Origin of the sequence: Streptomyces lomondensis (assembly GCF_014651035.1) — a bacterium.
Taxonomy (GTDB): domain Bacteria; phylum Actinomycetota; class Actinomycetes; order Streptomycetales; family Streptomycetaceae; genus Streptomyces; species Streptomyces lomondensis.
Genome location: NZ_BMWC01000001.1, coordinates 1,076,924 through 1,134,594, shown reverse-complemented (window position 1 = coordinate 1,134,594; position 57,671 = coordinate 1,076,924). Strand labels below are relative to the sequence as shown.

47 protein-coding genes and 1 pseudogene (2 of these 48 running past the window's edge) are annotated in these 57,671 nt (G+C 71.3%); 28 read left to right on the top strand and 20 right to left on the bottom strand.

Annotated features, from left to right (window positions below):
• The 4 genes from htpX to IE255_RS04855 form a co-directional block, all read left to right on the top strand.
• Positions 1-30, top strand: partial view of a zinc metalloprotease HtpX gene (htpX, locus tag IE255_RS04870; protein ID WP_190048838.1) — the 3' end only. Its footprint begins 888 nt before the window's first position; only the last 30 of its 918 coding nucleotides appear in the window; its start codon lies off the left edge, out of view; its stop codon occupies positions 28-30.
• Between the two features lie 7 nt (positions 31-37).
• Positions 38-622 carry a PspA-associated protein PspAB gene (gene pspAB, locus IE255_RS04865; protein WP_190048837.1) on the top strand — a complete coding sequence of 195 codons (585 nt, stop codon included), beginning with the start codon at positions 38-40 and terminating at the stop codon, positions 620-622.
• A gap of 40 nt (positions 623-662) precedes the next feature.
• Positions 663-2,144: an alpha/beta fold hydrolase gene (locus IE255_RS04860; protein WP_190048836.1), complete on the top strand. Its 1,482-nt coding sequence runs from the start codon at positions 663-665 to the stop codon at positions 2,142-2,144.
• 77 nt (positions 2,145-2,221) lie between these two features.
• Positions 2,222-3,406: a winged helix DNA-binding domain-containing protein gene (locus IE255_RS04855; RefSeq protein WP_190048835.1), complete on the top strand. Its 1,185-nt coding sequence runs from the start codon at positions 2,222-2,224 to the stop codon at positions 3,404-3,406.
• A 512-nt stretch (positions 3,407-3,918) separates the two neighbouring features.
• Here the strand turns inward: IE255_RS04855 and IE255_RS04850 are convergent.
• Positions 3,919-4,545, bottom strand: a complete 627-nt coding sequence (locus IE255_RS04850; RefSeq protein WP_190048834.1) for a TetR/AcrR family transcriptional regulator — start codon at positions 4,543-4,545, stop codon at positions 3,919-3,921.
• Positions 4,546-4,639: 94 nt separating this feature from the next.
• On the opposite strand from IE255_RS04850, the gene IE255_RS04845 reads away from it, so the two are divergent.
• Entirely contained in the window at positions 4,640-5,695 is a 1,056-nt protein-coding gene (locus IE255_RS04845; RefSeq protein ID WP_190048833.1) for an aldo/keto reductase, read from the top strand.
• Positions 5,696-5,748: 53 nt separating this feature from the next.
• Here the strand turns inward: IE255_RS04845 and IE255_RS04840 are convergent, their stop codons facing one another.
• A complete protein-coding gene (locus IE255_RS04840) occupies positions 5,749-6,063 on the bottom strand; it encodes a hypothetical protein (RefSeq protein ID WP_190048832.1) in 315 nt (104 codons plus the stop codon).
• Positions 6,064-6,290: 227 nt separating this feature from the next.
• Between IE255_RS04840 and IE255_RS04835 the strand changes: the two genes are divergently transcribed.
• The 10 genes from IE255_RS04835 to IE255_RS04790 all read left to right on the top strand — a co-directional run bounded on the left by IE255_RS04835 (position 6,291) and on the right by IE255_RS04790 (position 15,601).
• Positions 6,291-6,650, top strand: a complete 360-nt coding sequence (locus tag IE255_RS04835) for an arsenate reductase family protein (protein WP_190048831.1) — start codon at positions 6,291-6,293, stop codon at positions 6,648-6,650.
• Positions 6,651-6,770: 120 nt separating this feature from the next.
• Positions 6,771-7,439 (top strand): SCO2207 family protein, encoded by a 669-nt coding sequence (locus IE255_RS04830; RefSeq protein ID WP_190048830.1) that lies wholly within the window; start codon positions 6,771-6,773, stop codon positions 7,437-7,439.
• A 309-nt stretch (positions 7,440-7,748) separates the two neighbouring features.
• A complete protein-coding gene (glnII, locus tag IE255_RS04825) occupies positions 7,749-8,780 on the top strand; it encodes a glutamine synthetase (protein WP_190048829.1) in 1,032 nt (343 codons plus the stop codon).
• Positions 8,781-8,866: 86 nt separating this feature from the next.
• A complete protein-coding gene (locus IE255_RS04820; protein ID WP_190048828.1) occupies positions 8,867-9,787 on the top strand; it encodes a DUF6891 domain-containing protein in 921 nt (306 codons plus the stop codon).
• A 170-nt stretch (positions 9,788-9,957) separates the two neighbouring features.
• Positions 9,958-10,101 carry a hypothetical protein gene (locus IE255_RS04815; protein WP_190048827.1) on the top strand — a complete coding sequence of 48 codons (144 nt, stop codon included), beginning with the start codon at positions 9,958-9,960 and terminating at the stop codon, positions 10,099-10,101.
• Positions 10,102-10,107: 6 nt separating this feature from the next.
• Positions 10,108-10,722: a winged helix-turn-helix domain-containing protein gene (locus tag IE255_RS04810; RefSeq protein WP_190048826.1), complete on the top strand. Its 615-nt coding sequence runs from the start codon at positions 10,108-10,110 to the stop codon at positions 10,720-10,722.
• 106 nt (positions 10,723-10,828) lie between these two features.
• Complete coding sequence (locus tag IE255_RS04805) at positions 10,829-11,845, top strand: SDR family oxidoreductase (protein WP_190048825.1); 1,017 nt, start codon at positions 10,829-10,831, stop codon at positions 11,843-11,845.
• 86 nt (positions 11,846-11,931) lie between these two features.
• On the top strand, positions 11,932-13,191 hold the full coding sequence (locus IE255_RS04800) for a sensor histidine kinase (protein WP_190048824.1): 1,260 nt from the start codon (positions 11,932-11,934) through the stop codon (positions 13,189-13,191).
• On the top strand, positions 13,182-13,835 hold the full coding sequence (locus IE255_RS04795; RefSeq protein WP_190048823.1) for a LuxR C-terminal-related transcriptional regulator: 654 nt from the start codon (positions 13,182-13,184) through the stop codon (positions 13,833-13,835). Before IE255_RS04800 ends, IE255_RS04795 begins: the two co-directional genes overlap by 10 nt.
• 203 nt (positions 13,836-14,038) lie before the next feature.
• Positions 14,039-15,601, top strand: coding sequence for a DUF1996 domain-containing protein (locus IE255_RS04790; protein ID WP_190048822.1), 1,563 nt, complete (start codon positions 14,039-14,041; stop codon positions 15,599-15,601).
• Positions 15,602-15,671: 70 nt separating this feature from the next.
• On the opposite strand, the gene IE255_RS04785 is transcribed toward IE255_RS04790, so the two are convergent.
• A complete protein-coding gene (locus tag IE255_RS04785; RefSeq protein ID WP_190048821.1) occupies positions 15,672-16,103 on the bottom strand; it encodes a hypothetical protein in 432 nt (143 codons plus the stop codon).
• A gap of 147 nt (positions 16,104-16,250) precedes the next feature.
• Between IE255_RS04785 and IE255_RS04780 the strand changes: the two genes are divergently transcribed.
• The 3 genes from IE255_RS04780 to IE255_RS04770 all read left to right on the top strand — a co-directional run bounded on the left by IE255_RS04780 (position 16,251) and on the right by IE255_RS04770 (position 19,532).
• Positions 16,251-16,778, top strand: a complete 528-nt coding sequence (locus tag IE255_RS04780; RefSeq protein ID WP_190048820.1) for a tetratricopeptide repeat protein — start codon at positions 16,251-16,253, stop codon at positions 16,776-16,778.
• A 48-nt stretch (positions 16,779-16,826) separates the two neighbouring features.
• The gene (locus IE255_RS04775; RefSeq protein WP_190048819.1) at positions 16,827-18,749 is read left to right on the top strand and encodes a hypothetical protein; all 1,923 of its coding nucleotides are present in this window, start codon (positions 16,827-16,829) and stop codon (positions 18,747-18,749) included.
• Between the two features lie 93 nt (positions 18,750-18,842).
• Positions 18,843-19,532, top strand: a complete 690-nt coding sequence (locus tag IE255_RS04770) for a TetR/AcrR family transcriptional regulator (protein ID WP_229906281.1) — start codon at positions 18,843-18,845, stop codon at positions 19,530-19,532.
• A gap of 6 nt (positions 19,533-19,538) precedes the next feature.
• On the opposite strand, the gene IE255_RS04765 is transcribed toward IE255_RS04770, so the two are convergent.
• The 10 genes and pseudogenes from IE255_RS04765 to IE255_RS04720 form a co-directional block, all read right to left on the bottom strand.
• A complete protein-coding gene (locus tag IE255_RS04765; protein ID WP_190048818.1) occupies positions 19,539-19,895 on the bottom strand; it encodes a 5-carboxymethyl-2-hydroxymuconate Delta-isomerase in 357 nt (118 codons plus the stop codon).
• Between the two features lie 28 nt (positions 19,896-19,923).
• On the bottom strand, positions 19,924-21,534 hold the full coding sequence (locus tag IE255_RS04760) for a fused response regulator/phosphatase (RefSeq protein ID WP_190048817.1): 1,611 nt from the start codon (positions 21,532-21,534) through the stop codon (positions 19,924-19,926).
• A gap of 74 nt (positions 21,535-21,608) precedes the next feature.
• The gene (gene pulA / locus IE255_RS04755) at positions 21,609-27,005 is read right to left on the bottom strand and encodes a pullulanase-type alpha-1,6-glucosidase (RefSeq protein ID WP_190048816.1); all 5,397 of its coding nucleotides are present in this window, start codon (positions 27,003-27,005) and stop codon (positions 21,609-21,611) included.
• A 106-nt stretch (positions 27,006-27,111) separates the two neighbouring features.
• A pseudogene (locus IE255_RS04750) lies at positions 27,112-28,098 on the bottom strand (glycoside hydrolase family 62 protein); the annotation flags it as partial.
• Between the two features lie 86 nt (positions 28,099-28,184).
• On the bottom strand, positions 28,185-29,597 hold the full coding sequence (locus IE255_RS04745) for a glycoside hydrolase family 30 protein (protein WP_190048814.1): 1,413 nt from the start codon (positions 29,595-29,597) through the stop codon (positions 28,185-28,187).
• Between the two features lie 157 nt (positions 29,598-29,754).
• The gene (locus tag IE255_RS04740; RefSeq protein ID WP_190048813.1) at positions 29,755-31,131 is read right to left on the bottom strand and encodes an alpha-amylase; all 1,377 of its coding nucleotides are present in this window, start codon (positions 31,129-31,131) and stop codon (positions 29,755-29,757) included.
• Positions 31,132-31,250: 119 nt separating this feature from the next.
• The gene (locus tag IE255_RS04735; protein WP_190048812.1) at positions 31,251-32,927 is read right to left on the bottom strand and encodes a glycoside hydrolase family 13 protein; all 1,677 of its coding nucleotides are present in this window, start codon (positions 32,925-32,927) and stop codon (positions 31,251-31,253) included.
• A 144-nt stretch (positions 32,928-33,071) separates the two neighbouring features.
• Positions 33,072-33,980, bottom strand: coding sequence for a sugar ABC transporter permease (locus tag IE255_RS04730; protein WP_190048811.1), 909 nt, complete (start codon positions 33,978-33,980; stop codon positions 33,072-33,074).
• A gap of 14 nt (positions 33,981-33,994) precedes the next feature.
• The gene (locus IE255_RS04725) at positions 33,995-34,999 is read right to left on the bottom strand and encodes a carbohydrate ABC transporter permease (RefSeq protein WP_190048810.1); all 1,005 of its coding nucleotides are present in this window, start codon (positions 34,997-34,999) and stop codon (positions 33,995-33,997) included.
• Between the two features lie 125 nt (positions 35,000-35,124).
• Positions 35,125-36,393, bottom strand: coding sequence for an extracellular solute-binding protein (locus IE255_RS04720; RefSeq protein ID WP_190048809.1), 1,269 nt, complete (start codon positions 36,391-36,393; stop codon positions 35,125-35,127).
• Positions 36,394-36,786: 393 nt separating this feature from the next.
• Between IE255_RS04720 and IE255_RS04715 the strand changes: the two genes are divergently transcribed.
• Both IE255_RS04715 and IE255_RS04710 read left to right on the top strand, forming a co-directional pair.
• On the top strand, positions 36,787-37,821 hold the full coding sequence (locus IE255_RS04715) for a LacI family DNA-binding transcriptional regulator (protein ID WP_190048808.1): 1,035 nt from the start codon (positions 36,787-36,789) through the stop codon (positions 37,819-37,821).
• Between the two features lie 169 nt (positions 37,822-37,990).
• On the top strand, positions 37,991-38,857 hold the full coding sequence (locus tag IE255_RS04710) for a phosphatase PAP2 family protein (protein WP_190048807.1): 867 nt from the start codon (positions 37,991-37,993) through the stop codon (positions 38,855-38,857).
• 217 nt (positions 38,858-39,074) lie between these two features.
• Here the strand turns inward: IE255_RS04710 and IE255_RS04705 are convergent, their stop codons facing one another.
• Entirely contained in the window at positions 39,075-42,083 is a 3,009-nt protein-coding gene (locus tag IE255_RS04705) for a bifunctional [glutamine synthetase] adenylyltransferase/[glutamine synthetase]-adenylyl-L-tyrosine phosphorylase (protein ID WP_190048806.1), read from the bottom strand.
• A gap of 147 nt (positions 42,084-42,230) precedes the next feature.
• On the opposite strand from IE255_RS04705, the gene IE255_RS04700 reads away from it, so the two are divergent.
• On the top strand, positions 42,231-42,749 hold the full coding sequence (locus tag IE255_RS04700) for a pyridoxamine 5'-phosphate oxidase family protein (RefSeq protein WP_190048805.1): 519 nt from the start codon (positions 42,231-42,233) through the stop codon (positions 42,747-42,749).
• A gap of 15 nt (positions 42,750-42,764) precedes the next feature.
• Entirely contained in the window at positions 42,765-43,214 is a 450-nt protein-coding gene (locus IE255_RS04695; protein WP_190048804.1) for a VOC family protein, read from the top strand.
• A gap of 92 nt (positions 43,215-43,306) precedes the next feature.
• Here the strand turns inward: IE255_RS04695 and glnA2 are convergent, their stop codons facing one another.
• A complete protein-coding gene (glnA2, locus tag IE255_RS04690; protein WP_190048803.1) occupies positions 43,307-44,668 on the bottom strand; it encodes a gamma-glutamylpolyamine synthetase GlnA2 in 1,362 nt (453 codons plus the stop codon).
• 413 nt (positions 44,669-45,081) lie between these two features.
• Between glnA2 and IE255_RS04685 the strand changes: the two genes are divergently transcribed.
• The 4 genes from IE255_RS04685 to IE255_RS04670 all read left to right on the top strand — a co-directional run bounded on the left by IE255_RS04685 (position 45,082) and on the right by IE255_RS04670 (position 50,312).
• Positions 45,082-45,747, top strand: a complete 666-nt coding sequence (locus tag IE255_RS04685; RefSeq protein WP_190048802.1) for a thioredoxin-like domain-containing protein — start codon at positions 45,082-45,084, stop codon at positions 45,745-45,747.
• Complete coding sequence (locus IE255_RS04680; protein WP_190048801.1) at positions 45,744-46,364, top strand: DUF305 domain-containing protein; 621 nt, start codon at positions 45,744-45,746, stop codon at positions 46,362-46,364. The genes IE255_RS04685 and IE255_RS04680 overlap by 4 nt, the downstream gene beginning before the upstream one ends.
• A gap of 158 nt (positions 46,365-46,522) precedes the next feature.
• Entirely contained in the window at positions 46,523-48,466 is a 1,944-nt protein-coding gene (locus IE255_RS04675; RefSeq protein WP_190048800.1) for a S53 family peptidase, read from the top strand.
• A gap of 91 nt (positions 48,467-48,557) precedes the next feature.
• A complete protein-coding gene (locus IE255_RS04670; RefSeq protein WP_190048799.1) occupies positions 48,558-50,312 on the top strand; it encodes an NAD+ synthase in 1,755 nt (584 codons plus the stop codon).
• Positions 50,313-50,340: 28 nt separating this feature from the next.
• Here IE255_RS04670 and IE255_RS04665 read toward each other — a convergent pair whose 3' ends face one another.
• The gene (locus tag IE255_RS04665) at positions 50,341-50,964 is read right to left on the bottom strand and encodes a VOC family protein (RefSeq protein ID WP_190048798.1); all 624 of its coding nucleotides are present in this window, start codon (positions 50,962-50,964) and stop codon (positions 50,341-50,343) included.
• A gap of 149 nt (positions 50,965-51,113) precedes the next feature.
• On the opposite strand from IE255_RS04665, the gene IE255_RS04660 reads away from it, so the two are divergent.
• Positions 51,114-51,695: an O-methyltransferase gene (locus tag IE255_RS04660; RefSeq protein WP_229906312.1), complete on the top strand. Its 582-nt coding sequence runs from the start codon at positions 51,114-51,116 to the stop codon at positions 51,693-51,695.
• Positions 51,696-51,993: 298 nt separating this feature from the next.
• On the opposite strand, the gene IE255_RS04655 is transcribed toward IE255_RS04660, so the two are convergent.
• The 4 genes from IE255_RS04655 to IE255_RS04640 form a co-directional block, all read right to left on the bottom strand.
• The gene (locus IE255_RS04655; RefSeq protein ID WP_190048796.1) at positions 51,994-53,211 is read right to left on the bottom strand and encodes an MFS transporter; all 1,218 of its coding nucleotides are present in this window, start codon (positions 53,209-53,211) and stop codon (positions 51,994-51,996) included.
• Positions 53,212-53,376: 165 nt separating this feature from the next.
• Positions 53,377-54,429: an endonuclease/exonuclease/phosphatase family protein gene (locus IE255_RS04650; protein WP_190048795.1), complete on the bottom strand. Its 1,053-nt coding sequence runs from the start codon at positions 54,427-54,429 to the stop codon at positions 53,377-53,379.
• A 209-nt stretch (positions 54,430-54,638) separates the two neighbouring features.
• Positions 54,639-55,256: a TetR/AcrR family transcriptional regulator gene (locus IE255_RS04645; RefSeq protein ID WP_190048794.1), complete on the bottom strand. Its 618-nt coding sequence runs from the start codon at positions 55,254-55,256 to the stop codon at positions 54,639-54,641.
• A 48-nt stretch (positions 55,257-55,304) separates the two neighbouring features.
• On the bottom strand, positions 55,305-56,906 hold the full coding sequence (locus tag IE255_RS04640) for an MFS transporter (protein WP_190048793.1): 1,602 nt from the start codon (positions 56,904-56,906) through the stop codon (positions 55,305-55,307).
• Positions 56,907-57,105: 199 nt separating this feature from the next.
• Here IE255_RS04640 and panB point away from each other — a divergent pair, with 199 nt between their 5' ends.
• Positions 57,106-57,671: the 5' portion of a 3-methyl-2-oxobutanoate hydroxymethyltransferase gene (gene panB / locus IE255_RS04635; protein WP_190048792.1), read on the top strand. Its footprint extends 310 nt past the window's final position; the window shows 566 of its 876 coding nt (coding positions 1-566); its start codon is at positions 57,106-57,108; its stop codon lies off the right edge, out of view.

The window sequence follows — 57,671 nt, the reverse complement described above, 5'->3', positions numbered from 1 at the left end:
GGCGAGGCGGCGGCACCCGGAGGGGTGTGAGCGGAGCATGGGGCTGCTGGACATCCTGCTCGGCCGGACCAAGCCGGTCGCGGCGGATCTCGACCGGCTGTTCGCGCTGCCGTCGGCGGCCGTGACCCTGGAGGCCGCCGTGGGGTTCACCCCGACCGGGCAGGGGGCGGTGTGCTTTGCCACGGTCGAGGGCGCGGCCTTCGAGCAGACCCACCGCGAGGTGCGGGCGCTGCTGGACGCCGACACCGACCGCGACGGCCCGCCGGTGGAGCTGCGTCAGGATGACTACGGCTACTCCTGGCTGGTCTCGCACCGCTCCCCCGACCAGCTCGCGGCCCTCGTGAACGACCTGCACGCCGTCAACAGCCAGATGGAGGTCAACGGGTTCGGCCCCCAACTGCTGTGCTCATCGGCCGTGTTCCGGAACCAGGCGGGACGGCGGCTCGCGCTGGTCTACCTCTACAAGCGCGGCACGTTCTACCCGTTCGCGCCCCTGCCCGGCGAGGGGCAGCGGCGCGACAACGCGCTGGAACTCCAGGTGCGGGCCGCGCTCGCCGACGACCTGCGGATCGAGGAGGACCTGGGCCGCTGGTTCCCGGTGTGGGGGGCGCCTGGTCTGTGATCGCCCCTCACGGGTCCGCGCGGCGTGAGTGAATGGCCGGATGAGTGAGCTGGTCCCTTTCGCGCACATCGTCGACGGTGAACGCCTCAGCGGCCTGTGCGGCGACGCGGGCGGCGGTGCACCGGCCCGGGCGACCGCCGTCCTGCTGCACGGCGCGGGCAACGGCAGCAAGGAGCGGCTGGTGCCGCTGCTGGAGGAGTTCGTCGCGCACGGCTGCCGCGCCCTCGCCTTCGACTTCTCGGGGCACGGGGAGAGCACGGGCCTGCTGCGGGAGTTGAGCCTGCGCCGCCGCTTCGAGCAGGCCGTGTCCGTCATCGACACGCACGCGCGCGTGGACGCGCCGCTGGTCCTGGTCGGGTTCAGCATGAGCGGCCAGACGGTGGCCGATCTCGCCCGGCACTACGGCCACCGGGTGGCGGCCCTGGGGCTGTGCGCGCCGGCGGTGTACGCGGCCGAGGCGTGGGACGTGCCGTTCGGCGAGGGGAACGGGCGGTTCAGCGCGATCATCCGCCGGGCCGGGAGCTGGCGTACGGCGCCCGCGCTGGAGGTGCTGCGGGCGTACGAGGGGCGGGCGGTGCTCGCGGTGCCGGGCACGGACGAGGTCATCCCGCCCGCGGTGACGGAGGCCGTCTCGGAGGCGCTGGCCCGGCGCGCGCAGTTCACCCACTGGGAACTGCCCGACGCGGAGCACCGGTTGGGGCTGTGGTTCCGCGACCACCCCGACGACCGGCGGGAGTTCGTCACCGCCGTCCTGACCGGGCTCGGCGGGCGGGGCTGGACGGCCACGCGCGCGTGGGTGGCCAAGCAGCTTCCCGAGGGCCGTACGGTCGACAAGTCCACTTTCCTGACGGGCGGCTGGAGCGCCCAGATGCGGCGGCTCACCCTCGACGACGGCACGGAACTGGCGCTCCGGACCTTCGTGAAGCCCTTCTTCCGGCGGCACGCTCCCGGCCTGCTGGCCCGCGAGGCGGAGATCCTCACGCTGCTGGCGGGGCAGGAGGGCGTACCGGCCGCCGAGCTGATCGGCGTGGACGCGACCGGCGAGCACTGCGATCATCCGTCTCTGCTGATGTCCCTGCTGCCGGGGCGGATCCGGGTCGACGAGGAGGACCTCGTCGCGCGGGTGGACCTGCTGGCGGCCCAGCTGGCCCGGATCCACCGGGTCGTTCCTGCGACGGGGGAGCGGCCGCGTCCGTACCAGGCGTGGACGTCCCCGGAGCAGGTGAACGCACCGGAGGGCGCGTTGTGGAAGCGGGCCGTGGACGTGATCCGCCGGGACCCGCCCCCGTACGACGGCTGCTTCCTGCACCGGGACTTCCATCCCGGGAACGTGCTGTTCATGGGCTCGGGCAGCGATGGTCTGCGGATCAGCGGGGTCGTCGACTGGGTGGAGACCTCGTGGGGTCCCGCCGACCTGGACGTCGCCCTCCCCCACTGCCCTCAGGGCGTGGGAGGTGCCCCAGCGGTGCTGGCGGGGCGTCTGAACGCGTATGTGACCGGGCTGCTGAAGCGGCACTCCTGAGGCGTCCGGCGGGCGATTGTCAGTGGCGTCCGCGATGATGCAGTCGGGGCGGAGGGACGCGACGAGTGGAGGCCTGCATGGGGGCGCAGCGGTACATCGGCGTGGCGGAGAGGCGGGCGCGGCTGGGGCTGCGGCAGCGGCTGGCCGGGTCTGCGGGGGCGGCGACGCCCGAGGAGGTCGCCGGTTCGCTGGTCGCGCTGCACGGCACCGACCCGGCGACGGTGTACCTGGCCGTGGGCGCGCGGCTAGCCGACCCCGCCAAGACGGTGGCGGAGACGGGGCGGGCGCTGTACGAGGACCGTTCTCTGGTGCGGATGCACGGCATGCGGCACACGGTGTTCGTCTTCCCCACGGCCCTGACCGCCGTCGTGCACGCTTCGACGGGCCTGGCCGTCGCCGCCAAGGAACGCGCCGGGCTGCTCAAGCACATGGCGGCGGCCGGGGCGCCGGACGCGGCCTGGCTGAAGGAGGTCGAGGAGTCGACGCTGGCGGCGCTCGCCCGGCGCGGGCAGGCGACGGCCGCCGAACTCGCCCAGGACGAGCCGCGGCTGCGCGAGCAGTTCGTGTACGGAGCGGGCAAGAGCTACGAGGGCCTGCACACGGTCTCGACCAGGCTGCTGAGGGTGCTGGGCGTCGAGGGCAAGGTCGTACGCGGCCGGCCGCTCGGCTCCTGGACGTCCGGCCAGTTCCGCTGGGCCGTCGCCCCCGAGCACCCGGAACTGGACGCCGCCGAGGCGCAGGCGGAGCTGCTGAGACGGTGGCTCGCCGCGTGCGGTCCGGCGACCGAGGCCGACCTGAAGTGGTGGACGGGGTGGCGGGTGACGGAGGTCCGCAGGGCGCTGGCCGCGATCGGGGCGCAGCCGGTGGAGCTGGACGAGGGCCCCGGGTACGTGGCCGAGGGCGACGTCGCCCCGGTGCCCGAGCCGGACGCCCCCTGGGCCGCGCTCCTGCCCGCTCTCGACCCGACGGCGATGGGCTGGCAGCAGCGCGACTGGTACCTCGCGCCGGAGCTGCGGCCCTTGCTGTTCGACCGCAGCGGCAATGTCGGGCCGACGGTGTGGTGGAACGGCAGGGTGGTCGGCGGCTGGGCGCAGCGGACCGACGGGGAGATCACCTGGCGGATCCTCGACGGGCAGGGCGTCGGCCGGGAGGCCCTCGCGGCGATCGAGACGGAGGCGGAACGGCTGAGCGGCTGGGTCGGCACGACCAGGATCACCCCACGCTTCCGCACACCGCTGGAGAAGGAACTGGCGGCGGGCTAGGTCGTCCGACGGATCCGCGGCGGCAGGCGCGCCAGCGGCAGCGCCAACGGCAGCGGCACCGGCACCGGCAGCGCCAACGGCAGCGGCAGCGGCAGCGGCAGCCGCCAGAGGGTCAGCAGCAGACGGCAAGCGGCGGATCGACGTGCCCTGCCCGTACGCCGCCCCCGGCCACTGCGGCGGCTGCGACTGGCAGCACGCCAATCCGGGCGCGCAGCGGCGCCTGAAGGCCGACGTCATCTCCGAGGGCAGACGGCAAGCGGCAGGCGAGAGGCGCCAGCCGGCAGACGGCGAACGGCGAACGGCAACCGAAAGGCGACAGCCGCCAGCCGGCGAACGGCAACCGGCAACCGAGCGGCGGCAACCGGCAAGCCGCAGGCGAAAGGCGGCAGACGCCCGACGGCGAGCGGCCGGCGCCAACCCGTCCCGGTGCGCGTCGAGATCCCCGACCGCGTGCCCGATCGGCGTGATCGGCCCCCGAGCGGCCCGGCCGCCGCCCGCGGCGGAGCCGCGCGTTACGCGGGCTTCCCACCGCCCCGTACGAACACCCCCGCACGCGCCGCGATCGCGGCGGCCTCCGCGGCCCGGTCGGCCGCGGTCTCGTCGAGTCGGCCGCCGCTGATCAGCAAGTGGTAGTAGAGCGGAGCGGAGACGGCGCGGATCACGTCGTGCGGGTCGGTGCCCTCGGGTACCTCGCCCCGGTCGGCGGCCTGCCGGACGCAGGGTGCCCACTCCCGGACGCGGATGTCGTAGAAGCGGTGGAGCGCCGCGGCCGTCTTCGCGTCACCGGTGGCGGCGGCGATCAGCGCCTTGAACAGCGCGCCCTGCCGCGGGTCCGTCAACGTGCGCTGGACGAGCCGGGCGTTGGCCGTCAGATCGCCGAGCAGCGAGCCGGTCTCGGTGCGCGGCGCGGACTGCTCGGCCATGTCCTGGAGGAGGTCGGCCACCAGCCCCGTCACGGTTCCCCAGCGGCGGTAGACGGTCGTCTTGCCCACAGCGGCGCGGCGCGCGATGTCGGCCAGGTCCAGCCCGGTGAAGCCCTGCTCGGTCAGGGCGTCCTCGGCCGCCCGCAGCACCGCCTGCCGCACCCGCGCCGTGCGCCCTCCGGGGCGTACGGTCCCCGGCTCGACCCCGTCAGCCATAACGGCACTCCCGTTCCATTAACCGCTTCGCCCTGCTACCTTAGCCGCCATTAACGAAACTTCAGACCCGTTAGACGACCAGAGGGGGCCCACGATGGAATACAGGCGATTGGGCGCGTCCGGACTCATGGTTCCCGCGCTGAGCTTCGGAGCCGGCACCTTCGGCGGGCGGGGCCCGCTCTTCGGCGCGTGGGGCACGACCGACGCGCGGGAGGCGCGCCGCCTGGTGGACATCTGCCTGGACGCCGGGATCACGATGTTCGACACCGCGGACGTCTACTCCGCCGGTGCCTCCGAGGAGGTGCTGGGAGAGGCGATCAAGGGCCGCCGGGACCAGGTGATCGTCTCCACCAAGACGAGCCTGCCGATGGGCGACGGACCGGCCGACGCGGGCTCCTCCCGCTCCCGGCTGATCACCGCCTGCGAGGACGCCCTGCGCAGGCTCGGCACCGACCACATCGACCTGTTCCAGCTCCACGCCTTCGACGCCGGGACACCGGTCGAAGAGGTGCTCGCGACCCTCGACACACTCGTGCGGGCGGGCAAGGTGCGCTACGTCGGCGTCTCCAACTTCTCCGGCTGGCAGGTGATGAAATCCCTTGCGGCGGCGGAGAAACACGGGCACCCGCGCTACGCGGCCCACCAGGTGTACTACTCCCTCCTCGGCCGCGACTACGAGTGGGAGCTCATGCCGCTCGCCCTGGACCAGGGCCTCGGCGCGATCGTCTGGAGCCCGCTCGGCTGGGGGCGCCTCACGGGCAGGATCCGCCGCGGCGCACCGCTGCCGCCCGACAGCCGGCTGCACGCCACCGCCGACTACGGCCCGCCCGTCGCCGAGGAGCACCTCTACGGCGTGGTGGACGCGCTGGAGGAGATCGCACAGGAGACGGGCCGGGCCGTGCCGCAGATCGCCCTCAACTGGCTGCTCCAGAGGCCGACCGTGTCCTCCGTCATCATCGGCGCCCGCGACGAGCGGCAGCTGCGCCAGAACCTCGGCGCCGTCGGCTGGACCCTGGCCCCCGAGCACATGGCGAGACTCGACGCGGCGAGCCACCGCCCGGCGCCGTACCCCTACTTCCCCTACGAGCGCCAGGAGGGTTTCGCCCGCCTGAACCCGCCGGTGTTCGCCGCGCCGGGCCGGGCGGCATGACGGAGCGCCGGGCACCCGGAGAACAGGGTGCCCGGCGCTCGGAATCGGCCAGGTCAGCGGGCGTAGCGCATGAGCGCTCGCACCATGTGGCACGTCGTGTCCGACGGCGGGTGGACGCCGATCAGCTCCGCCGTGTCCCGGATCGTCTCGTTGCGGGCCTGGTTCGGCATGTAGACGCCGGAGTCGAGCAGGGCGATGGCGAGGCGCATCGCCTTGAGGCGGCGGTTGTGCGTGACGTACCACTCGCGCGGCCGGCCCGGCGGCAGCGGCCGCTTCTCCACGGGCGCGTACGGCAGGTCGAGCAGGACAGGGCGCTTCGCGGTGGACTGGGTGGGCAGCGGCTTCGACGTCAGAGCGGCAGCGGGCACAGGCATCCTCCTGTCGCGGTCGGGCGGCCGGCGGAGACTTCGGCGTCCCCGCCGCCACCCTCGAACACTGCTTACAGTTTACCGCCGGGCACTGACAACGGGGAGGCCGCAGAGCTCGGCAAACTCCCAGGTGGGGAAGGGAATTGGCGTCTCGTCACGGCAGGTCCGCAAGGGGCCTGTGGGTCTCCAGGAATTCGAACAGACTCGGCGGCGCGTACCGTGGGCGCATGGAGATCTGGATCAATCCCGCCTGCTCGAAGTGCCGCAGCGCCGTGCGGCTGCTCGACGCCGAGGGCGCCGACTACACCGTCCGCCGCTACTTGGAGGACGTACCGAGCGAGGACGAGATCCGCGGCGTCCTCACCCGCCTCGGGCTCGAACCCTGGGACATCACCCGCACCCAGGAGGCGGCCGCCGAGGAGCTCGGGCTCAAGGAGTGGCCGCGGGACGCCGGTTCGCGCGACCGGTGGATCAGGGCGCTCACCGAGCACCCCAAGCTGATCCAGCGCCCGATCATCACCGCGGACGACGGCACGGCGGTGGTGGCCCGCACCGACGAGGCCGTGCGGGACGCGCTGTCACGTTGACGGCCGACTACCTCCACGTGTGGCGCGGGTCACTTCGGCGACTCCTGTAACCGCTGAGTAACTTCGTTCGGTATCTCGTACATAGCGGCGTACGCTCCCCTACCTCTTCAGGAGGCGCGCATGTCGCGCAGGAGAACGCTCGGTACGAAGAAGAAACTCGCGCTGCTGGTGAGCGCGGCGACGGTGGCGGGAGGCGGGGCCTTCGTCATGGCGAGTACGTCGAACGCCGCGCAGACCCCCAAGTCCTCGGCGGAGTCGACGGTCTGCCTGGGTCTCGCCACCGCCCTCGGCAACAACCAGAAGTTCATCGCGGACCAGCGGGCCGACCCCGACGCGCAGTCCGAGGCGCGGATCGCCAACCGCGAGGCGGTCGTCGCGGAGATCCAGCGGAAGCAGGAGGCGTCGGGGTGCGTGGTGGGGGAGTCGGCTCAGGACTCCCAGCCCGCACAGCCGTCGCAGCCCGCACAGTCGGCACCGCCCGCCGGGGCGGCGGAGCCCTCGCAGCCCGCGGCGAACCCCGGCGGGGGTGCCGCGCCCTCCGGGCAGCAGGTGTGCAACGGCTCCACCGTCACGCTCTCCGGCGAGGGCGGTGCGCCCGCCGCGTCCAGCAACCAGTTCCCGGCCGGCACGAAGCTGAAGGTCACCAACCTGGACAACAACAAGTCCACGACGGTGGAGGTCACTTCGGTCTCCGGCAGCTGTGTGCTGCTCAACGACGCGGCCTTCGAACAGGTCCGTGAGCCCGGCAAGTTCCTCATCCGCCGGGCCGTGATCGAGAAGGTGGGGTGAAGCCGGGCGATCGAGTGAGCCACTGAGGCGGCGGCCCACCCCTGGGCCGCCCCCTCGTACGTGTCACCGGTCCCGCTGCTCCCGGCCAGGGGCAGCGGGACCGGCATGTCCGGCCCGCTCCCCCGGCGAAACACCCTCACAGCGTGACGTGCGGCACAGCGTCACCCGGTAACACGGGGTTCACATTCGAGCAATGGACGGGAAATCGCCTGTTGACAAGCTGCCGGGCAACTAAAGCGGCGCCCCAGTGCCGCAGCGCCGCCAGCACCCGCGATACGCGCCCAGACACACCCCCGAAGGATGTGGCCCGTGACCTTCAAGGCTGAGTACATCTGGATCGACGGCACCGAGCCGACGGCCAAACTGCGTTCCAAGACCAAGATCATCGAGGGCTCCCCCGCCGGTCTGGACGCGCTGCCGATCTGGGGCTTCGACGGGTCCTCCACCAACCAGGCCGAGGGCCACGCCTCGGACTGCGTCCTGAAGCCGGTCTTCACCTGCCCGGACCCGATCCGCGGCGGCGACGACGTGCTGGTCCTGTGCGAGGTGCTGAACATCGACTTCACGCCGCACGCCACCAACACCCGTGCCGCGCTGGCCGAGGTCGCGGAGAAGTTCGCGGCGCAGGAGCCGATCTTCGGCATCGAGCAGGAGTACACCTTCTTCAAGGACGGCTACCCGCTCGGCTTCCCCAAGGGCGGCTTCCCGGCCCCGCAGGGCGGCTACTACTGCGGCGTCGGCGCCGACGAGATCTTCGGCCGTGACGTCGTCGAGGCCCACCTCGACAACTGCCTGAAGGCCGGTCTCGGCATCTCCGGCATCAACGCCGAGGTCATGCCGGGCCAGTGGGAGTTCCAGGTCGGCCCACTGTCCCCGCTGGAGGTCTCCGACCAGCTGTGGGTGGCCCGCTGGCTGCTCTACCGCACCGCCGAGGACTTCGACATCGCCGCGACGCTGGACCCGAAGCCCGTGAAGGGCGACTGGAACGGCGCGGGCGCGCACACCAACTTCTCCACCAAGGCGATGCGCGAGGGCTACGACGCGATCATCACCGCGTGCGAGTCGCTCGGCGAGGGCTCCAAGCCGCTCGACCACGTCAAGAACTACGGCGCCGGCATCGACGACCGCCTGACCGGTCTGCACGAGACCGCCCCGTGGGACAAGTTCTCCTACGGCGTCTCCAACCGCGGTGCCTCGGTCCGTATCCCGTGGCAGGTCGAGAAGGACGGCAAGGGCTACATCGAGGACCGCCGCCCGAACGCCAACGTCGACCCGTACGTGGTGACCCGCCTGCTCGTCGACACCTGCTGCTCGGCGCTGGAGAAGGCCGGCCAGGTCTGATCCGCCGCACAGCTCCATGAAGGGGGCGCCCACCGTTCCGGTGGGCGCCCCCTCGCGTTGTCAGTGGGGCGTGCCATCGTGGGGGCATGGAGATCGACGGGGGCCTTGCCATCAAGGTGAAGACGGAGAGCGGGCAGACGTACGCGCGGATTCCGGAGCGGCGGCTGCGGGAGCTGGTGGCGCGGATCGGCGGTGCCGACGACCACTTCCTCGTGGTGCAGCGGATACCGGACCGGCCGCTGGTCTTCATCCAGACGGCGCGCGACGAGGGCGGGGCCTACGACCTCCAGCACCGCACGGGGCGCGTCCCCCATATGTGGGTGGCCCGGGTGACCGACCCGGGCCTCGTCGCGGAGGTGATGGTGCGCTGGGCGCGGCAGGAGGACGGCTGGGACGCGGGAGTCGCCTGGGAGCGCGAGGAGTTCGGGCTGCCCGAGCCGGCGCCCGCGCTCGCACCCGAGACCGCCGCGCGGGCCGAGGGGTACGTCCGGGAGATGCTCCAGGACGGCTACCTCGGCATCGACCAGCTGGTCCGCGAGACCGTGTACCTCATGGAGGACGGCCTCTCCTCCGCCCAGGCCCGCGCAGTCGTCGAGCGGCTGTGGCTGGAGCGGGTTGAGGAGCAGGAGGCGTGGACCGCCCCCACCGACCCGGACCGCCTGGAGCGGGCCTTCGCGGCGCTGGACGCGGACGGCGTCGTGGCCCGCGAGCACTTCTCCTGCTGCCGGAGCTGCGGCATGACCGAGATCGGCGCGGAGGCGGACGGCCGGGAAGGGGTGCGGGGGTTCGTCTTCTTCCCCTACCCGTGCACGCGCAGCGCGGCGGAAGGGCAGGGTCTGTCCCTCTACTACGGCGGGTTCGACGGCTCCGAGGAGACCACGACGGCCGTCGGACGCCGGGTCGTCGCGGCGCTCACCGCGGCCGGGTTGTCCACCGAGTGGGACGGCAATCCGGGCGAAGCGATCACGGTCACGCCCCTGACCTGGCACAAACGCCTGGTGGGGTGACGCACGCAACGGCGGCTCGCTGTCCGAACCGTGAGAGGAGGGTCCCGGCAGGCGGCCCCCGTCTGCTTCAATGGGCCCATGGCCAGCTACCAGAAGCTCACCGCGACGGGTCGCCATGACCTCGAGCCCTTCTGGCCGTCCCGTCAGGACCACGACTTCGACCGGGTGTGTTGCCGCGCGACGAACGCGCCGGCCCGCTGACGCCGTACACCCCGGCCTTCGGCCAGCGCGAACCGCGTACGTCCCTCGGCGAGCCCGACCACGAACTCGCGGCCGTCGACCTCCCAGACGACCTCCTCGCGCGAAAGAGCTGACCTCTCATGGCGACCCCTCGTTCTCTGTCCACCACCGCTCCCCTCGACTCCCCCGCGACCCACGGCCCTCGGCAACGGCTGCGTGCCGTCGACCGGGACGAGGTGGTGACGGTCGCGGATCTGCTGCCTCCGGGTGCCACCTGGCTGCCGGCGCCGCAGCACACCCTGCCCACCCTGCCGGGGCAGCCGCCGATGATCGGCTACCTGGTGCTCGTCCCGGCCGACCAGCAGCCGCCGTTCCCGGTGGCGGTGCCGGACCGGCCGGAGGCCGTCGGCCCCGAAACCGGCCCCGAATCCGGACCCGCGTCCGGGCGCGAGCGGGGCGGCGCGCCCCTGATCCGCGTCGACACCGTGCAGCGCACCGCCGAGGTGGCCGGCCGGCCGCTCGACCTCACGTACCTGGAGTTCGAGCTGCTCGCCCACCTGGTGGCGCACCCGGGCCGGGTGCACACCCGCGACCAGCTGGTCGGCACGGTGTGGGGCTACGGGCACGTGGGCGACGGCCGTACGGTCGACGTCCACATCGCCCGGCTGCGCCGCAAGCTGGGCCCCGAGCACCGCGCCGCGATCCGGACGGTGCGCCGCGTCGGCTACAAGTACGTGCCGCCGACGGGGAACTGACCCCCACCCCGGGACGCGCCCCGCGCACACCCGCCTCCCCACCCGGCCGTCTGCTGACAGCAGATCCTCGTTCCGTCGCGCCGCCCCACCCGGCAGAGTCGGTGGCATGAGGCTTCTGATGCTGGGTGGTACGGAGTTCGCGGGGCGGCCCGTCGTGGCGGCGGCACTGGCGCGGGGCTGGGAGGTGACCGTCTTCCACCGGGGGCGGCACGAGGCGCCGCCGGGCGTGCGGTCGCTGCACGGCGACCGCACCGCGCCCGACGGGCTGGCCGCCCTCGCCGCGGACCCGGGCGAGTGGGACGTCGTCGTCGACACCTGGTCGGCGGCGCCCTACGCGGTGCGGGACGCGGCGCGGCTGCTGCGGGGCCGCGCCCGCCGGTACGTGTACGTGTCGAGCTGCTCGGTGTACGCGTGGGCCCCGCCCGCCGGGTACGGCGAGGACGCGCCCCTGGTGGAGGGCGCGTCGGCCGACGCGGACCAGACCGACTACCCGCGGGACAAGCGGGGCGGTGAACTGGCCGTCCTGGACGCCTTCGGCGAGGACCGGTCGGTGCTCGTGCGGGCCGGGCTGCTCCTCGGCCCGTACGAGAACGTCGGCCGGCTGCCCTGGTGGCTGGACCGGATGGCGCGCGGCGGCCCCGTGCTGGCCCCGGGCCCGCGCGAGCTGCCCCTGCAGTACGTGGACGTCCGTGACCTCGCCGAGTGGATCCTGCACGCGGCGGAGCGCGAGCTGAGCGGGCCGTACAACCTGATCAGCCCTCAGGGGCACACCACCATGGGCGAGTTGCTGGACGCCTGTGCGCGGGTCACCGGCGGGGCGGCCGAACTCCGGTGGACCGACCCGGAGGTGATCCTCCGGGCGGGCATCGAACCGTGGACCGAGCTGCCGGTGTGGGTGCCGCCGGGCAGCGACCTGCACGACGCCCTGCACAGCGCGGACGTCTCCCGGGCCGTCGCGGCGGGGCTGAGCTGCCGGCCCGTCGAGGAGACCGTGGCCGACACCTGGAGCTGGCTCCAGGACATCGGCGGCACGGCACCGCTGCGCCCCGACCGGTCGTGCAAGGGGCTCGACCCGGAGGCGGAAGCGAAGGTGCTCGCGGCCGGCGGGGCCGCGGGGGTGTAGGTAGCACCACGGTGTAGGTAGCACCACCCCCTGACCGGGTGTCCCGGCCCCGTGTCCCCGCCCCTCCGCTAGGCCAGACTGACGCCATGACCATCGACACGAAGAGCGGCAACAGGCGTACGAAAGGGCGGGGCATCGGGCTCGCCGCGGTGCGGGGGCTGGCACTGGCCCTCGTCAGCCTGCCGGGGGCGGTGCTCTGCTTCTGCCTGTCCCTGGTCTCCATCGGGCTCATCCCGATCGGGGTCGGGCTCGTGACGACGCCGCACGTCCTGGCGGGGGTGCGGGCGTTCGCGAACTGGCGGCGGGTGCTCGCGGCCGAGTGGGGCGGGGTGCGGATACCCCCGGCGTACCGGCCGCTGCCCCTCAGCGCCAATCCGTGGACCCGCACCTTCGCGCTGCTGCGCGACCCGGCGACCTGGCGGGACCTGAGGTGGCTGCCGGTCGACATGACCGCGGGGTTCGTCACCGCGCTGCTGCCGGCGGTCCTGCTCTTCTATCCGCTGGAGGGGTTCGCGATCGCGGCCGGGCTGTGGCGGGTCTTCCCCGACGGGTACTGGTACGGGTTCGTACCGGTCACCGGGCAGGCGTCCGCGCTCGGCGCGGCGGCCCTGGGCCTGGTCCTGCTCTTCTTCGCGCACGTCTTCACCCCGCGCCTGCTGGCCGTCCACTTCCGGCTCACCCGGGCGGTGCTCGGCAGCAACCAGGGGGAACTGGCCGAGCGGGTGCGGGTGCTGACCGAGACGCGGCGCGACGCGGTCGACGCCTCCGCCGCCGAGCTGCGGCGCATCGAGCGGGACCTGCACGACGGGGCGCAGGCCCGGCTGGTCGCCGTCGGCATGGACCTCGGCACCATCGAGGCGCTCCTCGACAAGGACCCGGCCCAGGCCAAGGAGCTGATCGCGCAGGCCCGGAAGTCCTCGGTGGAGGCGCTGACCGAGCTGCGCGAGCTGGTGCGCGGCATCCACCCGCCGGTCCTCGCCGAGCGCGGCCTGGGCGACGCCGTACGGGCGCTGGCGCTGCGGCTGCCGGTGGCCACCGAGGTGAGCGTGGATCTGCCCGGGCGGGCGGAGGCGCCCGTGGAGTCCGCCGCGTACTTCGCCGTGAGCGAGGTGCTCACCAACGCCGTGAAGCACTCCGGCGCCGACCGGATCTGGATCGACGTGCACCAGGCGGACGGCATGCTGCGGGCGACCGTCACCGACAACGGCAGGGGCGGCGCGGTGATCGGGGCCGGTTCGGGACTGGCCGGGGTCGAGCGGCGACTCGGTACATTCGACGGCGTCCTGGCCGTCAGCAGTCCCGCGGGCGGTCCCACCATGGTCACCATGGAGATCCCTTGCGCGTAGTCCTGGCCGAAGACCTGTTCCTGCTGCGCGACGGACTCGTCCGGCTGCTGCAGGCGCACGGCTTCGAGATCGCGGCGGCCGTCGAGTCCGGGCCCGAACTGGCCGCCGCGCTGGCCGAGCTGGACCCGGACGTCGCCGTGGTCGACGTACGGCTACCGCCCACCCACACCGACGAGGGGCTGCAGTGCGCGCTCGATGCCCGCAGGAGGCGGCCCGGACTGCCGGTGCTGGTGCTCTCCCAGCACGTGGAGCAGCTGTACGCGCGTGAGCTGCTCGCCGACGGCACCGGCGGGATCGGCTATCTGCTGAAGGACCGGGTGTTCGACGCCGAGCAGTTCGTGGACGCCGTACGGCGGGTCGCCGCCGGGGGCACGGCGATGGATCCGCAGGTCATCCAGCAGTTGCTGGCGCGGCAGTCGGGCGACGACCGGCCGCTGGCGCGGCTGACGCCCCGGGAGCGGGAGGTGCTGGAGCTGATGGCGCAGGGCCGGTCCAACGCGGCGATCGCCGGGAAGCTGGTCGTGACGGAACGGGCGATCGCCAAGCACACCGCCAACATCTTCGCCAAACTGGGCCTTGAGGTCTCGGACGACGACAACCGGCGCGTGCTGGCGGTTCTCGCGTATCTCGACCACGGCCGATGAAACCGGACGGGTCGCCTTACCCACCGTGGGTGATCCACAACTCCCGGTACCAAAGGGACTGTTGAGAACACAGAGCCCTCACGAATCTCGCATCGATTTCCGAGACATCTGAACACCCCTGGGACGCCCTCCGTATGGAAGGGAGCCGCTTCACTCCTGTCGGGCGCCTCGATGCCCCCGAAAAAGGAAGTCAGAGGAGTTCCATGGGACGCAACACAAGAAAACGCCGTACGCCGCTGGCCACCAAGGCCATTGCCGCATCGGCGGCCCTAGCGCTCGGTGGGGGCGGGCTGATCTGGGCAAACTTCTATGCTTCGGCGCACGAGGAGAACTCGGCGAACCAGACGAAGTCCGCGGGCGCGCAGATCGCCACGATCCAGTGTCCGGACGTAGGGCAGCAGCTGACCGACGTGCCGGAGGGTGCTCGCCAGGGGGTGGACAAGGAGCTGGCCAACCTCGACAAGCAGATCAGCGAGGCCTACTCCCGGCTCGCCTCCACGCGTCAGGCCCAGGCCGGTGACTCGGGCTTCGTCAACAACGCCATCCTGGGCCCGCTGAAGTCGAAGCGAGTCGCGGCCATCGACCGGATCGGCATCAACATCCGGCGGGTGGGCGGACAGGCCCCGGGCAACCTCGAGCAGCTGGCCGAGTGCAAGGGCATGGCCGCCGACGCGAACACCAACGACGGCCAGGCCGGCGGCGGTCAGAACGGCGACGGGCAGAACAACGACGGGCAGAACGACGGCGGCCAGAACAACGACGGCGGTCAGGACCAGGGCCAGGACAACGGCCAGGACCAGGGTCAGGACCAGGGCCAGGGCGGCAACGGCGGGCAGGCCGGCAACGGCCCGGCGGCGGCGGACTTCATCAACATCGAGGACGTCCAGCCGAACTCCCGCAACCTGCCGAACGGCCTCGCCGCGAACGGCGACTCCGGTTCCACGGGCTCGTTCACCACGAACTGCGGCACCAACGAGAACGAGAACCGCAACTCCGACAACGTGATCGTGGCGCCCGGCGTCTCCAACGGCGCCCAGCACCAGCACGACTACGTCGGCAACCAGAGCAACAACGCCTTCGCGAGCGACGAGGACCTGGCGAACGCCGAGACGACCTGCCAGAACCAGGGTGACAAGTCCTCGTACTTCTGGCCGGTCATCCGTGTCCAGGACGGTACGCAGGACATCGACCAGGGCCAGCCGGGCGGCGGCCAGGACGGCAACGTCGGCAAGATCGTCGAGCCGACCGAGGCGCAGCTGAAGTTCGTCGGCAACCGGACGAGCGACGTCGTCGCGATGCCGAAGGCCCTGCGCATCATCACCGGTGACGCCAAGTCCTTCACCAACGGCCTGAACAACGCCAACACGTCCTGGAGCTGCACCGGCTTCGAGGACCGGCAGGTGACGGACAAGTACCCGATCTGCCCCGAGGGCAGCAGCGTGGTGCGGACGTCCAACTTCCAGAGCTGCTGGGACGGCCAGAACATCGACAGCGCCAACCACCGCACCCACGTGGACTTCGTGGAGGCGGACGGCAGCTGCTCGAACGGCTTCCAGGCCATCCCCCAGCTCCAGGTCCGCCTGGTCTACGACGTCCCGGCGCCGCAGATCAACAACGGGCAGGTGCAGAACGCGTTCGCGATCGACTCCTTCCCGGAGCAGCTGCACAAGCCGATCACCGACCACAACGACTTCATCAACTTCTTCGACGAGAACGTGATGAACGAGATGGTCCAGTGCATCAACAACGGCGAGGACTGCCAGTAGTCCTCACCCAGTAGGAAGCCGGCGGTGGGAATTCCCACCGCCGGCTTTCGCTTGCCCGGGCTCCGCGCGGTCAGCCGTGGTGGCTGCCGCTGTTGTGGCTGCCACCGGGGTTCATGTGCTCGGAGCCCTCTTCCATGGTCCCGCCGAGCGTGCTCTGCAGGGCCGTGACCGTCTTCTCCTCGCCGACGGCGACCCACTTGCGGCCGACGAGGTAGTAGCCGCCGTAGTCCTTGGCGCTGTTCAGCCACTCGCGCTGGCCGCGGTCGGTGGCGAAGGTGGCGAGGACGTACTTCTCCTTGCCCTTCTTGCAGATGGCCTGGCGGATGGTGTCGGCGTCGGTCTGCATGTTCGGCTCGCACTCGGCCTCGGCCGCGATGTGCTCCAGGCTGCCGGTCACCGCCTTCGGAACGGCCGCCTCGTCCTTGCCGCCGGATCCGCAGCCGGCCAGCGCCAGTATCGCCACCGCGCCGCTCAGCGCGAGCATCGGTCGGGTCACCCTCATCTGTTCCTCCGGTCCTTGTCACGGCACGGTCCGGACGCATGCCGCACGGAGCCCTGGCAACAGGCTCTCGCCTTCGATACGGCCGCGGAGCCCCCGCTGCTCAAAATTCCGCTGCCTCCGGGGGCGCTCCTGTGCGAGGGTGGGCCGGTGAACCAGGACTGGGAAGATCGCGTGACCGCCCTGTGGGACCGGTTCGACGAGTACGCGGAAACCGCGGAGGACGAGGCCCGCTTCCGCGCCGACGTCGACGCCCTCGTCGCCGAGCTGCCCGAGGACAGCCCGCTCGGGCCGTTCGAGCAGGCCTGTGCCTTCGACTCCACGGGCCACCCGGACCAGGCGGTCCGGCTGTACCGCGAGGCGCTGGCGCGCGGACTCGCCGACGTCAGCCCCTACAAGACCCGCCGGACGAAGATCCAGCTGGCCAGCTCACTGCGGAACATCGGGCAGGCCGAGGAGGGCGTCAAGCTGCTCGAAGCCGAACTGGACGCGCCGTCCGACGAGCTGGACGACGCCGTGCGCGCCTGTCTCGCCCTGTGTCTGTCCAGCCTGGGCCGCGACCGCGAGGCGCTGTCGCTGGCGCTGGGCGCCCTGGCCCCGCACCTGCCGCGCTACCAGCGCTCGATGGCGAACTACGCCCGGCTGCTCGTGGAGCCCGAGGTGCGGCCGGGAGCCTGACGCTCCGCAGTCAGGTGACCATCCAACGATTCGCTCGTTCTGCTGAACGTGCAGTCACAGGATGTCGCCCAGCGCCCCGCACCCCCCGCCACCGCCGGCCCGGTCGTCGACGTCGAGCAGGCCGAGGCCGCCCTCGTCGAGCACTACCCGCGTCTCGTCCGGCTGGCCTACCTGGTGCTGCCACCAGGGCTGGGCCGCAGCCGGCGCGTCGTGACCGCACACGCCCTCACCCAGCGCGCACTGCCCCGCAACCGCACCCCGGCCCCGATGATCCCGGCCCAGTCCACCGGCCGCCACGGCGACCCGGGCTACACCCTGGTCCGTCTCCAGGTGCTGCGCACGGCGCTGGAGGCCGGGCTGCCGCTGAAGCGCAAGGCCTGGCCCAAGAGGTCCCAGCTGCCGCCGGTGCTGCCGCAGGTGTGGGGCCTGAAACTGTTCCCGCGCTCCGGCGGCGCCGACGAACTCGCCCTGGACCAGCGGCTGTCCACCCTGTCCGGCCCGGCCCGGGCCGCGTACGCGCTGCGCGGGCTGGAGCGGCTGACGGACGACGACGTGCGCAAGGTCCTCAACGACGCGGGCGTCGCCGACGCGGAGGGGGCGCTGCTGGAGGCCGGCGGGATCCCCGCGCAGTACGGGCTGCTCGACTCCCCCGAGTTCGACCCCTGCTCGCTCCAGGCCCGGCCCACCGACCTGATGCGCCGCCGTCAGCACCTGAAGGCCGCGCTGGCCGCCGGGGCGGCCCTGCTGGTGTGCGGGGCACTGCTCGGACTGCCCGGCGAGGGCTGGGGCCCCGAGGGCGCCGCCGCTCCCCCGTACGCGCGGAACCCTTCGGCGCAGGCCGCCCTGGACCCGGCGAAGCTGACCCGGGTCCCGCCCACCGCGTGGCGCGGTTCGGCGCGCACCGACTTCTCCGTGTGGCCGGCCCGCGGCGACCTCACCGGTGACACGGCCCTGCTGCGCCGCGCCCTGGCCGTCTGGGCCCGCCCCGGCGAGACGGTCCAGGTCTCGGCCACGCCCGGCACCCCGTCCGGCGGCCCGGCCGGACCGCCCCAGCTGCTGTACGCGGGGACGGTCGACGCCGCGCGCGTGGTGATCCTCTACGACGGTCTGCGCATCGCCCGGTACGCCGAGCCGAAGGACGGCACGCAGGGCGCCGCCCTCGACTTCGCCCGGGTGGACGGGGCCGGCCGGGCCGAGGCGGGTGCGGTGGTCCTGGGCCGGGCCGACGGCAACGTCCGCTATCTGACGGCCCCTTGGGTGGCGAAGGCGGGTGAGCGGGACCTGTTGAAGCCGGGCTCCGGCGCGATGGACCTCGCCCTCACCGACGGTGTGACCGCGCCGCTGGCCAGCCCGGTCCTGCGGTCCGGCCCGTGCACCTCGTGGAACGTGCTGCAAGTGACCGACGGCAGCAGGACCCGGCTGCTGACCGACCTCGGCGAGCTGGTCCCGGCCCGGCTCACCGCCGGCCGGCCCGGCTCCCCGGGCGAGGCCTCCGGTGCCGAGGCGCTGCGCGTCTGGCAGCCGTTCGCCTGCTCGCTGGGGACGGTGCGCTCCGCGGGCGTGCGGAGCGTCAACGCCTGGGCGTTCAACGAGCAGCCGCTGCCCGACGCGAGCGGCTCGGCGGCGTGGGTGTGCACCCGGGCCGACACCTGGCGGGGCGGCGGGGCGCGGGTGCTGGCGCAGTTCCACACGCCGGGCGGGAGGTACGGGGCGGTGGCGGCGAAGGCCGAGAACGTCGCGGCGTGCGGGGCGCGTGACCCGCATGTGCTGGCCGGGGTGCTGTGGAAGTCGGAGGCGGGCGGCTGGTATCTACTGGCCGCCGGCAGCCGGGAGACGGCGTCGATCCGGGCGACGGGCGGGGTCGACGGGTCGGCGCAGGGCAGTCTGCTGACCGTGCCGGCCGAGCAGGGCGCGCGGGCCGAGCTGAAGGGCACGCTGGAGGACGGGCGTTCGGTCGGCGGGCTGAGCTGACCAACGGTTCTCGCGCCCGCCCAGGGAACCCTGGCGGACCTCCGCGGTCGCTCGGGCCCGTTCGAGGCCGGATTCGATCGGTAAGGTGTTCGTATGACTACCGGGGTTCGCCGCAGAATGGGAGTCGAGGAGCGACGGCAGCAGTTGATCGGCGTCGCCCTCGAACTGTTCAGCCGCCGCTCGCCCGACGAGGTCTCGATCGACGAGATAGCGTCGGCCGCGGGCATCTCACGCCCGCTGGTCTACCACTACTTCCCCGGCAAACTCAGCCTGTACGAGGCCGCGTTGCAGCGGGCCTCGGACGATCTCGCGGCCCGGTTCGTGGAGCCGCACGAAGGCCCGCTGGGGGCGCGGCTGCTGCGGGTGATGCGCCGCTACTTCGACTTCGTGGAGGAGCACGGGCCCGGTTTCTCCGCCCTCATGCGCGGCGGCCCGGCCGTCGGCTCGTCGACGACCAACGCGCTCGTCGACTCCGTGCGGCAGGCCGCGTATGTCCAGATCCTTTCGCACCTGGGCGTGACCGATCCGCCCGCGCGCCTGGAACTGGTCGTCCGTTCCTGGATCTCGCTCGCCGAGTCGACGGCGCTGATCTGGCTGGACGGCCGGCGCATCCCGCGCCGCGAGCTGGAGTCGCAGCTCGTCAACGACCTCGCCGCGCTCGTCGCCGTCAGCGCCGCCTACGACGAGGAGATGGCGGCCCTGCTGCGCAGCATGGTCGAGGACGAGCCGGCCGACGGCCCGTTCGCGGACCTGGCCGGCCGACTGGTGGCCCTGGCGAGCTGAGGCCGCTCAGGCCTCGAACTTCCGGTAGGAGGCGTCCAGGTCGCGCACCTCGGCGGAGGCGTGCAGCACGACCCCCTCGGCGGCCTTCACGTACTTCCGCACCAGGTCCAGCGTGGCCTCGGTGAGCCGGGCCTTGGTCTCGTCGGTGCGCCCGGACAGCAGGGCGAGGTGGACGTGCACATGGGCGTGCCCCTCGGTCTCGGGGCCGACGACGACGTCCTCGGTCCGGCGGAACCGCGTCTTGCACGCCGGCGGCTTGGCGGCCGCGATCTCGACCGTCGCCTCGTGCAGCGCCTTCGCGAATCCGGGCCGGTCGAAGTCGTCCGCGAGGTCGGCGGAATAGTCGACGGTGATCTGCGGCATCAGCACTCCTGTACTAGGTCCAGGAGGCTCACCCTAACCGGAGGGCCAGCATCGCGATGTCGTCCTCGCGGTCGTGGCCGAAGCAGCCCAGGAGGACGTCGCAGAGGGTGTCCAGCCCGGTGGGGGCGTCGGCGGCGGCCGTGCGGAGTTGTTCCAGGGAGGTCGCCAGCGGGGTGCCGCGGGTCTCGATGAGGCCGTCGGTGACCAGGAGCAGCCGGTCGGTGGGGTTCAGGTGGTGCTCGGTCGGCGGGGGCCGGTCCAGGCCCAGCCCGAGCAGCGGCCCGCAGGCGTCGAGGTACCGGGCGCCGCCGCCGTGGCGCAGGAGCAGCGGCGGGATGTGTCCGGCGTTGGCGATCCGCACCCGGCCGCTGCCGGGGTCGACGAGGGCCAGGCACACGGTGGCCGTGGCGTCGGGGTGGTAGCGCTGGAGCATCCGGTCGAGCCGCTCGGCCAGCACGGCCGGGTCGCTCTCGTCCACGCAGTAGGCGCGCAGGGCGTGCCGGATCTCGACCATGACGGTGGCCGCGTCCAGCGAGTGCCCGACGACGTCCCCGACCGCCGTGAGCACCCCGTCGCCGGTGCGCAGGGCGGCGTAGAAGTCGCCGCCGATCTCGGCCTGGCGGGAGGCGGGCACGTAGCGGACGGCGATGTCGACGCCGGGTACGTGCGGCAGCTTGTGCGGCTGGGGCAGGAAGCTGTGCTGGAGGGTGAGGGCGACGTGCCGTTCCACCTGGTACAGCAGCAGCGGTTCGGCGGCGAGCGCGGCGGCCTGGGCGAGCCGGGCGAGCAGCCCGTCGTCCGCCGGGTCGGTGATGGCCGTGCGCCGCACGGGCGTGGCCAGGCACACCGCCGTGCGGCCGTCCTGGGCCGTCGCCACGGTGAGGCGGGCGTCCTCCTCGACGCCCGGCCGGAAGATCCCGGCCGGCCACAGCGGCGCGGGGACGACGGTGGTGTGCATCCCGGTACGGCCCTCCGCGAGCCGCGTGACCAGCCGTGCCGCCGCCTGGTGCGCCCCGCTGTCCGTCGGCGCGGGGCGGCCCCGGGCGATGCCCCGGTACGGCTCCCCGTCCGGGCCGATCACGAACACCACGGCGGGCGAGGCGGTCAGGTGTGCGGCGCCGTCGGCGGCAGCGGCGGCGAGTTCCCGCGGGCAGCGCGCCGCCTGCACGGTGATGATGGCCTCGGACAGCAGCGTCAGACGGTGGACGACGGTCTCGTCGCCGGTGCTGCGGCGCGCCCCGCGCACGGCGGCCCGGACGACGGCCTGGATCTCCTGCGGCTCGGCGGGCACGGTCAGATAGGCGTCCCCGCCGGCGTCCAGGCCCCGGCACCGGTCGCCGGGCGAGGTCGAGGCGGCGGAGAAGTGCACGACGGGCAGCGCGGCCAAGGGCGGCCGGGCCCGGACCCGGCGGCACAGCTCGAAGCCGCTCATGTCGGGCAGGCCCACGTCGACCAGGGCCACGTCGGGCAGGGTGCCGTTCCGCAGCCGGACGTCGAGTTCGACGAGTGCCTCGCCGCCGCTGGCGACCGGCACGACCTGGTGGCCGGCGCGGGTCAGCACCGCGCCCATGGCGTACCGGCTGGCCGCGACATCGTCCACGACCAGCACGGTGGTCTGCTGCGTGCCGTTGCCGTCCATCTCGAAAGCCCTCGGGGGCGTATGCGGGTGGGGCAGACCGTAGGACACGGCCTGTCCCACCCAACGTAGTGCGGCTATCCGGCGGCACGGGTGAAGACGGCGACCGTGCGCCCCGGAACGGCGAACGTGCCCGATTCGGCCGCGTAGGAGGACGATTTGACGGTAAAGTCCGCCCCCGCCGCCTGCACCGGGTGCAGTCGGTAGCCGGTTCCGGCGAGTGCGGGGACGCGCTGCTCCTGCCGCTGCGGGGTGGCGTTGAACACGACGACGAGGTCGCCGAGCCGCATGGTGATCACGCCGGGCGTCTCGTCCTCGCCGGACAGCGGGAAGGAGAGCCGGGACTGCACCTGCTCCGCCGTGCCGAGGGAGAAGTCCTGCTCGGTCGTACGGATCCGCAGCAGGTCGCGGTAGGCGGCCGAGGCGCCCTCGATCTGCTCGCAGCCCACCCTGATCTCGCTCAACGGGGGCTTGGCGTAGGGCCACTTGTCGGCGTTGTCGGCCGCCATGGGCAGTCCGCGGCCGAAGCCGTTGCCGTCGGCGCAGTTCCAGTGGACGGCGTTGAACCAGTCGCCACTGTCGTAGGAGTTGCGGTCCAGGGACTTGGAGCGCAGCAGGTCGGTGCCCGCCTGGGAGAGGGCCGGGCCCTGGGAGAGGGCGGCCGTCGCCATGGCCAGGACCTGCATCCGGGCCCGGTCGTCCGCGTTCACCGATGAGGGCAGCTTGAAGGCGAGCGCGTCGAACAGGGACTCGTTGTCGTGCGCGTCGGCGTAGGCGAGGGCGTCGCCCGGGGCGGCGGCGTAGCCGGCGGGGGCGCCGTTGTAGTCGACGTCGGAGCCCTTGACCTCCTTGCCGCTGGTGTCGGTGAACCGGTAGCCGGCGAGGTTGCCGGAGAGGCCGACCTTGATCAGGTCCTGGTAGTGCAGCAGCCGGGCCTTCTGCTCGGCCGGAGTGCCGTTGTTCTTCGAGGAGTTGGGCTCGGTGTACAGGCCGGACGCGAAGCCCTGGACGCCCGGGTCCTCGTCGAAGGGGCCGCCGCCGCGCACGGCGTCGCGGGCGCGGTCGGAGAAGGTGGCGATGCCGGTGCCGGCCATGTTCCGCTGTGTGGCCTGGACGAACCGGGCGTCGTCGGCGACCTCGCCGAAGTTCCAGCCCTCGCCGTACAGGATGATCTTCTTGCCGTCGACGCCGTCCTTTTCGAGGGTGAGGGCGTCGAGGGCCTTCCTGACCGCGAGGATGTTGGCCTTCGGGTGGTGGCCCATGAGGTCGAAGCGGAAGCCGTCGACCTTGTACTGCCTGGCCCAGGTGACGACCGAGTCGACGACCAGCTTGCCCATCATGGCGTTCTCGGTGGCGGTGTTGGCGCAGCAGGTGCTGTTCGCGACCGAGCCGTCGGCGAGGAGCCGCTGGTAGTAGCCGGGCACGATCCGGTCGAGGACGCTCGTCTTCTCCTGGCCGCTGGCGGCGGTGTGGTTGTAGACGACGTCCATGACGACGCGCAGGCCGTCGTCGTTGAGGGCCTTGACCATCTTGCGGAACTCGGCCGTGCGGGCCGTGCCGTCCGGGTCGGTGGCGTAGGAGCCCTCGGGGACCGTGTAGTGGTACGGGTCGTAGCCCCAGTTGTAGGCGTCCTTCGCGGCGATCTTCCCGACGCACTCCTGCTGCCTGTCCGAGTCGGCCGGGTAGGAGGCCAGGTCGCAGTCGACGCTCGCCTGGTCGGCCTTGCGCTCCGGGATGGTGGCGATGTCGAAGGCGGGCAGGAGGTGGACGTACGAGGTGCCCGCCTTCGCCAACTCGCGCAGGTGCCGGGAGCCGTCGCTGTCCTTGTCGGTGAAGGCGAGGTAGGTGCCGGGGTGCTTCGCCGTGCGGTCCTCGACGGAGAAGTCCCGGATGTGCAGCTCCTGGATCTGGGCGTCCCGCAGCGGTACGGCCTTGGGCTTGGTGTACGTCGACCAGCCGGCGGGCTTGAGGGCCTTGTCGTCCAGGTCGACGACGAGGCTCCGCTCGGAGTCGGCGGTGAGGGCGAGGGCGTAGGGGTCGGTGACCTTGTTGGTGACGACCTTGCGGACGCTGGGCGCCCAGACCTTCACGACGTAGCGGTAGGGCTTGCCCTTCCAGGACGCCGGGCCGGTGACGGACCAGACGCCGGTGGTCGCGTCGCGTCTCATCGGTACGACGGCGTCGCCGATCTCCAGGGACACGTGCTGCGCGGTCGGCGCCCACACGGACAGCGTGGGGCGGCCCCGGGAGAACGTCGGTCCCAGGTCGGCCTTCGTCGCGCCGGAGTACAGATCGTCGAGGACACCGGCGATCTGGACGCCGTTCGCCGCGAGGACGGCCCCGTTCGCGGCCCGCTGGGTGGCGACGACCTGGCCGCGCAGGGCCTCGCGGACCCGGTCGCGGTCACGGGGGTCGACGGTCCAGGCGGCGTAGTCCTTCAGGTGCGGGAACTTCGCCTTCTGGGCGTCGGTCAGCTCCCCCTTCGACAGGCGCAGCCACTTCGCGTCGCCGGTCAGGGCGCCGTCCTTGACGGCGATCGAGCCGTCGCGGGAGTACAGCAGCTGGGTGGAGGCGGCGGCGTCGGAACCGTTCCAGGCGAGGGTGTTCCGGTCGATCCAGACCGCCTTGGAGGTGGTCAGGTCGAGGGCGGCGGCACTGCCCGCGGGCTGCGGGAGCAGGTGCTTCTCCTGGCCGCTCACCAGCCACACCTCGTGGCCGCTCGCCTTGAGGTCGAGCGACTGGTCGGTGGGCAGGTCCTTCTCGTCGCCCTTGTGGATGATGTAGCTGAGGCTGGTGGCACCCTCGGTGAGCGGCACCTCGAAGACAGCGCCATAGGGGTCAGTCTTCACCGGCTTCAGGGGGTTCGACCAGTCGGTGGGGTGCGCGGCGCCGGTCCAGACGTGCAGGCCCCAGCCGTCGTAGTTCCCGTCGGCCCGGTGGTAGTGCAGGACGGCCTTGCTCCTGTCGGGCGCCGGGTAGGCGGGGCGCTCGGTGGTGACGGTCTCCTTGCCCTGCTCGATCCAGATCTCACCGGTCCTGGTGACGTCGATCGTGCGGTCGGCGGAGACGTCCTTGGTGCCGTCCTTGTCGATGACCAGGAAGCTGACGTTCGAGGCGCCGGGCTTGAGCTTGACCCAGGCGAAGGCGCCGTAGGCGTCGCGGCCCGTGAAGGGGTGGCTCTTCGGCCACTCGGTGGCCTCGCCCTCGGCGAGGTCGCCCCAGGCGTACAGGCCCCAGTCGGCGTAGTTCCCGTCCGCGCGCTTGTAGTGGACGATCGCGTAGTCGCGGGAGGACGCGGTGGGCGGCGCATCGACGGGCGGGGTGCCGGTGGTGGAGGCGGCCAGGGCGCTCGCGGTGCGGCCGGCCGAGTCGACGACGACGGCCTTGTAGCGCAGGGCCGTGCCGGGCGCCACGTCCTTCCTGATGGTGTGGGTGACCTTGTACGGGGCGTGGTCGGCGGAGCCGAGGACCTGCCACCTGCCGTTGCCGGTCTGCGCGGCGAAGACCACCCGGTTGAGCTGTCCGCCGTCCACGTCGGCGGTGAGCTCGACCGTGCCGGTGGCGCCGGCGGCCGGGGCCTTCAGGCTGATCGTCGGCTCGGTGGCGGGCTCGGCGAGGCTGCCGGCCGCCTTGAGGACGATCGCCGAGCCGGCCGGGACGGTGACCGTGAGCTTCTTGTCGCCGTCGCTCTTCGCGGAGGCGCCGGTGCCGTAGATGCCCCGGAAGGTCATGCCGGCCGAGCCGGTCGGGAAGGTCGCGGTCTTCTCGTCGGCGGCGTTGTTGAAGGCGACGACGTACTCGGTGCCGGTCTTCGCGTCCGTGCGGGAGAAGGCGTAGACGCCCGGCCCGTCGGCCGCGTACCGCTGCTGCTGGACACCGTCCGTGAGGGCCGGGTTGGCCTTGCGGAGCCCCGCGAGAGCACTGATCTGGCGGTAGAGCGGTGCTCTCGTGTCGTAGGCGTCCTCGGCGTGGGTGCGGTCGGTGCCGATCCGGTCGTCGTCGAGGTAGTCGGCGGTGCGGGAGGCGAACATGCTCTGCCGGGCGTCCTTGTCACCGCCCGCGCCCGCGAAGCCCTGCTCGTCGCCGTAGTAGACGACGGGGTTGCCGCGGCTGAGGAACATCAGCTCGTTGGCGAGCCTGTCCTTCTTCAGCAGCTCGGCGTCGGTGGCCTTCGGATCGTCCTGCTTCAGGAAGTACCCGATCCGGCCCAAGTCGTGGTTACCGAGGAAGGTGACCTGCTCGTACGCGTTCGCCCTGCCGGTCGTGTACTTGTAGTCGTCGCCGAAGACGCCCGCGAGCTGCTGCGCGCTGCCGCCCTGCGAGGCGTACTGCCGGGCCGCCTCCTGGAAGGGGAAGTCGAGCGTGGCGTCGAGCCGGCCCTCGGTGACGTAAGGGGCGGTGACGGACGTGTCGGCCGAGTACACCTCGCCGAACATGAAGAAGTCGTCGCGCCCCTGCTTCGCCGCGTAGGCGTCCAGGGCCGTGGCCCACTGCGTCCAGAACTCCATGTTGACGTGCTTCACGGTGTCGATCCGGAAGCCGTCGATGTCGAAGTCCCTGACCCAGCGCTGGTAGATCTTCTCCATGCCGCTGACGACCTCGGGCCGCTCGGTCCACAGGTCGTCGAGCCCGGAGAAGTCGCCGTGGGTGGAGCTCTCACCGGCGAAGGTGGAGTCGCCGCGGTTGTGGTACATCGTCGGGTCGTTGAGCCACGACGGGACCTTGTTCTTCTTGGTCACCACGGGCGTGCGCGGGAAGGAGCCGCTGTCGACCTCAGGGAAGTCCCGCTTCCCGTCGGCGTAGTCGGCGTCGTCGAACGGCTTCCCGTCCTTCGTCAGGTACGGGAACGCCCCCTTGGAGAGGTAGTCGTAGGACTTCTCCTCGTAGTCGACGACGTCCGCCGTGTGGTTGGTGATGACGTCGAAGAAGACCTTCATGCCCTTGTCGTGGGCCTTGTCGATGAGGGTTTCGAGGTCCTCGTTGGTGCCGAAGTGCGGGTCGACCTGGGTGAAGTCGGTGATCCAGTAACCGTGGTAACCGGCCGAAGCGTTCGCCCCGGTGCCCTGCACGGGCTGGTTCTTGAAGATCGGGGCCATCCAGAGGGCGGTGGTGCCGAGGCCCTTGATGTAGTCGAGCCTCTTGGTCAGGCCCTTGAGGTCGCCGCCCTGGTAGAAGCCCTTGTCGGTGGGGTCGTAGCCGGTGGACAGGCGCGAGCCGGTCAGGCCGCCCTTGTCGTTCCCGCGGTCGCCGTTGGCGAAACGGTCCGGCAGGACGAAGTAGAACTGCTCACGGGTGGCGTCGTGGCGGGCGGGCTCGGCGGCGAGCTTCGCGTCGGACGGAGGCGCGGGCGGGGTCGCTGCCCCGGCGGCGAGCGGCTGGACGAGTGCTGCGGCCAGCGCGGTGGCGGTGACCGCAGCGACCCGTCCGGCACGGGAGGTTCGGCGCCTGGACGGCACCGGCCATCTCGATATCACTGACGTGGACTCCTTGCGATTGCGGCTCTCACGGGTCCGACCCCGCGCGACCGTATCGCCGCCGAAACACTTACAGCAAGAGTCCTGAAACCGATGGAAAGAAATTTCAGCAGGTCGAGTTGGTCTGCGTCAGCAGACCCAGCCGCCACGGGAGCGTGTTGTAGGGGCCGCTCGCCGAGGGGTTCATGCCCTGGTAGAGGAACTGGAGCCGGCACGGATTGATGGTGAGGGACTGGTCGTTGAAGTGGCGGACCATCTCGCCGTGGCTGATGTCCCTGGTCCAGGGGGTGCCGCTGAAGGCGACGTTATTGGCCCGCGCGAAGGGGTTGGACTCGGTGTCGGCCAGCGGGGTCCAGCGGCCGGCGATGCTGTTCGACGTCCAGGACCGGAAGTACCGCTTGCCGTCGCTGCCGATCGCCTCGTTGAGCAGCAGGTAGGTGTTGGAGTCCTTGAGCTTGTAGACGTTGGCGGCTTCCCACAGGCGGTACTTGTTGGAGTCCTGGAGCGCGATGACGGTGTTGGTGAAGCCGTTCGGGAAGTTGGCCACCGTGGTCTCCGACCGGTACAGGTGCCCGTTGTCGTCGGAGGAGAACAGGTAGCACTTGGAGCTGTCGCAGATGTTCCAGAAGTCGACCCAGTAGCCGCTGCCGATGTTGTCCCGGATGATCTGCGGCATGCCGTTCGCGTACATCTTCTTCGGGGCGGTCCACGACCTGGGGTTGCTGATGTCCGCCGTCGTCGAGTACGCCGCGTTGTCCCCGGTCTGGTAGATGAGGTACCAGAGCTTGTGCGGCGCGAACCAGAACACCTGCGGCGCCGCCTTGTACCCGGCGCCGATCGCCGTCTGGTCCAGATAGTGGTGCTGCGCGGACCCGGCCTCCTGCCAGCTGGGGAAGTTCAGGTACACCATGCTGTAGGTGCCGTTGGTGGTCGTGGTGCTGGCGAACACGTGCCACCGGCCGTTGTGGTAGACGACCGACGGGTCCTTGATCGCGCTGAGCTGGTGGTTCGCGTCCGACTTCGGGGAGATGAGCACCCCGCTGGAACTCCACTTGAAGCTGCCGGGCAGGGCGGCCGCGGCGTCCGACGATGCGGCGGACGGGGCCACCAGGGCACCGAGCAACAGCGCCAGCCCCGCGAACAGGACTCCCAGGCGTCTTGTCAGGCGCATCGTGCCTCCTATCGCTTGATGGTGTAGGTGACGAGCGAGCGGGCCGGAACCGTGGCCTTCAGCGCACCCCCACTGACCGGCACGGCGGCCTGCCGGGCGGTGCTGTGGGAGCCGTCGGTGAGGTACGGCGTCGCCGTTCCGCTGGTGAAGCCGATGTTCCGCAGGCTGAACGACACGGGGGTGGCGCTGCCGGCCGCGTTGAGCGCCACGACCGTCACGGATCCGTCGGTGTTGCGGAACGCCGACAGCCTGAGGTCGCCGTCGGAGGCGGTGGCGCCGATGCGGGTGGCTCCGGGGCGGATGAAGCGGCTGTAGTTCGCCAGCGCCCACAGGCGCTTGGAGACGTGGTAGTTCTCCCCGTCCATCTGGATCAGGCCCCGGGTGGCACCGACCGAGGCTCCGTACCAGTAGACGTAACCGCTGGTGTTGCCCTTGGTCAGGGCGTCGTGCACGGCGGAGGCGACGGTGAACCCGTCGTAGCCGCTGCCGTCGTCCCAGGCCTCGTTCCAGGTGGTGCCGTTGGGCGACCACTCCGACATCCAGGTCCGCTTCCGCGTCGGCAGGGGGCCGTCGACGGGGCTGGCGTAGGTGTGGCCGGCGTGCGTGTCGACGTAGCCCCGGGCCGTGGCGTCGGCCTCGATCGCGCTGGTGTAGGTCTTCTGCTGCTTCCAGCCGAAGGAGTCGCAGCAGACGACCTTGTATCCGCCCGCCCGCGCCACGGGCCCGAAGACCTTGGTGAACTCGGCCGCCTGGGCGGGGGTGAGGCGCATGGAGTCGTACGTGGCGGTGTAGTCGGGCTCGTTGACGAAGCCGAGGTCGGTGACGCGGATGCCCTCCTGGGCGTAGAACTTGGCGTACTGCACGAGGTAGTTCGCGTACGCCTTGCGCCAGTCGCCGCTCGCGCAGGTGGCACCGGCGAGGCCGCACAGCGTGCCGCCGTTCGCGTCGGTGCCGTTGGTCTTCATGTAGCCGGGGGCGCTCCAGGCGTCGGCGTAGAAGCGGGTCACGCCGTAGGCCTTGGCCTGCTGGGCGAGCCACACCTGGCCCTTGTCGTTGCGGTCCCAGACGTACTTCGGGGTCGCGTGCGGCCCGCCGGGGTCGGTGGGCTGGATGCCCGAGTCGATGCCGAGGCGCAGGATGCTCAGCCCGACGCCGGTGCTCTTGCTGAACAGCAGGTCGAGGATCTCGCGTTGGCGTTCCGGGGGCAGGCCCTGCGAGCCGCGCATGATCTCGGCCCGGCCGAAGTGCTCGGAGATGCCGAATCCGTCGATGGGCTGGTGCCGGGTGGAGCCGTCGACGGTGGCCGAAGCGGCCACTTCGGTGGGTGAGGCCCCCGCGGTGACCCCGGCGGTGGTCAACAGCACCGCGAGGGAAGCCACCGTCCACTGTCTGAGTCTGCGCAGCGTGATCCGTCCCGACATGGGAGCGCTCCCAGTGGTATGCGGTCGCCCCCCGGGGTTCCGAGGGGCGATTGTTCGACATGCTGAACAGCGTTCAGGGAGGTGCCACTGTGGTGGGAACGTAGGGCAGCGTTCCGGAAGCGTCAATCCCTCACGCACCGCAACCGGGGGACAGCACCTAGCAGTTGGTCTTGCCCGCGTGGATCGCCAGGGCCGTGTTCGCGCCAAGGGTGGCCGTGAACTGCCCGCCCGCGTTCACCGTCACCGGCGTGTTGTTCTGCACGTTGCAGTACGTCCCCGCCGGCAGCGAGGTCTGGTACGTCCGGGTCAGCGAGCCCGACTCGTGATTGATGGCCACGAAGCCCTTGCCGCCCCGGCCGAACGCGATGGCGTCGCCCCCGTTGTCCCACCAGTTGGTGACCGGCTCACCCCGCGTGGCGTTGCGGAAGGCGACCATGGACCTGATCTCCGGCCAGTTGTGCTGGCACTTCCAGCCGTCCTGCCAGCAGGCGTTCACCTGGCCGCCGCCCGGCGGGCCGGCGTCGTGGTCGGTGAACTCGTAGCCGGAGTTGATGTCGGGGGCGCCGTAGGGCCAGGCCAGCATGAAGACGTTGGCGAGGGTGTAGGTGGCGTTGTCCTTGTAGCTGAGCGTGGAGCCGTTGCGCTCGGTGTCGTGGTTGTCGACGAAGACGCCGGAGACGCCGCTGCTCATGTAGCCCCAGCCCTCGCCGTAGTTCTTCAGGTAGGCGAGGTTCTCGCTGTTGAAGACCCGCTTGAGGTCGTAGGCGTAGCGGAACTCCTGGACGTCGCCGTTGCCGGTGTACTCGGTGGGCTGGACGGCCTCGCCGGCGCCGTAGATGAGCTCCTGCTTCCAGTACGCGTTCGGGTTGCTCAGCCGGGACTTGATGCCGGTGAGGTCGGCGGCGTCCATGTGCTTGGCCGCGTCGATGCGGAAGCCGTCGACGCCGAGGGAGAGCAGGTCGTTCATGTAACCGGCGATGGCGCCGCGCACGTAGTTCTCGCCGGTGTCGAGGTCGGCGAGGCCGACCAGTTCGCAGTGCTGGACGTTCCAGCGGTCCTGGTAGTTGTCGCCGATCCGGCTCGTGCAGTCGTCGAAGTCGAAGGACGAGTACAGACCCGGGTAGTCGTACTTGGTGTACGACGAGCCGCCGGTGCCGGTGCCGCTGCCCGCGGACATGTGGTTGATGACGGTGTCCACGACGACCTTCACACCGGCCGCGTGGCAGGTGTTCACCATGTTCCGGAAGGCCGCCCGGTCCCCGAGCCGGCCGGCGATCTTGTAGCTGACCGGCTGGTACGAGGTCCACCACTGCGGGCCCTGTATGTGCTCGGCGGGCGGGGAGACCTGGACGTAGCCGTATCCGGCGGGGCCGAGGGTGGTGGTGCACTCCCGGGCGACCGAGGCGAACTTCCACTCGAAGAGGACGGCGGTGACGTCCCTGGCGCCAGGTGGGGAGGCCTGGGCGCCGGTCGGGTTCATGACAACCGCAGCCGCGGCGAGCGCGACGGCGGCGGAGAGGTGTCTGCGTGCCATGTGGGGTTTCCTTCGTCGTTGAAGGTTCTTGCTGCAAAGTTCAGAAACCTTGCGGTGACGCAGATGGTAAAGGCCCGCCACCCGAAAGGGCAGCGGGCCGTACGAAATTCAAAGGAAAATCAGGCCGTGGTCGCGGTGGTCCACCACACCGTGGTGTCGCCGGGCACCTTCGCCTCGTCGTCGACCAGGACGATCTCCCCGCTCGCGACCAGCACCCGGCCGTACGCCGGCATCGCCACCGCCTCCCCCGTGGTGTTCGCGACGCACACGAACTCCCCGCGCCGGAAGGCGAGCACCCCCTCGGGCGCCCGCAGCCACTCCACGGAACTGCCCGCGCCGAGGTCGGGCTGCCCGCGGCGCACCGCGAGCGCGGCCCGGTACAGCTCCAGCGTCGACCCGGGCACCCCGGTCTGCGCCTCGACGCTCAGCTCGCCCCACCCCTCCGGCTGCGGCAGCCAGCTGCCCCCGTCGCCGAAGCCGTACGACGACCCGGTCCTGGTCCACGGGATCGGCACCCGGCACCCGTCACGGAACCCGTCCTGGCCCGCGCCCCGGAAGTACGCCGGGTCCTGGCGCACCTCGTCGGGCAGGTCGACGACGTCCGGAAGGCCCAGTTCCTCGCCCTGGTAGATGTACGCCGAGCCGGGCAGCGCCAGCATCAGCAGGGTCGCGGCCCGGGCCCTGCGCAGCCCCAGTTCCCGGTCGCCGGCCAGCCGGATCTGGGTGCCGAGGCCGGGCGGGTTGGCGAACCGGGTGGCGTGCCGGGTGACGTCGTGGTTGGACAGCACCCAGGTCGCGGGCGCGCCGACCGGGCGCATGGCCTCCAGGGTGCGGTCGATGACCTCACGCATCTCCTCGGCGTCCCAGTGGGTGCTGAGGTACTGGAAGTTGAAGGCCTGATGCAGCTCGTCCGGGCGGACGTAGTTGGCGGTGCGCTCGATGGTCGGCGTCCACGCTTCCGCGACGAAGATGCGCTCCCCCGCGTACTCGTCGAGGATCCGGCGCCACTGCCGGTAGATCTCGTGGACGCCGTCCTGGTCGAAGAACGGCATGACATCGTTGCCCAGGAGCTTCACCTGGTCGTGGGATCCAAGGTCGGGCAGCCCCTCCGCCTTCACCAGCCCGTGTGCGACGTCGATCCGGAAGCCGTCGACGCCCATGTCCAGCCAGAAGCGCAGGATGGAGCGGAACTCGTCGCCGACCGCCGGGTGCTCCCAGTTGAAGTCGGGCTGCTCGGGGGCGAAGAGGTGCAGGTACCACTCCCCGTCCGGGACCCGGGTCCAGGCCGGGCCGCCGAAGATCGACTCCCAGTCGTTGGGTGGGAGTTCGCCGTTCTTCCCCTTGCCGGGGCGGAAGTGGTAGCGGTCCCGCAGCGGGGAACCGGGGCCCTCGGCGACGGCCCGCTTGAACCACTCGTGCTGGTCGGAGGAGTGGTTCGGGACCAGGTCGACGATGATCCTCAGGCCCAGCTCATGGGCGTCGCGGATCAGCGCGTCGGCGTCCAGGAGGTTGCCGAACATGGGGTCGACGGCCCGGTAGTCGGCGACGTCGTAGCCGGCGTCGGCCTGCGGCGAGGCGTAGAAGGGGCTGAGCCACACGGCGTCCACGCCGAGGTCGCGCAGGTACGGCAGGCGGGTGCGGACACCCTCCAGGTCGCCCATGCCGTCGCCGTTGCTGTCGGCGAAGCTGCGCGGGTACACCTGGTAGATCACCGCGTCCCGCCACCAGTCGCGACGCTTGGCGACGGCCACGGCGGACGTGGGGCTGGGGGCAGGTGCAGCTGAGTGCTGGCTCATGTCGTCCTTGATGCGTAACAGAGGTGTGGTCATGTGAGACGTGGGGTGGGTGACGAGGCGGCCGCGGCACAGCGGGGTCGGATGGGCGCCGCGACCGCCTCGGGCTTGTGAGTGCGGTTCGCCAGTGACCCGAGGGGCGCTGGGTCACCCCTTGGTGCCACCTGCAGTAAGCCCGGTCACCAGGTTCTTCTGCACGAGGTAGAAGAACGCGGCAGCCGGTATCGCGATCAAGACAGCCGTCGCGGCCATCAGGTTCCGCTGCGCGTCATGCTCGCTCACGAACGTCTGGAGACCGACGGCAAACGTGTACTTGTCGTCGCTCAGCATGAACGTCGAGGCGAACGCGACCTCACCGAAGGCCGTGAGGAAGCTGTAGAACGCCGCGACCGCGAGCCCCGGCTTGGCGAGCGGCAGGATCAGCCGCGCGAACGTGCCGAAGGGGGTCAGCCCGTCGACGCGCCCGGCCTCGTCGATCTCGAACGGGATGGTGTCGAAATAGCCCTTCATCAGCCAGGCGCAGTACGGCACGATCGTGGTGCAGTTGACAAGGATGAGACCAAGGTAGCTGTCGATGAGCTGGAGATCCGAGAGGATCTGGTACATCGGCACGATCAGTACCGCGATGGGGAACATCTGGGTGACGAGCAGCACCCACATCAGCTTCCGGTAGCCCGGGAACCGCATGCGGGAGACCGCGTATCCGGTGGACGCGGCGACGACGACGCCGATCAGCGTCGTGCCCAGCACCACGACCAGCGTGCTCTTCAGCCAGTCGAAGAAGCCGGTGTCCTGGAGGACGAACGCGTAGTTGTCGAACGTCATCTTGCCCCAGATGCGCCCGGGGTGCAGGTAGTCGTCCTTGTCCGGTCCGAGGGACAGGAAGAACAGCCAGGCGACCGGGAAGAGCGCGGTCAGGCTCGCGACGATCAGCACGGCGTGCGAGGCGAGGGAGGCCGCGCGGCTCTGCTCGCCGCGCCGGCGCGTCCGGCCGGGGGCGCTCGCGGGGCGCCCCTCGGTCGCCGGGGCGGAGTTCTCGACGGTGGTCGTACTCATTTCGGACTCCTGCCTCAGATCGCGAGCTGCTGCTCGTTGCGGTTCAGCCAGCGGCGGTAGAAGGAGGTGAAGACGATCAGGAGGGACAGCAGCAGGATTCCGTAGGCGGCGGACTGGGCGTAGTCGCGCGGCTGCTGCCCGAAGCCCAGGTGGTAGGCCCAGGTCACGAGGATCTGGGCGTCCGGGGCGGTGTTGCCGAACAGCAGGAAGATGATGGCGAACTGGTTGAACGTCCAGATCACGCCGAGCAGGACGACCGTGGTGCTGACCGACCTCAGGCCGGGCAGGGTGACGTACCGGAACCGCTGCCAGGCGCTGGCGCCGTCCATCTCGGACGCCTCGTACAGGCTCGCGTCGATCGACTGCAGGCCGCCGAGGAGCGAGACCATCATGAACGGCACGCCGCACCAGGTGTTGACCATGATCGCGGAGAACCGCTGCCAGAAGGTGTCCTCCAGCCACGCGGGCGTCGGCAGGTGCAGGAATTCCAGGCCGCTGTTGATGATGCCGCCGTCGGCGAGCATGAACCGCCAGCCGAAGACGGTGACGAAGGTCGGCACCGCCCAGGGCAGCACCAGGATCATCCGGTAGAGGGTGCGGCCGCGCAGCTTCTGGTTGAGCAGCAGGGCGAGGCCGAGTCCGATGCCGTAGTGCAGGGTGACACAGGCCGCCGTCCAGAAGACCGTCCACAGGAAGTGCGACCAGAAGCGGTCGTACGCCGTCGGGCCCCACAGAATGTCGGCGTAGTTGTCCAGGCCGATGAACTTGTAGGTGGCGTCGATCTCGTTGACGCCGATCGTGCGGGCGGTGTTCAGGCTGTTGGCGTCGGTGAGGGTGAGGTACAGGCCGTACGCCAGCGGGTACAGCACGAGGACGCCGAGGACGATCGCCACCGGGGCGACCATCGCGTAGGCGTACCAGTGCTTGTGCAGGCCGTTCTTCAGCCGCTGGACCGGTCCGGGCCGCGGTTCCCGCTCACCGCGCCGCTTGCCGGTCGCTCGGTCGATGGCGACTGTCATGGTTCGACACCTTCTGGAGGTTCAAGGAGTTCAAGGGGAGCTGCTCGGGCCCGGGCGCAGGCGCAGGCCGGTGGCCGCCGGGATCCCCTCCCCCATGACCGGGGGATCCGGCGGTCACGCGGCGGTCACTTGCTGTAGTCCGGCACCAGCTTGGCGATGGCGGTCTCGGCGTCGCCGAGGCCCTTGTCCAGGGACTCCTTGCCACCCGCGATCTCGATCAGCTCGTCGTCGAGCGGGGTCCACAGGGAGCTGTACTCGGGGAGGGCCGGGCGCGGCTGGGCCGCGGGCAGCACACTCTGGTAGCCGGCGATGCCCGGGTCGGCCTTGACCTTCGCGGTGTAGGCGTCCTCGCGCGTGGGCAGCGTGGAGTTCTTCAGCGCGATGGTCTCCTGGGCCTTGGCCGAGGTCATGAACTTCACGAACTTCAGCGAGGCCTCCTGGTGGGCCTTGTCCGAGCCCGCGTACACGGAGAGGTTGTGGCCGCCGGTCGGTGCGCCCGCCTTGCCGGTGGAGCCGGCCGGGACGGTGGCGATGCCGAGGTTGTTCTTGTCCTTGAAAGCGGAGCCCTTGTAGAAGTTCGTGATCTCCCACGGGCCCTGGATGATCGAGGCGACCTTGCCGCTGACGAACGCCTCCTGGATGTGGGCGTAGGCGTCGGCGGTGGTGTCGGCCTTGTGCAGGCCCTTGCCCTTGAAGAGGCTCTGCCAGGTGCCGTAGGCCTTCTTGGCGGCGGGCGAGGTGACGGTGATCTTCTTGGCGTCGACGTCGACGGTGTCGGTGCCCTCGCCGTAGAGGAAGCTCTGCGCGTAGTAGGCCTGGGTGGAGCCCCAGTAGCCGTCGACGCCGGTCTTGTCCTTGATGGTGGCGGCGGCCTTCTTCAGGTCGTCCCAGGTCTTGGGGGCCTCGACGCCGGCCTTCTTGAACAGGGCCTTGTTGTAGACGAGGGCGAGGGTGTCCGTGGTGAAGGGGACGCCGTAGGTCTTGCCCTCGTACTTGGCCTGCTCGATCAGGCTGGGCTGGAACTTGTCCTGCTCGGCGAGGGCCTCGGTGCCGTCCAGCGGCGCGAAGAAGCCTTTCTTGGCGAAGGCGGGGGTCCAGCCGACCTCGGAGCGCAGCACGTCGGGGGCGCCCTTGGAGCCGGCGGCGGTGTCGAACTTGTTCTGCGCCTGGTCGAAGGGGACGTTGACGTAGTTGACCTTGATGTCCTTGTGGGCGGCCTCGAACTCCTTGACCAGGGCCTGGTACGTCGGCGCCTCGTTGGTGGCGTTGGAGGTGTCCCACCAGGTGATGGTGACCGGGCCGCCGGCCTCGTCGCCGCTGTCGCTTCCGCCGCAGGCCGTCGCCGCCAGGGCGAGGGACGCCACCAGCGCGGTGGCCGCTATGCCACGCCGCATGAGTTCTCCTTGAGGGTGAAAGCCCGTTCCGTGCTGCCGACTGCGCCGTTGGCCGCCGGGCGTCGGTGAGATTAGCCGCGTTTCAAGGAGTTGCGAAAGACCTTGCAGCAAAAAGTTGCAAGGGGCGCGGATGGTTATCCCGCCGTGACCTGTCCGCGATCGCCCTGGGGCCTTGATTTCCGGCTGTTCGGCAGGGAGTCGGACAGTTGTGCAAGACTCTGCAAGCACTTGCCATCCGTGTCCGCCGGGGGGAATCATCCGTTGCGGAGCGGACGCCGACCACGACTTCGAGGGACCGCGATGACCCAGCAACCCGCAGCGGGCCGTGCGACGGCGCGCACCAGGCGTCCCGTCGGTGTGCAAGCAGAACCCCGGCCGCTACAGTCCGGTGCTGTGACCACACGGCTTGCCGACATCGCTGTGCAGGCGGGGGTGAGCGAAGCGACCGTCAGCCGCGTCCTCAACGGGAAGCCGGGCGTCGCCGCCACCACCCGCCAGTCCGTGCTGGCCGCCCTCGACGTGCTGGGCTACGAACGCCCGGTGCGGCTGCGCCAGCGCAGCGAGGGCCTGGTGGGTCTGATCACCCCGGAGCTGGAGAACCCGATCTTCCCGGCCCTGGCCCAGGTCATCGGCCAGGCGCTGACGCGGCAGGGCTACACGCCGGTGCTGGCCACCCAGACCCCGGGCGGCTCGACCGAGGACGAGCTGACCGAGATGCTCGTCGACCGCGGGGTCGCCGGCATCATCTACGTCTCCGGGCTGCACGCGGACACCACCGCCGACATGCAGCGCTACGACCGGCTGCGCGCGCAGGGCGTGCCGTACGTGCTGGTGGACGGCTTCTCGCCGAAGGTGCAGGCGCCGTTCATCTCCCCCGACGACCGCGCGGCGATGTCCCTGGCGGTCACGCACCTGGCGTCCCTGGGGCACACGCGGATCGGGCTGGCCCTGGGGCCCAAGCGGTTCGTGCCCGTGCAGCGCAAGATCGAGGGGTTCGTGCGCGCGATGCAGGACCTGTTGGGCCTGGGCGCCGAGGCCGTCGAGTCGGAGCTGGTGCAGCACTCCCTCTACACCCTGGAGGGCGGGCAGGCCGCCGCCACCGCCCTGATCGAGCGGCAGTGCACGGCCGTGGTGTGCGCCAGCGACATGATGGCGCTGGGCGCGATCCGGGCGGCCCGGCAGCTGGGCCTGGCCGTGCCGAAGGACATCTCCGTGGTCGGCTTCGACGACTCCCCGCTGATCGCCTTCACGGACCCGCCGCTGACGACGATCCGCAAGCCGGTTCCCGCGATGGGCCAGGCGGCCGTGCGCACGCTGCTGGAGGAGATCGGCGGGACGCCCGCCCCGCACAGCGAGTTCGTGTTCATGCCGGAGCTGGTGGTGCGCGGTTCGACCGCTTCGGCGCCCGGGGACCGCGGACGTCACTGAGACTTCTGATCACTCCTGATTCGTCCGTCTCGTCCTCCGGGTGGAGAACGGCGGTCGCGCACCCTGCGCCGGTAGGACCCGAGGGGGTCGTTCCGCCGTAGAACATGCGGCCCGGACCAGACCGGAGGATGATCGGTGGGACAGGGCTTTTCTGGCAGACTTTGTGCCTATGGGTGACACGACCGTGACGACGCCGGAAGGCCGGGAAGCGGCCCTTCCGCACCCCGTCACGGCCGAGACGGGGCCCGGCCCGCTGCGGCGGCTGCGCACCCCGCGCCGGCCCCGGTTCTGGTTCGAGATCCTGCTGATCGCGGTGAGTTACTGGACGTACTCGCTCGTCCGTAACGCCGTGCCCGAGCAGAAGGCCGAGGCCCTGCGCAACGCCGACTGGATCTGGAAGGCCGAGCACCAGCTGGGCATCGCCGTCGAGGAGTCGGTCAACCACGCCGTGAACTCGGTGACTTGGCTCATCGTCGGCATGAACTACTACTACGCGACGCTCCACTTCGTGGTCACGCTGGGTGTGCTCGTGTGGCTCTACCGTCGCCATCCCGGCCGCTACGCGGCCACCCGCCTGGTGCTGTTCGCGACGACCGGCGTCGCCCTGGTCGGCTACTACCTGTATCCGCTGGCGCCCCCGCGGCTGATGAACGGCGGCGGCTTCGTCGACACGGTCATGGTCCACCAGACCTGGGGATCGATGGCGTCCGGCGACCTGAAGCACATGTCCAACCAGTACGCCGCGATGCCGTCGATGCACATCGGCTGGTCCGTGTGGTGCGGCCTGACGATCTTCGCCCTGGCCACAATCCCCTGGGTGCGGGTGCTGGGCCTGCTCTACCCGGCGCTGACGCTGGTGGTGATCGTCGCCACGGCCAACCACTTCTGGCTGGACGCGGTGGGCGGCGTGCTGTGCCTGGCCTTCGGGTTCACGGTGGCGCGGGTCTGGTACGGGCGGCAGCCGTACGCGCTGCCGAAGGTGGTACCGGCGCAGACGCGCGGGGTGGGCCGCCCGCTGCGGCCGACCGGGGTCTGACCCGCCGCCGCGTCGGCGCGGTGCCGCGGTGCCGCGGTGTCGCGGTGTCGCGGCGGGGGGTGCGGCCTCGCGGGTGCTGCGGGAGGGGATGCGGCCTCGCGGGTGCCGCCGGAGGGAATGCGGCCTCGCGGGTGCCGCCGGAGGCAATGCGACCCCGCAGACGCCACCGGAGGCAATGCGACCCCGCGCCTTCTCGCCCGGGTCCTCGCGGGCCTCCTCAGCGCTCGGCCACCCCGTAGAACAGCTCCTCCACCACACCCCGCGCCCTGCGGGCCGTGCGCCGGTATCCGTCGAGCATGTCGCCGACGTGGCCCGGGCCGTAGCCCAGGTACCGCCCCACGGCGGCCAGTTCCCGGGGGTCCGAGGGGAACGTGTCGGCGGCCCGGCCGCGGACCAGCATCACCGCGTTGCGGACGCGCGTCGCGAGGACCCAGGCCTCGTCCAGGATCGCCGCGTCCTCGTCCGTGACGAGCCCGGCCGCGCGGGCGGCGGCCAGGGCCTCGCGGGTGCGGGTGGTGCGCAGGCCCGGCTCCGCCGCGCCGTGCCGCAGCTGGAGCAGCTGCACGGTCCACTCCACGTCGGACAGGCCGCCCGGACCGAGCTTGGCGTGCAGTTTCGGATCGGCGCCGCGCGGCAGCCGCTCGGACTCCATCCGGGCCTTCAGCCGCCGGATCTCGCGCACGGCCTCGTCGGCGAGTCCGTCGGCCGGATAGCGCAGCGGGTCGACCAGCTCGATGAAGCGGCGGCCCAGGTCCTCGTCCCCGGCGACGGGTTCCGCCCGCAGCAGGGCGTGCGACTCCCAGGTCAGGGACCACCGGCGGTAGTACGCCTCGTACGACTTGAGGGTGCGGACGAGCGGTCCGGACTTGCCCTCCGGGCGCAGGTCGGCGTCGATCAGCAGGGGCGGGTCGGCGCTGGGGATCTGGAGCAGGCGGCGCATCTCGGAGACGACCTTGTTGGCCGCCTCGGAGGCCTCCCGCTCGTCGACGCCGTCGCGCGGCTCGTGCACGAACAGCACGTCCGCGTCGGAGCCGTAGCCCAGCTCGTGGCCTCCGAAGCGGCCCATCCCGATGATCGCGAACCGGGTGGGCAGGCTGTCGCCCCAGCCGTCCCTGACGACCGCGCGGAGCGTGCCGGCGAGGGTCGCCGCCGTCAGGTCCGAGACCGCTCCCCCGACCAGGTCCACCAGGGCGCCCTGGTCGGCCTCGGCGGGCTGCTCCTCGGTGCCGTAGGAGCCGACGATGTCGGCGGCTGCCGTGCGGAACAGCTCGCGGCGGCGCACGCCACGGGCGGCCGTGACCGCCTGGGCGGCTCCGTCGGCCCGGTTCACCGCGGCGAGTATCTCCTGCTCCAGGTGGGCGCGCGGGCGCGGTTCCAGCCCGCCGCCGTCCCCGTCGCCGAGCAGCGCCACCGCCTCCGGCGCCCGCATCAGCAGGTCGGGCGCGAGCCGGCCGGCGGACAGCACCCGGGCAACGTTCTGCGCGGCGGCGCCCTCGTCCCGCAGCAGCCGCAGGTACCAGGGCGTCTTGCCGAGCGCGTCCGACACCTTGCGGAAGTTGAGCAGGCCCGCGTCCGGGTCGGCCGAGTCGGCGAACCAGCCGAGCATGACGGGCAGCAGGGTGCGCTGGATGGCGGCCTTGCGGGTGACGCCGGAGGCCAGCGCCTCCAGGTGGCGCAGGGCGGAGGCCGGGTCGTCGTAGCCGAGGGCGACCAGACGCTCCCGGGCCGCCTCGGGGCTCAGCCGGGCCTCGCCGGTGGCGAGCTGGGCGACCGCGTCGAGCAGCGGCCGGTAGAACAGCTTCTCGTGCAGGCGGCGTACGACGGTGGCGTGCCGCCGCCACTCGCGGTGCAGGTCGGCGACCGGGTCGGTGCGCAGGCCGAGGGAGCGGCCGATGCGGCGCAGCTCAGCCTCGTCCTCCGGGACGAGGTGGGTGCGGCGCAGCCGGAACAGCTGGATGCGGTGCTCCATGGAGCGCAGGAAGCGGTAGGCCTCGTCGAGCTGGGCGGCGTCGGCCCGGCCGACGTAGCCGCCGGCGGCGAGGGCCTTGAGCGCGTCGAGGGTCGTACCGCTGCGCAGGGAGGTGTCGGCGCGGCCGTGCACCAGCTGGAGCAGCTGCACGGCGAACTCGACGTCCCTGAGGCCGCCCGGGCCCAGCTTCAGCTGGCGGTCGACCTCGGCGGCGGGGATGTTCTCCACGACCCGGCGGCGCATCTTCTGCACGTCGGGGACGAAGTTCTCGCGCTCGGCGGCCTTCCACACCAGCGGCTGGACGGCGGCGACGTACTCCTCGCCGAGGTCGAGGTCGCCGGCCACCGGCCGGGCCTTGAGCAGCGCCTGGAACTCCCAGGTCTTGGCCCAGCGCTGGTAGTAGGCGAGGTGGCTGGAGAGGGTGCGCACTAGCGGGCCGTTGCGGCCCTCGGGGCGGAGGTTGGCGTCGACGGGCCAGATGGAGCCCTCGACCGTGGTCTCCGAGCAGATCCGCATCATGTGCGAGGCGAGCCGGGTCGCGGCCCGGACGGCCTTGGTCTCGTCGGCCCCCTCGGCGGCCTCCCCCACGAAGATGACGTCCACGTCGGAGACGTAGTTCAGCTCGTGGCCCCCGCACTTGCCCATCGCGATGACGGCGAGCCGGCACAGGGCGTCGTCCTCGGGCGCGGCCGCCCGGGCGAGGCCGAGGGCGGCGCGCAGGGTGGCGGTGGCGAGGTCGGCCAGCTCGGCGGCGGACTCGGCGACCCCCGTCGTACCGCACACGTCCCGGGCGGCGATGGACAGCAGGCAGCGCCGGTAGGCGACGCGCAGGGAGACCGGGTCGGTGGCCTCCGCGAGGCCGGCCTCGAACTCCTCCACCCCGGGGTGCAGGTCCCGCGACTCGTACGTGACGAGCGCCTGCCAGTCGTCCGGGTGCCGGGTGAGGTGGTCGGCGAGGGCGGTGGAGGCGCCGAGCACGCCGAGCAGCCGGTCGCGCAGCGGCTTGGCCGCGATCAGGGTGTCGAGCAGTTCCCGGCGGGCGCCGGCGTTCGGCTGGGCCTCCAGCAGCCGGACCAGCCCGAGCAGCGCGAGATCGGGGTCGGCGGTCGCGCCGAGCGCCTCCAGCAGCACCGGGTCGTCGCGCAGGGGTGCCAGCTCGGCGCTGTCCAGGAGCCGCTCGGCGGCGGAGGCGTCGGTGAAGCCGTGCCGCAGCAGCCGTGTGAAGGTACTGCTCCTGCGCCCCGGCACCGCCGACATCCGGGCCTCCCTCGCACTGTTCCTCGGACTTCCGTCGGATCAAGGTCGTACGGCTCGAGCCTAACCGCACAGACCTGGGCGAGCGCCGATGAGTTCGGCAGGCGGACGGGGTCTGCATCTGTGAGCACACAGGTCGGGAGGACGCTCATGACCACCATGCACCCGGAAACCCGCCTGGACAGGCGCTACAGCGACGAGACGGCCGAAGCCACCGACTGGCGGGAGGCGGAGGCGCGGCTCGCGGCGGCGGAGCTGTTCTGGATCTCGACGGTACGACCGGACGGCCGCCCGCACGTCACTCCGCTGCCCGCGGTCTGGTCGGACGGCGCCCTGCACTTCTGCACGGGCCCGGAGGAACGCAAGGCGAGGAACCTCGCGGAGAACCCCCATGTCGTGCTCACCACCGGCACGAACACCTGGAACCAGGGCTACGACCTGGTGGTGGAGGGCGAGGCGAGGCGCGTGACCGACGACGCCCGGCTACGCGAACTGGCCGCGGCGTGGGAGGCGAAGTACGGCAGTGTCTGGCACTTCGAGGTACGGGAGGGCTATTTCCGCCACGGCTCGGGTCGAGCGGCCGTCTACTCGGTGGCGCCCCGGACCGTTTTCGGATTCGGTAAGGGGGAGCCGTTCAGCCAGACGCGGTGGCGGTTCGCCGATGCCTGACAAAGGAGTCACGCCGTGGACATCACCCTCGAAGTCATCCCGCTGCCCGTGACCGACATCGACCGGGCCCGGGACTTCTACCGGGACAAGGTCGGCTTCCACGTGGACATCGACCAGGAGGTCATGCCCGGGATGCGGATCGTCCAGCTGACCCCTCCGGGTTCCGGCTGCTCGATCGCCCTCGGCGACTCGATCTGGCAGATGACCCCGGGCCCCACCCCCGCCCCCGGCTCCTACCAGGGCCTGCAACTGTGCGTCGCCGACATCAAGGCGGCCCACGCGGAGCTGGTCGCCCGCGGCCTCGACGTCTCGGAGCCGGTCCAGTACGCGCCGGACGACGGCGCCACGTTCATGCACTTCCAGGACCCGGACGGCAACGGGTGGGCGGTCCAGGAGTACCGGCGGCGGGCGACGGAGCCGCTGCACGAGCTGCTGGCGAAGCTGAGGCGGCAGCAGGAGAGCTGATCGCCAGGAGGGGTCCCGGCCGGTCCACGCGTCGGCTGCGCGGGGGCCGGAGGTCAGTGACCTCCGGCCCCCGCGACGGGGCTGCACGCTCCTTACAGCGCCGGAAGGTTCTTCCGCAGCTCGAACGCCGTGACCTCGCTCCGGTACTCCTCCCACTCCTGCCGCTTGTTGCGCAGGAAGAAGTCGAAGACGTGCTCGCCGAGTGTCTCGGCGACCAGGTCGCTGCGCTCCATCAGGGTCAGGGCCTCGCCCAGGTTCTGCGGGAGCGGCTCGATGCCCATCGCGCGGCGCTCGGCGTCGGAGAGGGCCCAGACGTCGTCCTCGGCGCCCGGCGGGAGCTCGTAGCCCTCCTCGATGCCCTTCAGGCCGGCGGCCAGGAGGACGGCGTAGGCCAGGTACGGGTTCGCGCCCGAGTCCAGGGAGCGGACCTCGACCCGCGCCGAGCCCGTCTTGCCGGGCTTGTACATCGGGACGCGGACCAGGGCCGAGCGGTTGTTGTGGCCCCAGCAGATGTACGACGGGGCCTCGCCGCCCGCGCCCGCCGTGCGCTCCGCGCCGCCCCAGATGCGCTTGTAGGAGTTGACCCACTGGTTGGTGACCGCGGAGACCTCCGCCGCGTGCCGCAGCAGGCCCGCGATGAAGGAGCGGCCCACCTTCGAGAGCTGGTACTCCGAGCCCGACTCGTAGAAGGCGTTGCGGTCGCCCTCGAAGAGGGAGAGGTGGGTGTGCATGCCGCTGCCGGGGTGCTCGGAGAACGGCTTCGGCATGAACGTCGCCTGGACGCCCTGCTCCAGCGCCACCTGCTTCATGACCAGGCGGAACGTCATGACGTTGTCCGCCGTGGAGAGCGCGTCGGCGTAGCGCAGGTCGATCTCCTGCTGGCCCGGGGCGCCCTCGTGGTGGGAGAACTCGACCGAGATGCCCATCGACTCCAGCATGGTGATCGCCTGGCGGCGGAAGTCCATGCCGACGTTGGTGGGGGTGTGGTCGAAGTAGCCGGAGTTGTCGGCCGGAGTCGGGCGGGAGCCGTCCAGCGGCCGGTCCTTCAGCAGGAAGAACTCGATCTCCGGGTGCGTGTAGAACGTGAAGCCGAGATCGCTCGCGCGGGCAAGGGCGCGCTTGAGCACGTAGCGCGGGTCGGCGAAGGACGGGGAGCCGTCCGGCATGAGGATGTCGCAGAACATGCGGGCCGTGCCCGGGGCCTCCGCGCGCCAGGGCAGGATCTGGAAGGTCGACGGGTCCGGCTTGGCGATCATGTCGGACTCGTAGACCCGGGCGAAGCCCTCGATCGCGGAGCCGTCGAAGCCGATGCCCTCGTCGAAGGCCTGTTCCAGTTCGGCCGGGGCCACGGCGACGGACTTGAGGAAGCCCAGCACGTCCGTGAACCACAGGCGTACGAACCGGATGTCGCGCTCCTCCAACGTCCGGAGCACGAACTCCTGCTGCTTGTCCATCTTCCGCTTCCCCATCCTTGCTGGTCAGGCCGCCTGTCTTCCGTACCACGGGAGGCGGTCGGGCACCTGAGCATCCCACCACACCACCATTTCGTACGCGTTGCGCACCATGATCGCCCGGCCGACCCGGGCTCGAACGCCTCACGTACAGCGGGTGAACTGCTCTTCCGCCCATAGTGCCTGCTCGCACCGACATCTGTAATGGCCGGTCCGCGTCGGCACCCCCCGCACTTAATTTGCGTGTCGGATGCAACTTTAAACGGGGACGGTCCGGCCCCGATTCCCGAAGCTGTCGGGCAGCTGTCGGTGCCGTATCGATTCGGCCCATTCCGGTAGCCGCCCTACGAGGCGCCCCGCCTCCCCCATTACGATCAGCGCACCCGACCGTCACTTTTTCCCCCGAAGGACATCTCATGGGCTCGGCCAAGAAGAGCAGCACGGCACGCAAGGCGCGAATAGAGGAGATGCGGCGCGCCGAGCAGGCCCGTGAGCGCCGCAACCGGATCCTCACCATCGCGGCCAGCCTCGTGATCGTCGGCGGCCTGGTCGTCGGCGGCGTCGTGCTCGTGCGGTCCCAGGACGACAAGGGCAGTGACACCGCGGCGAGCGACTCCTCGGGCAAGGGCAAGTTCGTCACCGGCAAGGACGGCGTGAAGACCTGGGAGGGGACGCTGTCCCGCAACCACGTCGCCAAGGCCGTGAAGTACGCCTCCGAGCCGCCGGTCGGCGGCGACCACAACCAGGTCTGGATGAACTGCAACGGCGACGTCTACACCAAGGAGATCAACAACACCAACGCCGTGCACTCGCTGGAGCACGGCGCGGTGTGGGTGACGTACAACGCCGACGCGAAGAAGGCCGACATCGACGCGCTCGCGGCGAAGGTGAAGAAGACGCCGTACACGCTGATGAGCCCGCTGGACGACCAGAAGGACCCGATCATGCTCTCGGCGTGGGGCCACCAGCGCACGGTGACGGGCGCGGACGACCCGAACGTCGACAAGTTCTTCGAGAAGTTCGTCCAGGGCGAGCAGACGCCCGAGCCGGGTGCCGCCTGCACGAACGGTCTCTCGCAGTGAGGCAGGCCGCTCTGATCGCCGGGGCCGCGGCGACGGCGCTCGTCGCGGCCGGCGCGATCACCTACGCCGTCGCCGGGGACGACGGCAACGGAACGACCCCCTCCGCCGAGTCCGCGGACGCCGGGTTCGCGCGGGACATGGCGGTGCACCACCAGCAGGCCGTGGAGATGTCGTACATCGTGCGCGACCGCACGAAGGACGAGGAGGTGCGCCGCCTCGCCTACGACATCGCGCAGACGCAGGCCAACCAGCGCGGCATGATGCTCGGCTGGCTCGATCTGTGGGGGTTGCCCAAGGTGTCCTCCGAGCCGCCGATGACCTGGATGGGCATGGGCGACATGGCCTCCGGCAAGGACGGCGCGCTGATGCCGGGCATGGCGACCAACACCGAGATGAAGAAGCTCGGCGAGCTCAGCGGCAAGCAGGCGGAGATCTTCTACCTCCAGCTGATGACGGACCATCACAAGGGCGGCGTTCACATGGCCGAGGGCTGTGTGGAGAAGTGCGCGGTCGGGGTGGAGAAGCGGCTCGCGCAGGGCATGGTGGACGCGCAGCAGTCGGAGATCGGCCTGATGGCGGACCTGCTCAAGGCACGGGGTGCCGCGCCGCGTTCGTAGGGCGTAAGCCTCAAATCGCCCTGCCCGGCGGCTCCTTGGGCTCTTCTTGGCCTCGGTAGAACGCTTCTTGGGCTTCGCATTCCCCTTGCGTGAACGGTTCATCGAAAGAGTGGCGAGCGTCGAGTGATCCACTCGCGACGAACCGCACAGGGGGTTCCATGAGATCCAACCGCGCCAAGGCGCGCGCCGGGCTGAGTGTGGCGGCGACGCTGCCGATGCTCGCCGGTGCGCTGGCGCTCGGCATACCCGCGGCGCACGCCGCCGACCACCCGCTCCGTGACCTGCTGGCCGGGACCAGGCCCGCGTGGGCCACGGCCAGGGCGGACCAGGGCGCCGCCTCCGACGGCGCCCAGGTCTCGGCCCGGGTCTACCTCGCCGGCAGGGACGCCGCCGGCCTCGCCGCGTACGCGAAGGCCGTCTCCGACCCGAAGTCGGCCTCCTATGGCAAGTACCTGACCGCCCGGCAGGCCCAGGCCCGCTTCGGCGCGACCGAGGCCCAGGTGGCGGCCGTGAAGGCCTGGCTGACGTCCGCCGGTCTGAAGGTCACGGGTGTCACGCGGCACTACGTCTCCGTCACCGGTGACGTGGCCGCCGCCGAGAAGGCGTTCGGCACCCAGCTGCACAACTTCACCAAGGGCTCGAAGACCTACCGCGCCCCGGCGAGCACCGCCTCCGTGCCGGCGAGCCTGGCCGACGCCGTACTCACCGTGACCGGCCTGGACAACGCGCCCCACATGGCCACGCACGACGACCAACTGCCCCCGCCTGACACCGTGTTCCGCAACGCCGGGCCGTTCTCCTCGTACTACGGCTCGAAGACCGCGACCACGCTGCCCGACGCGTACGGCACGAAGATCCCGTACGCGGTCAAGGGCTACACGGGCAGGCAACTGCGGGCCGCCTACGGCGCGGGCACCCGCACCGGCAAGGGCGTCCGGGTCGCCATCACGGACGCCTACGCCTCGCCGACGATCGCCTACGACGCCGCCACCTACGCCAAGCGGAACGGCGACGCGGCGTGGAAGTCCGGCCAACTGCACCAGGTGCTGCCCGAGAAGTACACGAACACCAAGGACTGCTCGGCGGCCGGCTGGTACGGCGAGGAGACCCTCGACGTCGAGGCCGTGCACGCGGTCGCGCCCGCCGCGGGCGTCACCTACGTGGGCGCCGCCTCCTGCATGGACAACGATCTGCTCGACGCGCTCGGCAAGGTCGTCGACAGCCACCTGGCGGACATCGTCTCCAACTCCTGGGGCGAGGTGGAGGCCGCCGAGACCCCCGACATCGCGGCCGCCTACGACCAGGTCTTCCAGCTGGGCGCGGTCGAGGGCATCGGCTTCTACTTCTCCTCCGGCGACGACGGCGACGAGGTCGCCAGCTCCGGGACGAAGCAGGTCGACTCCCCGGCCAACTCGGCGTGGGTCACCGCGGTCGGCGGCACCTCGCTGGCCGTCGGCAAGGACGACACGTACCTGTGGGAGACCGGCTGGGGCACCGAGAAGGCGAACCTGTCGGCCGACGGCAGGAGCTGGACGGACTTCCCCGGTGCCTTCACCTCGGGCGCGGGCGGCGGCACCAGCAAGATCGTCGCCGAGCCCTCCTACCAGGAGGGTGTCGTGCCGGAGTCCCTGGCGAAGGCCAACAGCGCGGACGGCAACCGGGTCGTCCCGGACATCGCGGCGATCGCCGACCCGAACACCGGCTTCCTGGTCGGCCAGACCCAGACCCTGCCCGACGGCAAGTCGCAGGCGTACAGCGAGTACCGCATCGGCGGCACCTCGCTCGCCGCGCCGACCATCGCGGCCATCCAGGCGCTGGCCCAGGAGGCCCGCGGCGGCACGCCGATCGGCTTCGCCAACCCGGCGATCTACGCGAAGTCCGGCTCGAAGGTCTACCACGACGTCACCGACAACCCGACGGGCTCCGGCCTCGCCGTGGCCCGCGTCGACTTCGTGAACGGCTACGACGCCACGGGCGGTCTCGCCACGTCCGTGCGCAGCCTCGGCAAGGACAGCTCGCTGAAGGCCGTCAAGGGCTACGACGACGTCACCGGCGTGGGCACGCCCGCGAACGGCTACGTCGAGTCGTACCGGCGCCGCTGACGTCCGTCGGCTGACCACCGCAAGGGGAGCGGGGTGGTGTGGGGTGACCCACACCACCCCATTGCGTCGCTCTGACGATTACACTGGGCCCGTGCCTCAACTACGTCTCGCCCTGAACCAGATCGACTCGAGCGTCGGCGACCTCGCCGGGAACGCCGAGTCGATCGTCCGCTGGACCCGGCACTCCGCCGAGCAGGGAGCGCATCTCGTGGCGTTCCCGGAGATGGTGCTGACCGGGTATCCCGTCGAGGACCTGGCCCTCAGGTCGTCCTTCGTGGAGGCCTCCCGGGCGGCGCTCAGGAGTCTCGCCGCCCGCCTGGCCGACGAGGGCTTCGGTGAGCTGCCGGTGATCGTCGGCTATCTCGACCGCTGCGAGACCGCCCAGCCGAAGTACGGCCAGCCGGCCGGCGCGCCGCAGAACGCGGGGGCGGTGCTGTACGGCGGCGAGGTGGTCCTGAACTTCGCCAAGCACCACCTGCCGAACTACGGCGTCTTCGACGAGTTCCGCTACTTCGTACCCGGCGACAGCATGCCGGTCCTGCGCGTCCACGGCGTGGACGTCGCCCTCGCCATCTGCGAGGACCTCTGGCAGGACGGCGGCCGCGTCCCCGCCGCCCGTTCGGCGCAGGCGGGCCTGCTGGTCTCGATCAACGCCTCCCCCTACGAGCGCAACAAGGACGACACGCGCCTGGAGCTGGTCCGCAAGCGGGCCCAGGAGGCCGGCTGCACCACGGCGTACCTCGCGATGATCGGCGGCCAGGACGAGCTGGTCTTCGACGGCGACTCGATCGTGGTCGACAGGGACGGCGAGGTCGTGGCGCGGGCGCCGCAGTTCGCCGAGGGCTGCGTGGTCCTGGACCTGGACCTGCCGGCGGCGTCGGCGGACGCGCCGACGGGCCTGGTGGACGACGGCCTGCGCATCGACCGCGTGGTGTTGTCGGAGGAGCCGGTCGCTCCTTACGAGCCCGAGCTCGCGGGCGGCTACGCGGACCGCCTGGACGACGACGAGGAGGTCTACTCGGCGCTGGTCGTGGGCCTGCGGGCGTACGTCGCGAAGAACGGCTTCAAGTCCGTCCTGATCGGCCTGTCGGGCGGTATCGACTCCTCGCTGGTCGCGGCGATCGCGTGCGACGCGGTGGGCGCGCAGAACGTGTACGGCGTGTCGATGCCGTCGAAGTACTCCTCGGACCACTCCAAGGACGACGCGGCGGAACTGGCCCGGCGCACGGGCCTGAACTACCGCACGGTCGCGATCGAGCCGATGTTCGACGCGTACATGGGCTCGCTCGGCCTGACGGGCCTGGCGGAGGAGAACCTCCAGTCGCGGCTCAGGGGGACGCTGCTGATGGCGATCTCCAACCAGGAGGGCCACATCGTCCTGGCGCCCGGCAACAAGTCGGAGCTGGCGGTCGGCTACTCGACGCTCTACGGCGACTCGGTGGGCGCGTACGGCCCCATCAAGGACGTGTACAAGACGTCGATCTTCCGCCTGGCCGAGTGGCGCAACCGGGCCGCCCGGGAGCGCGGCCAGACCCCGCCGATCCCCGAGAACTCCATCACCAAGCCCCCGAGCGCGGAGCTCCGCCCGGGCCAGGTCGACACGGACTCGCTGCCCGACTACCCGGTGCTGGACGCGATCCTGGACCTCTACGTCGACCGCGACCGGGGCGCGGACGAGATCGTGGCGGCCGGCTACGACCGCGACCTGGTCATGAAGACCCTGCGCATGGTCGACACGGCCGAGTACAAGCGGCGGCAGTACCCGCCGGGCACGAAGATCTCGGTGAAGGGGTTCGGCAAGGACCGGCGGCTGCCCATCACGAACGCGTGGCGGGAGTCGCTCTGACGGCTCCCGCGGGCGCCCCCGGCGGCGGTCACGGCGACGCCGTCTCCGACGCGGCCGTCCAGGTGAACCCGTCCGGGTCGGTGAACGGCCCGGCGTCGCCGTCGATCGTGAGCCGGTGCGAGCCGGTGCCGTCGGGGGAGACGCCGACGAGCTTGGCCAGGCCGCGGCGCTTGTAGAGCGCCAGCTTGACGGCGCCCGAGGTGGTGAACTCGACGTACTTGCCGCCGAAGCTCTTCGCCACGGCCAGGCCGTGCTCGACGTAGAACTGCTTGCTGGCCTTCACGTCCTCGACGCCGAGCAGGAGCACGATCTCGTCGAACTCCCGGACGGCCGGGCCGGTGTTCTTCTTCGACGACGACACGAGCTGCCAGATCGTCCCGTCCGGGGCCTGGACGACGCCGCCGTAGCCCCAGAGCGACTTGCTGGGAGGCTTCAGCGTCACGGCGCCGGCGGCCACGGCAGCCTCGGCGAAGGCGTCGGCATCGGCCGGCTGGGACACCACGAGCGACAGGGTGAACCCGCGGAAGCCGGTCGTCGGCGCCTGAGAGGCCCGCAGGCGCACCTGTCTGCCCAGGCCGAAGGCGGTGGTGTAGAAGCGTTCGGCGGCGGTGGGGTCGGCCACCTCGAGGGTGACGGATGCGATGGAGGTCATGACTGCGACGCTAGCCGCGGTCCCGGGATCCGGCTTCTCGATTCCTTACCTCCACGGTGTGCGGCGGAGGGGCGTGCGGGAGAAGCCGGGGAACCGGTCGGTGCGGCGGCAGCGGGTCAGGTAGCGTCGGGCTCACCGTGAAGGGGGTCCTGATCATGGCAGAGCGTGCCGTCCCGTCCCGCGTCGAGGCCGCGGAGCGGCTCGCCGCCGAGGCGGGGTTCGCAAAGAGCTGCATCCGCGCGGTGGGCAGGCTGCTCGCGACGGCCGCCGCCTCGAAGCCCGGCGGGGTCGTCGCCGAGAGCGGCACCGGGGCGGGGGTCGGAACCGCCTGGCTGCACAGCGGTCTGGGGGCCGGTGCGCGTCTGGTCACCGTGGAGCGTGACGAGGGGCTGGCCCGGCGGGCGGCCGGTGTTTTCGCCGACGACAGCCGGGTCGGCGTGCTCACCGGGGACTGGCGGCTGCTGGAGCGGCACGCCCCGTTCGACGTCTTCTTCTGCGACGGCGGAGGCAAGCGGGACGACCCCGAGCGGGTCGTCGACCTGCTCACTCCCGGTGGGATCCTGCTCCTGGACGACTTCACCCCGTCGCCCGAGTGGCCGCCCCGGTTCGAGGGCGAGGTGGACGAGCTGCGCCTGTTCTACCTGACGCACCCGGACCTCGACGCCACCGAAGTCCTCACCACGCCCACCAGTTCGGCGGTGGTGGCGGCGCGGCGCCCGAGCCCCCGCTAGGGCCTGTCGTTTGGATCAGGCCGCAGACGCAGGGTCTGGCACGCGCATCTGCCGCGTTGTCGTCGGTCCCCGACGCTCCGCGTCGACTCCCTCCTCCGCCTTGCAGCTGCACGCTCCCCCAAGCTCTCGGCTGCGCTCGAGCAGGGAGGTACCCCCATGACCCCGCTCACCGGCGCCGAACAGCACCGTCGCTTCCCTGCGACCTGATCCAAACGACAGACCCTAGACCTCCCCGACAGACGAAGCGGCAGCCCGCAGGAGCATCCCCGCGGACTGCCGCCAGTCACGGCGCCGTTGGTCAGCGGTGCACCGCTTCCGCCTCCTGCGGGACATGGCTCGCCACGACCCGCTCGCGCCCGGCGACCGGGGCCCGGCGCCGGTCCACCACGGCGGCCAGCGACGCCACGCCCAGGCCGAGGACGGCCAGGGCCGCGCCGGCCAGGGCCGGGGAGGTGACGCCGAAGCCCGCGGCCAGGGCGAGGCCGCCGATCCAGGCGCCGCCGGCGTTGGCCAGGTTGAACGCGGCCTGGTTGGCCGAGGAGGCCAGGGACGGGGCCGAGGAGGCCTTCTCCATGACCATCAGCTGGAGCGGGGAACCGGTGGCGAAGGCCGCCATGCCGAGCAGGACCACGGCCACGGCGGCGGTGATCTCCGAGCGCATCAGCAGCGGGAAGAGCGCCAGGACCGCCACGAGGGAGGTCAGGCCGCCGAACAGCGTGCCGCGCAGGGAGTGGTCGGCCAGGCGGCCGCCCAGCAGGTTGCCGGCGGTGGCGCCGACGCCGAACAGGGCCAGCAGCAGGGTGACGCTGGCACCGGCATAGCCGGCGGCGTCCGTGAGCATCGGCGTGATGTAGCTGTAGGCCGCGAAGAGGGCGCCGAAGCCCGCGACCGTCGTGCCGAGCGAGAGCCAGACCGGGACGGAGCGCAGGGCGGCGAGTTCGCCGCGCAGGCCCTTGGCGGTGGCGTGCTCGTGGTCGTGCGGGATCAGGAACGCGAGCGCGGCGATCGCCACCAGGCCGATGGCGCTGACGCCGAGGAAGGTCGCCCGCCAGCCGAGGTGCTGGCCCATGAGGGTCGCGACCGGCACGCCCGCGACGTTCGCGACCGTCAGGCCGAGGAACATCAGGGAGACCGAGCGCGCCTTGCGTTCGGGGGCGACCATGTTCGTCGCGACGACGGCGCCCACGCCGAAGAAGGCGCCGTGCGGCAGACCGCTCAGGAAGCGGGCGGCCAGCAGCCAGCCGTTGTCGGGCGCGAGGGCCGACAGGGCGTTGCCCACGACGAACAGTCCCATCAGGCTGATCAGGACCGTGCGCCGGGACATCTTGGCCGTGACCGCGGCCAGCAGCGGGGCGCCGATGACGACGCCCAGCGCGTACGCCGACACCAGATGGCCGGCGGCGGGTATCGAGATGTGCAGGTCGTCCGCGACGTCGGGCAGCAGGCCCATCATCACGAACTCGGTGGTACCGATGCCGAAGGCGCCCACGGCGAGGGCGAGCAGAGCCAGGGGCATGAGGGAGCCTTTCGAGACTTGCGTGTGGTCCCGCCGGCCGCGGCCGGCGAGGGAAGATCCGTACGTCGTATGTTCAAGTACGGAACAAAGTCTCGCAGGCGCACTATTCCGCGAGGTGAACCCGCAGTGGCCGGATCCTGGCCGAACTGCCCTGACCTGCGGCTTTCAGAATCCGCTTGTGGCGACCTTCACACGGGCCGCGACGGGCAGATGGTCGCTGCCGGTCTGCGGGAGGGTCCAGGAGCTCTCCGGCTCCAGGCCCCTGACCATGATCTGGTCGATGCGCGCCATCGGGAACGACGCCGGCCAGCTGAACCCGAAGCCGTTGCCGACCGCGCCCTGCGTGGAGCGCATCTGGGAGGTGACGGCGTTGAGCGCGCGGTCGTTCATGGTGCCGTTCAGGTCGCCGAGCAGCACGACGTTCCTGAGCGGCTCGTGGGCGATGGCCTCGCCCAGGTAGTCGGCGCTCCGGTCGCGCTGCCGGGCCGTGAACCCGGCCTCCATCTTCACGCGCACCGACGGCAGATGGGCGACGTAGACCGCGACCTGGCCGGCCGGGGCGGTCACGGTGGCGCGCATCGCGCGGGTCCAGCCCAGGTCGATGTCGACGGCCCGCACGTCGGTCAGCGGGTACTTGCTCCACACCCCGACCGTGCCCTGCACCGAGTGGTAGCGGTACGTCGACGCCAGCGCCTTCTCGTACGTCGGCACGGCGCTCTCCGTCAGCTCCTCCAGAGCGAGCACGTCCGCGCCGGAGGCGGCCACGTCACGGGCGGTGCCGGCCGGGTCGGGGTTGTCGGCGTTGACGTTGTGCGTGGCCACGGTGAGGTCGCCGCCGGCGGCGGTCTTGTCGGTGAGCTGGCCGCCGAAGAGGTTCAGCCAGACCAGCGCCGGCAGCACCACCGCGATCAGCGCGGTCGCCGACTTGCGGACCACGGCGAGCAGGAGCAGCACCGGGACGAGGAGCCCCAGCCAGGGCAGGAACGTCTCGATGAGACTGCCCAGGTTGCCGACCGTGTTCGGGATGCGCGAGTGCAGCAGCATGATGACGGCCAGCAGCACCGCGCACGCGGCCACGAACAGCCCTCGCCGCCAGATCCGCGGGTCGCCCCGCCAGGGGCCCACCAGCCGGTCGAACAGGCGCCGAAGCCGGGTTCCCCGGTGCTCGGGCCCCGAGCCGCCGTTGTCCGTCTCCGTCATGTACGCCTGCTGCGCCATACCGTCGCCTCACTGCCTGCCGTGCACACCATCGCCCCCGTGTCTACGACCCTAGGGGATGATCCGTTCCGTTCCCGCCGTCCCTCGACGGCCGTACGGGGGCGATGACGTTCGAGTCCCCGCGATGAGTTCCGATCACGGCCGGGGAAAGCGCGCTCTGTGACGAAACGCGCACACTAGGGCCGGTGAGATACCGAACTGAAGGGCGATCAGCCGCCGGGGCGCAGTCCTTCCAGCAGCGTGTCGACGACCTGCTCGGCGAGGTCGTCGGGCAGGTCGGCGTCGGGGTGCAGCACCGCCCGGACGAGCAGCGGGCCGACGAACATGTCGTTCAGGAGTTCGATGTCGACGTCCGTGCGCAGTTCGCCGTTCTCCTGGCCGCGGCGCAGGACCTCCAGACCGCGCCGGCGGCGCGGGGCGATGACGGTGTTGTGGTAGGCCGCCCAGATCTTCGGGCTGCTCTTCATCTGGGCGTGCACGTTGTGCAGGATCGCCGACGAGCGGCTGGCCAGGCCGCGCCGGCGCACCTGTTCCAGCAGGACCACGAGGTCGTCGCGCAGGGAGGTGCCGGGGAGCGGGGGGTCGGGGGGTTCGGCGGCGCGCAGGACGTCGATGAAGAGCTCCTCCTTGCCGCTCCAGCGGCGGTAGATGGTGGCCTTGCCGACGCCGGCGGTGCGGGCGACGCGCTCGATGGACAGCTCCGCGAGCGGCACGCCCTCCTCCAGGAGCTTCATCACGCCCTCGATGATGGCGTGCTCGGCGGCCTCGCTTCTGGGGCGGCCCCTCGGGGGGCCGTCGGGCCGGGGGTGCCGTTCGGCGAGGCTCACGGGTTTGCGTCCCTTCGTGACCGGGTGAGACTGCTTCTCGCGCAGGGTTCACGACCGCGCGTCCGACAGCTCCTTCTCCTCCTCCCCGTGCCGGGGCGCCGGCTGCTTCCCGGGCAGGAACAGCGCCACGACGACGGTGCCGACCAGGGCGACGCCCGCGCCCCACAGGGCGGTGACGTGCATCGCGTGCAGGAACGCGTCGTAGGCCGGGGTGACCAGGGCCCTGCCCTGCGGGCCCAGCTGCGCCGCGACACCGAGGGTGGCCTCGATGGACTCCCCCGCGGTGTGCCGGACGGCCGGCGGCAGCGCGCCGAGCTTGTCCTCGATGCCCGTGCGGTACGCGGTGGACAGCACCGAGCCGAGGACGGCGATGCCGAGGGCGCCGCCGACCTGCCGGAAGGTGTTGCTGAGCGCGGAGGCCGAGCCGGCCTTCTCGCGGGGCAGGGCCTGCATGATGACGACGCTGACCGGGGTCATGATGTGCGCCATGCCGGCGCCCATGAGGAAGAAGATCACTTCCAGGATCCAGATGGGCGTGTCGGCGTCCAGCGTGGCGAAGGCGGCCAGCATCGCGGCGATGACCAGCATTCCGGCGGTCGTGGTCGCCTTGTTGCCGAAGCGGTCGACCAGCAGCCGGGCGCGCGGCGCGAAGATCATCTGGGCGGCGGCCAGCGGCAGCATCAGCAGTCCGGTCTGGAGCGGCGAGTAGCCGCGCACGCTCTGCGTGTAGAAGACGGAGAAGAAGGTCACGCCCATCAGCGCGAAGAAGACCAGCGCGATGGCGGCGACGGCGGCCGAGAAGACCTTGTTCCTGAAGTACGTGACGTCGATGGAGGGGTGGTCGCTGCGCTTCTCGAACACGGCGAAGGCGACGAGGACGGCGAGTCCGGCGCCGATCGTCGACAGCACGGTGGCGTCGGTGAAGTCGGCGAGCTGGCCGCCCTTGATGATGCCGTAGACGAGCAGCACCAGGCCGACGACCGACAGCAGGACGCCGACGGGGTCGATGCGCCCGGGGGCCGGGTCGCGGGAGTCGGGCACCAGCCAGAGCATCAGCGCGAGGGCGAGCAGCACGATCGGCACGTTGATGAGGAAGACCGAGCCCCACCAGAAGTGGTCCAGCAGCACCCCGCCGGTGATCGGGCCGATGGCGATGGCGAGGCCGACGCCGCCGGCCCAGATGCCGATGGCCTTGGGCTGCTCCTCGCGCTCGAAGACGTTCATCAGGACGGCGAGGGTGGCCGGCATGACGAACGCGGCGCCCAGGCCCATCACGGCACGGAAGGCGATCAGCTCGCCCGGGGAGCCGGAGAACGCGGCGAACGCGGAGCCGATGCCGAACACGACGAGACCGCCGAGCAGCACCTTCTTGCGGCCCAGCCGGTCGCCGAGCAGCCCGGCGGTGAACAGCAGGCCGGCGAAGACCAGGGTGTAGGCGTTGATCGCCCACTCCAGCTGGCTCTGCGTGGCTCCCAGGCCGGTCGGGGCGGGCGTGGAGATCGTCTTGATGGCGACGTTCAGGATCGAGTTGTCGAGAACGACGATCAGCAGGCTGAGCATCAGCACGCCGAGGATCGCCCAGCGGCGCCGGTGCACCGCTTCCGGTGTGCGGCGGCCGGTGGGGGCGGCGCCGTCGGCAGGAGAAGTCATGCCGCCGAGCATAGGCGGATTCCGATACGAGACCGTCTCGTATCGAAACCCTCTTACTGAGCCCTTACCCGGGGACTGCTTCAAGCCACCCACCGGAACTCACCGGGGCTGCCCTAGCCCTGCATGGCACGAGGTGCCACCATGGACGTGGTCCGGGGACGCCGTCAGGGCGCCTCGAGATGACGTGAGGAGCCGTGCAATGACGCAGCTTCAGGCTGCCCAGACTGCTCAGCGGAAGCCCTCCGACGGGGGCAAGACGCTGTACGGGGGCAAGGGCACCCGCCGCATCACCGTGCGCGACATCGCCGCCGCCAAGGAGCGCGGCGAGAAGTGGCCCATGCTCACCGCGTACGACGCGATGACCGCGTCCGTCTTCGACGAGGCCGGGATCCCGGTCATGCTCGTCGGCGACTCGGCGGGCAACTGCCACCTGGGGTACGAGACGACCGTGCCCGTCACCCTCGACGAGATGACCATGCTGTCGGCGGCCGTCGTACGGGGCACCTCGCGCGCCCTGATCGTCGGCGACCTGCCCTTCGGCTCCTACCAGGAGGGTCCGGTGCAGGCGCTGCGCTCGGCGACCCGGCTGGTGAAGGAGGCGGGCGTGCAGGCCGTGAAGCTGGAGGGGGGCGAGCGGTCGCACGAGCAGATCCGGCTGCTCGTCGAGTCCGGCATCCCGGTCATGGCGCACATCGGCCTGACCCCGCAGTCCGTCAACGCGATGGGCTACCGCGTGCAGGGCCGGGGCGAGGAGGCGGCCCAGCA

Excerpts from the sequence above, each read along its gene's own strand:
- pspAB (WP_190048837.1), top strand. The coding sequence starts at position 38 with ATGGGGCTGCTGGACATCCTGCTCGGCCGGACCAAGCCGGTCGCGGCG.
- IE255_RS04860 (WP_190048836.1), top strand. The coding sequence starts at position 663 with ATGAGTGAGCTGGTCCCTTTCGCGCACATCGTCGACGGTGAACGCCTC.
- IE255_RS04855 (WP_190048835.1), top strand. The coding sequence starts at position 2,222 with ATGGGGGCGCAGCGGTACATCGGCGTGGCGGAGAGGCGGGCGCGGCTG.
- IE255_RS04850 (WP_190048834.1), bottom strand. The coding sequence starts at position 4,545 with ATGGCTGACGGGGTCGAGCCGGGGACCGTACGCCCCGGAGGGCGCACG.
- IE255_RS04845 (WP_190048833.1), top strand. The coding sequence starts at position 4,640 with ATGGAATACAGGCGATTGGGCGCGTCCGGACTCATGGTTCCCGCGCTG.
- IE255_RS04835 (WP_190048831.1), top strand. The coding sequence starts at position 6,291 with ATGGAGATCTGGATCAATCCCGCCTGCTCGAAGTGCCGCAGCGCCGTG.
- IE255_RS04830 (WP_190048830.1), top strand. The coding sequence starts at position 6,771 with ATGTCGCGCAGGAGAACGCTCGGTACGAAGAAGAAACTCGCGCTGCTG.
- IE255_RS04820 (WP_190048828.1), top strand. The coding sequence starts at position 8,867 with ATGGAGATCGACGGGGGCCTTGCCATCAAGGTGAAGACGGAGAGCGGG.
- IE255_RS04810 (WP_190048826.1), top strand. The coding sequence starts at position 10,108 with ATGGCGACCCCTCGTTCTCTGTCCACCACCGCTCCCCTCGACTCCCCC.
- IE255_RS04805 (WP_190048825.1), top strand. The coding sequence starts at position 10,829 with ATGAGGCTTCTGATGCTGGGTGGTACGGAGTTCGCGGGGCGGCCCGTC.
- IE255_RS04800 (WP_190048824.1), top strand. The coding sequence starts at position 11,932 with ATGACCATCGACACGAAGAGCGGCAACAGGCGTACGAAAGGGCGGGGC.
- IE255_RS04790 (WP_190048822.1), top strand. The coding sequence starts at position 14,039 with ATGGGACGCAACACAAGAAAACGCCGTACGCCGCTGGCCACCAAGGCC.
- IE255_RS04785 (WP_190048821.1), bottom strand. The coding sequence starts at position 16,103 with ATGAGGGTGACCCGACCGATGCTCGCGCTGAGCGGCGCGGTGGCGATA.
- IE255_RS04770 (WP_229906281.1), top strand. The coding sequence starts at position 18,843 with ATGACTACCGGGGTTCGCCGCAGAATGGGAGTCGAGGAGCGACGGCAG.
- IE255_RS04765 (WP_190048818.1), bottom strand. The coding sequence starts at position 19,895 with ATGCCGCAGATCACCGTCGACTATTCCGCCGACCTCGCGGACGACTTC.
- IE255_RS04760 (WP_190048817.1), bottom strand. The coding sequence starts at position 21,534 with ATGGACGGCAACGGCACGCAGCAGACCACCGTGCTGGTCGTGGACGAT.
- IE255_RS04745 (WP_190048814.1), bottom strand. The coding sequence starts at position 29,597 with ATGTCGGGACGGATCACGCTGCGCAGACTCAGACAGTGGACGGTGGCT.
- IE255_RS04740 (WP_190048813.1), bottom strand. The coding sequence starts at position 31,131 with ATGGCACGCAGACACCTCTCCGCCGCCGTCGCGCTCGCCGCGGCTGCG.
- IE255_RS04735 (WP_190048812.1), bottom strand. The coding sequence starts at position 32,927 with ATGAGCCAGCACTCAGCTGCACCTGCCCCCAGCCCCACGTCCGCCGTG.
- IE255_RS04730 (WP_190048811.1), bottom strand. The coding sequence starts at position 33,980 with ATGAGTACGACCACCGTCGAGAACTCCGCCCCGGCGACCGAGGGGCGC.
- IE255_RS04725 (WP_190048810.1), bottom strand. The coding sequence starts at position 34,999 with ATGACAGTCGCCATCGACCGAGCGACCGGCAAGCGGCGCGGTGAGCGG.
- IE255_RS04720 (WP_190048809.1), bottom strand. The coding sequence starts at position 36,393 with ATGCGGCGTGGCATAGCGGCCACCGCGCTGGTGGCGTCCCTCGCCCTG.
- IE255_RS04710 (WP_190048807.1), top strand. The coding sequence starts at position 37,991 with ATGGGTGACACGACCGTGACGACGCCGGAAGGCCGGGAAGCGGCCCTT.
- IE255_RS04705 (WP_190048806.1), bottom strand. The coding sequence starts at position 42,083 with ATGTCGGCGGTGCCGGGGCGCAGGAGCAGTACCTTCACACGGCTGCTG.
- IE255_RS04700 (WP_190048805.1), top strand. The coding sequence starts at position 42,231 with ATGACCACCATGCACCCGGAAACCCGCCTGGACAGGCGCTACAGCGAC.
- glnA2 (WP_190048803.1), bottom strand. The coding sequence starts at position 44,668 with ATGGACAAGCAGCAGGAGTTCGTGCTCCGGACGTTGGAGGAGCGCGAC.
- IE255_RS04685 (WP_190048802.1), top strand. The coding sequence starts at position 45,082 with ATGGGCTCGGCCAAGAAGAGCAGCACGGCACGCAAGGCGCGAATAGAG.
- IE255_RS04675 (WP_190048800.1), top strand. The coding sequence starts at position 46,523 with ATGAGATCCAACCGCGCCAAGGCGCGCGCCGGGCTGAGTGTGGCGGCG.
- IE255_RS04665 (WP_190048798.1), bottom strand. The coding sequence starts at position 50,964 with ATGACCTCCATCGCATCCGTCACCCTCGAGGTGGCCGACCCCACCGCC.
- IE255_RS04655 (WP_190048796.1), bottom strand. The coding sequence starts at position 53,211 with ATGCCCCTGGCTCTGCTCGCCCTCGCCGTGGGCGCCTTCGGCATCGGT.
- IE255_RS04650 (WP_190048795.1), bottom strand. The coding sequence starts at position 54,429 with ATGGCGCAGCAGGCGTACATGACGGAGACGGACAACGGCGGCTCGGGG.
- IE255_RS04640 (WP_190048793.1), bottom strand. The coding sequence starts at position 56,906 with ATGACTTCTCCTGCCGACGGCGCCGCCCCCACCGGCCGCCGCACACCG.